Origin of the sequence: Streptomyces sp. NPDC047525 (genome assembly GCF_040643025.1) — a bacterium.
GTDB lineage: Bacteria > Actinomycetota > Actinomycetes > Streptomycetales > Streptomycetaceae > Streptomyces > Streptomyces durmitorensis.
This window is the reverse complement of the sequence record NZ_JBEYTL010000003.1, coordinates 456,077-513,747: the sequence shown is the minus strand read 5'-3', so window position 1 is coordinate 513,747 and position 57,671 is coordinate 456,077. Positions and strand designations below refer to the sequence as shown.

Here is a 57,671-nt window from a genome sequence, read left to right as displayed (position 1 = left end):
CGAGCGGGCCGGACGGAGCAGCCAGAACAACCGCAGCCGACGGCGCGGGCAGCGGATACCGGGCATGCGGACGCGCGGTCCGTGGCCGCCGGGCGTGCGGGCGTCGGAAGCGAGGGCCCCCGGCATGCGGATGACGGGTCCGCGGAAGCGGGTGGGGCAGGCACTTGGCGCGCGGACACCCGGCGTGCGGCCGTTGGGCACGCGGGCAGCCCGCACGTGGATGCGGGGCGTGCGGACGTTCGGCCTGTGGACGCCGAGCAGGCGGACAACCGACACGTGGATGCTGGGTCCGCGGAAGCGGGTGGGGCAGGCACTTGGCGCGCGGACACCCGGCGTGCGGCCGTTGGGCACGCGGGCAGCCCGTACGTGGATGCGGGGCGTGCGGACGTTCGGCCTGTGGACGCCGAGCAGGCGGACAACCGACACGTGGATGCTGGGTCCGCGGAAGCGGGTCGGGCAGGCACTTGGCGCGCGGACACCCGGCGTGCGGCCGTTGGGCACGCGGGCAGCCCGCACGTGGATGTGGGGCACGTGGACGCGGGGCGTGCGGACAAGCGGAATGCGGATGCCGGGTCCGGGGATGCTGGGCACGCAGGCATGGGGCGTGCGGATGCCGGGCGCGCGGATCCCCGGAGTGCGGATGCCGGGCACACAGATCCCCGGCATGCCGACACCCGGCATGCAGCCGCCCGCCGCGCGGATGCCCGGCCCGCAGACCCCCGCCCCGGCGACACCAGGTCCGCCGAAGCCGGGCCCTGCGTTCTCTCCTCCGCCGTTCTCCTCGACCGCCCGCCCGCAGCGCCCGCAATGCCACTGGCACCCCCGACGCCCCTCGCCCCGCCCCGCGCCCCCGGCGCCCCCCGCCTGTGGCCCAAGTCGTTCGCCGATCGGCTCACCGCGCCGTTGCCGGGGCTGCGGGCCCTCGCGCGGTTTGCTCGGGAGGGGGCTCTGCGGCCCGGTCCCGAAGGTCTTGCCGACATTCAGCGGTTGCCCTTCGAGCCGGGTCCCCTGCCGCGCGTGGATTCCCGCACCGTCGCCGTCACCTGGGTCGGGCACGCCAGTTGGGTGGTGCGGGTCGGTGGGCTCACCGTTCTGACCGATCCCGTCTGGTCGCGCAAGATTCTCGGCACCCCGGCCCGCGTCACGCCCGCGGGCGTGGCCTGGAGTGCGCTGCCGCGGGTCGACGCGGTCGTCATCAGCCACAACCACTACGATCACCTGGACGCCCCGACCCTCGCCCGACTCCCCAGACAGACACCGGTGTTCGTGCCCGCCGGGCTCGGCCGGTGGTTCACGCGCCGCCGGTTCAGTCGCGTCACCGAGCTGGACTGGTGGGAGGCCGCCGAACTGGGCGGCGTACGCCTCGACTTCGTGCCCGCCCACCACTGGTCCAAGCGGAGTCTCGTGGACACGTGCCGGACGCTTTGGGGCGGATGGGTTCTCACCGACGGCGACGGGCAGCGCGTCTACTTCGCGGGCGACACCGGATACGGCCACTGGTTCGAGCGGATCGGCGCCCGCTATCCGGGCATCGACCTCGCGCTCCTGCCGATCGGCGCCTACCACCCGAGATGGTGGCTCAGCGACGTCCACTGCGACCCGGAGGAAGCGGTACGGGCCGCGGCCGACGTCGGGGCGCGCCGCCTCGCCCCGATGCACTGGGGGACGTTCCTGCTGTCGGGCGAGCCCGTCCTCGAACCGCTGACCCGGGTGCGCGCGGCATGGGAGAAGGCGGGACGGTCCCGTGAAGACCTGTGGGATCTGCCGGTCGGCGCGTCCCGCGTGCTCGCCTAGGAAGACGCCGTACTAGGAAGACGCCGTACGCCTGACCTTGCGCCACACCGTCGGCGCCACGCTGATCAGCACCGTCAGACCGACCGCCACCGCCACTCCCTGCCACGGCTCCGCGAAGAGGGAGCCGCCGAGAATGCCGATCAACTGGTACGTCACGGCCCAGGCGAGGCACGCGGGCACATCCCCGCGGGCGAACTCGCGCAGCGGCATCTTCGCCATGAGGCAGGCCAGCATCACCGGGATGCGCCCGGCGGGGACAAGACGGGACAGGACGAGGACCAGGACGCCGTGGTCCGCGAGCTTCTCCTGCGCCTGCGCAAGACGGTCCTCGGGCGCCCGGTCACGGATGGCCGCGAGCCAGCGCGAACCGTTCTTCGACCGCATCCCGCGCCGCCCGAGCCAGTACAGCGCCATGTCCCCGAGGAACGCGGCGAACGCCGATACGCCGAACACCATGAGCAGCGCGAAGGGCGCGTCCTGGTGGACGGCCACCACGGCGGCCGAGCTGACCAGCGCGCCCGTGGGCACCACGGGCACCAGCGCGCCGAGCACGATGAGCAGGAAGAGCGAGGGATAGCCGACCGCCTGCTGCGTCGACTCCGGCGGCACCTGGGCCGCCGCGGCGAGGATCACTGAGGCTCTCCCTTGGTGACCTCGGGCCGCACGCTCTCGCCGTGCCCCAGACGGTGCACCGCCACCTCGGGTGCGAGCCGCGCCGCCTGACGTACGAACTCCTCGCCCGGCGTGTGGAATTCATGCGGCCGTACGGCGTCCATGCCGATCGGCCAGTACGTCCCGTAATGCACCGGAACCGCGCTGCGCGGCGCGAGCCTCGCCAGCGCCACGGCCGCGCGCGCCGCGTCGAGGTGACCATGGCCGAGATACGGCCCCCAGCCGCCGACCGGAAGCAGCGCCACGTCGACGTCCCCGACCTCGTCGGCCATCGAGTCGAAGAGCCCGGTGTCCCCGGCGAAGTACGTCCGCGCCTCACCCCGCACGACGAAACCGAGAGCGGGCGTGCCGTGCGGTCCCACGGGCAGCCGCCGCCCGTCGTGCCGCGCCGTCACCACGCGGACGACGAGGTCGCCGACCCGCACCTCGTCACCCGGCACGACCTCGATGAGATGCAGGTGGGAGAGCCTGCGCGCCAGCCCCGGCACGTGCCGGCGGGCGCCGCGCGGGAGCAGCACGCGCGTGCCGGGGGCGATCCGCGCGAGGGACGGCAGATGCAGATGGTCGGCGTGCAGATGGGACACGAGCACGGCATCGGCGACGGCCGCCTCGGGGGGCGGGAGCGCGCCCCTGCGCCGGCGCAGATGGGCCAGGCGCGGGGCGAACAGCGGGTCGGTGAGCACCCGGAACCCCGAATCCTCGACCGTGCAGGTGGCATGACCCCACCAGGTGATCTCCACCGGCACTCCGGTTCCTCCTTCGCGCGACTGTTTACGAGCCTACGGCCAGGAGTAGGGTCTTCGGCTGACGCCAGTGGTGAGGACGCCAGAGGTGAGGGGAACGCGATGGGAGATGCCGCGAGCGTGACAGTGGTGCGGGTCGCGGCGATCGCCAGCCTGACACCGCTGGAGGAGCTGGACGCCGACCCCTTCCTGGTGGACTCCCGCAGCCAGCACGCGATGTGCGCGCAGTGGGCCACCGCCCGGGGATACGTCATCACCCGGGAGCTCGTCGTCCGGGGGCTGCCCGCCGACCACGCCGTGCTCTGGACGGACGTCGACGAGGGCCTGGTGGACCTCTTCGTCGTGCCGAGCCGCCGGGTCCTCGACCGTGCGCTGCGCTCGCCGGACGAGTTCACCGCGGAGTGCGGGCGGCGCGGTGTGCGGATCGAGACGGCGGGCCTCGCGGAACCGTCGTACGACGCGGTGATGAAGGCCCACGTCCACCGGCGGCTCTCCATGCCGACCGCGGGATACGACGGCCGCTGATCCGTCCCCGCCCACCGGCCCGTTCACCCTGTGACACGCTGGTGTCCGGATCTGTCATGAAACGTGAGGCGGCGGGCGTGGGGCGAGGGCGATGGCGGGCGGTCGGCAGTGCTCTGTGGCGCTCGGTCGCCGTGTGGCTGGTCAGTACGCTCACCATGCTCGCGCTCGCCGGGATCCTGCCGGACTTCCAGCTGCAGTCCGACGACGGTGACAGCGCGACCCGCATCGCCGTCACCGCGGCCCTCGGCGCCGGCGCCTTCGGCCTGCTCTCCTCGCTGGTGTGGCCGCTGCTCGTGCGGGCGCTGCTCCTCGTGCCCGCGCTCGTGCTCGGTCTTCTCGCCTTCTTCCTCAACGGGTCGCTGCTCCTGCTAGCCCTGAGGCTGATCCCCGACGGCCGCGGTGACGCCAACCCGGAGACCGCCGTCGTGGTCGCCGCCGTCATGTCCGCCGTCGCCTCGGCCACCGGCGGTGCCCTCGCCGTCCGCGACGACGACGCCTACCGCCGCCGCCTCTACCGCCTCGCCGACCGCAGGCGCCGCCGCCGCTCCGAAGGGCAGGTCGGCCCCGTACCGCCCGGCACCGTCTTCATCCAGCTCGACGGCGTCGGCCACGACGTCCTGCGCACCGCCGCGGACAAGGGCCTCATGCCGACCGTCGCGGGCTGGCTCGGGCACGGGGGCGAGCCAAGCCATCGCCTCACGCCCTGGCGCACCGACTGGTCGAGCCAGACCGGGGCGAGCCAGCTCGGCATCCTGCACGGCTCGAACCACGACGTCCCCGCCTTCCGTTGGTACGAGAAGGACACCGGCGAGGTCATGGTCTCCAACCGGCCCGCGTCCGCCGTCGAACTCCAGCGCCGCGCCATCGAGCGCACCGGCGACGGCGGCCTGCTCACCCTGGACGGAGCCAGCCGCGGCAACCTCTTCAGCGGCGGCGCCGAGCAGCTCGCCCTCGTGCTCTCCATGGCCGCACGCCGCGGCAGAAAGAACCGCTCGCGCGCCGGGTACTTCGCCTACTTCTCCGACCCCGCCAACGCCGTCCGCACCGCCCTGTCCTTCGTCGCCGAAGTCGGCCGCGAGATCGGCGAATCGACCCGCGCCCGGATCAGGAAGCGCCGCCCGCGCATCGGCCGTGGCGGGCTCTACCCCCTCATCCGCGCCTTCGCGACCGTCGTCGAGCGCGATGTCGTCGTCGCCGCGGTCATAGGGGACATGCTCGCCGGGCGCAGCGCGGTCTACGCCGACCTCGTCGCGTACGACGAAGTGGCCCACCACTCGGGGCCCGTCGGCAGCGACGTGGACAAGGTGCTCCAGCGGCTCGACCGGTCCCTCGCGCTGATCGCGAAGGTCGCCGAACACGCCCCCCGCGCCTACCGCATCGTGGTCCTCTCCGACCACGGCCAGAGCCCGGGCGAGACCTTCCGCGCCCGCTACGGCCTCACCCTCGGCGACCTCGTCAGGGCGGGCTGCGGCCTTCCCGTGCCGCGCAGGGCCCAGCGCACGCACAGCGGCGCCGAGGCCCGCTCGACGGTCCGCACCGCCCTGCGCCGCCCCGTCGAGGAAGGCGCGGGAGAGCACCGCCCCGCCCGCCGCGCGGAGCCCATCGTGCTCGCGTCCGGCAACCTCGGCCTCGTCTCCTTCCCCGACGTCCCACGCCGCATGACCCGCGAGGAGATCGACCTGCGCCACCCGGCGCTGCTGCCCACCCTCGCCAACCACCCGGGCATCGGCTTCCTCCTCGTACGCAGTCAGGAGCGCGGCCCGGTCGTCCTCGGCGCGCGCGGCAGCGAGGTGTACCTCGACGAGGACGCGGGCGACCTCGGGCCGCTCGCCGACTTCGGGCCGGGCGCCGCCGACGCCGTGCGCCGCACCGACGGCTTCCCGCACGTCGCCGACATCATGGTCAACTCCTGGTACGACCCCCAGGACGGCGAAGTCCTCGCCTTCGAGGAGCAGATCGGCTCGCACGGCGGACTCGGCGGCGCCCAGGCCCATCCCTTCCTGCTCTCGCCCCTCGTGCTCTCCGCGCCGCTCGACGAGGGGCACGAACTCGTCGGCGCCGAGCGGGTCCACGACGTGCTCCGGCGCTGGCTCGGCGAGTACCAAGGACCCGAGATTCCGCTGGTGGGAGGGGTTGCCGGGGCTGCGGACGATTCCCGGTCGGGCGACGCGAGCGGCACAGCTTTTGCGGCCGTCGACCCTGCCGCGCAGGACAAAACACGCTGATTTTGCGCGGTTCCCGCCGTGTCCGACCATGTCTGACGCCCCGGCGATCCCGGGCGTCCGGCACGATGAGAGGCACCACCCCATGCACGACACCGGAACCGCGATCAAGACGGCTCCGGCCCCCGACCAGGAAGAACAGCGGACAGAGCGGCCCGAGGAGCAGCCCAGCAAGCATGCTCGCCGCTTCGGCCTTCCCATCGCCACCTGCCTCGTCATGGGCAACATCATCGGCGGCGGCATCTTCCTGCTCCCGGCCTCCGTCGCCCCCTTCGGGACCATCAGCCTCGTCGCGTTCGGCGTCCTTACCCTGGGCGCGATCGCCCTCGCCCTGGTCTTCGGGCGGCTCGCGCAGCGCGATCCGCGCACCGGCGGACCGTACGTCTACGCGCGCGAGGCCTTCGGTGACTTCGCGGGATTCCTCGCGGCCTGGTCCTACTGGGCCACCGCCTGGGTGTCGAACGCCGCGCTCGCCGTGGCGGCCGTCGGCTATCTCGACGTCCTGATACCGGTGGGCGGCCACAAGTGGACCGCTTGCCTGGCCGCCCTCGTCCTGCAACTCCTGCCCGCGCTCGCGAACTTCGCGGGCACGCGGTACGTCGGCGCGGTCCAGGTCGTCGCCACCGTCCTGAAGTTCCTGCCGCTGATCCTTGTCGCGGTCGGCGGGCTCTTCTTCTTCGACAGCGCCAATCTCGGGCCCTTCCGGGCGAGCGACGACAGCCCGGTCGGTGCGATCTCCGCGTCCGCCGCGATCCTGCTCTTCTCCTACCTGGGAGTGGAGTCGGCCGCCGTCAGCGCCGGTGAAGTACGCGACCCGCGGCGCAACGTCGGGCGCGCCACCATCCTCGGCACCCTCGGCGCCGCCCTCGTCTATCTGCTCGGCACCCTCGCCGTCTTCGGCACCGTCGCCCACGACAAGCTCGTCGGCTCCACCGCGCCGTTCTCGGACGCCGTCAACGTCATGTTCGGCGGCTCCTGGGGCGGCAGCGCGGTGGCGATCGCGGCGGTCGTGTCGATCCTCGGCGCCCTGAACGGCTGGACCCTGCTGAGCGCCCAGACGCCGTACGCGGCAGCCAAGGACGGCCTCTTCCCGCCGGCCTTCGCGAGGAAGCGGCGCGGCGTGCCGACCATGGGAGTCCTGGTCACCGTCGTCCTCGCCTCGCTGCTCACCGTCTACAACTACACGGCCGGATCGAGCGGCGTCTTCGAGTCCCTCGTCCTGATCACCACGTTCACCGCGACCGTGCCCTACCTCCTGGCCACCGCCGCCCAGATCTACTTCCTCGTCTCCGGACAGGGCGAGCGCGTCAACCGGGCCCGCCTGGTGCGGGACGGCGTCCTCGCGGGCATCGCGTGCGGGTTCTCCATGTGGCTGGTCGCCGGGTCCGGATACGCGGCCGTCTACCAGGGCGTCCTGTTCCTCTTCGCGGGCGTGCTCGTCTACGCATGGATGGCGGCCCGCAAGGAGCGGCCCGCCACCCACTGATTCCCCGACCCCCGTCGGCCCGGGACCTTCCTGTTGTGTCGGATCGGACGGTGCCGGACTACCTGGCGAGCGGCGCGACCACCCAGCGGCGGGTGGTGAACATGCCGTCGGGCGGGCCGATCTCGATCAGCTTGCGGGCGGCCGGGTAGGCCTCGTTGCCCTCGATCTCATAGCCGACGTCGAACGTGCCCGGCACGTCCCTGACCTGCGGATCCTGCTGGGCCCTCGCGCCCTTGCCGCCCTGCTCGGCGTCGGCCGTGACGGCGGCGAGCTCGGCGAGCAGCTTCCGCTGGGCAGCCGCGAGCGCCTCGTGCGGGTCGCGGGCCCGCGGCGCGGCAGCCGCCTTGCCGCCGGCGGGAGGCGGCGCGATGTCGGTGCTCGGCTCGCGCGTCGTGCCGGTGGCCTCGCGCGTGGAGATCTGCGCCTGGACGACGGTCCCGTCGTTGTCGAGCGCCACGCGGATGAGACCGCGGTCGGGCGTGATGACCGGTACGCCGTCGAAGACCTGCCGGAACGTCACATGCGTCTCGAGCGACACCGGCTGCCCGAGCTCGGAGCCGTCCTTCGCCCCGGAGTTCTGCATCAGGTCGTGCACGCTGTCGACGACCAGTTCGGCGCCGTCGGCGTGCTGCTCGGCGAAGGTGCGCGCCGTCTCGACGGCCTGGTCGGTGGGCAGCTGCCGCAGATTGCGCTGGTTGGTCTCGGCGAGCTTGACCCACCGGATGGCGTGCGGAGCCGTGGAGACCGTCCGGTCGCCCGAGGTGGCGCTGAGCACGCCCTGCCGCTCGACCTGCACCTCTTGCAGCGCCGCCGACGGGAAGTCGGCGATGCGGCCCATCCTGGTGAGCTCCTCGCCCGGGTCGCGCGGCGCGAGCTGGACGATCTGCGGGCTGCTCGGCGCCTGCGTCAGCGGCTGCCTGAGGCTGTCGCGCGCGTTGAACCAGCGCCACGCGTACCAGTTGTCCGGCACGTGCTCGCGGTAGAGGGTCCGCTCGCCGTTGAGGCGGGCGGTGGCGTCGGCCTGGTTGGTGCCGACCGCGCAGACCGAGGGCGCCTGGCCCTTGTAGATGTCCCAGCTCGCGTTCAGCCACGCGTCGGTGAACGTCTGCCCGGCCCGCCACTTCTCCCAGAACTTCTTGCCGTAGTCCGGGCTGTCGATGCTGACGGTCTCGAACCCGAAGATCATGCGGAAGCCGATGTTGGGCCCCGCCCAGGTGCGGATCGGGGAGTGCCCGCCGAGGACCCGCAGCGAGGTGCAGGTCGACCAGAAGACGTAGTTCGCCTTCTCGTTGCCCAGCGCCATCCGGTTCGAGACCGCGTCGCTGCGGCCGTCCCAGACCGCGCCCAGGGGCGCGAAGAAGACGCCGTTCCCGTCCATGCCGCCGTGGCCCGAGTGGTAGACGGCGACCACCGAGTCCATCCCGTAGCGGTCCTGCCAGTTGTCGTACGTCTCCTCGTACGCCCAGACCTGCGCCCCGCCGTCCGCGAACCAGAAGTTGCGGTCGTAGAACTGCTGGAGGTACGCCAGCCACCCGGTGGCATCGGCGTGCGTGTGGAAGAGAGACGACTGGTTGACGAACTTCTGGATGCTGAAGGCGCCCCACCAGCCGAATGTCGAGTCGCGGGTCCCGGCGGCTCCCGGCTTCGCCCCTTCGAGCGGGGACGGACCGCGGTCCGTGTAGTTCATGCGCATGGCCAAACCCCCTGAGTGATCTCCTCGTCCGTGCGAGGGGGCCTCAAAGTGTCACCGCAGCCGCGCCTTGCACAGTTGGCATTTCGGCCATAGCGACCGTGCCCCGGGACTGCCGTGGCGCCTCAGGAACCCCGGTTCTCCCTGCTGAGGAGCCTGCCGCGGATCTTCTGCAGCCGGGGCATCAGGACGTACACGACCGTGAGGACCACGGCGGCACTGAGCAGCAGGGTCTGGACCACCATGGGCAGCTTCGCGAGCCAGGAGTGGAAGAGCAGCTCCAGGACGGTGAGGGTCGGGAAGACCGAGATCCAGATCATCAGGGCCATGTGGTGACGGGGCGGGGGCGCGGTCTGCATGGGGGTTCCTTCGGGGTGTCCGGGAATCCGGGAGCGGGGGATCGGAAATCTCCAACCAAACGTTTGGAGATTGGTGCCGGAAAGCTAGCACGAGGCCGGAACCATCTCCAAACAACTGGTTGGGTATGCTCGTGCCCATGGCCTGGGACACCGCACGCACCCGGCAGGCGCTGCTCGACGCCGCCGTTGACGAGTTCGCCGAGCACGGATTCGACGGCGCCCGCATCGACCGCATCGGGACGCGGGCGGGCGTCAACAAGGAGCGGATCTACCAGTACTTCGGCAACAAGGAGAAGCTCTTCGGGCACGTCCTGGAGGCCGAGCTCGACCGCATCGCCACCACGATCCCCGTCACCGTCGAACAGGCCGCCGACCTCGGCGAGTACGCGGGCCGGCTGTACGACTACCACCGCTCCCGCCCCCAGTTCATCCGGCTCCTGCACTGGGAGGGCCTGCGCGACAAGGGCGCCCCCGCCCTCAAGGAGGCCGAGCGCACCGTGACGTACGGGGCCAGGGTCGAGGCGCTCGCCCAGGCCCAGAGCGACGGCACCCTGGACCCGGCCCTCGACCCCAGGGGGCTGTTCTACGCCGTACTGGCCCTCGGGGCCTGGTGGTTCAGCGTTCCCCAGGCGGTTCGGATGATCTTCGGCGGGGAGCAGCGGCCGGAGACGGAGCGGGACGCGCTGATCGCCCTCGTGCGGCGGCTGGCCGGTCAGGGCGACCGCTGAGGCGGAACCTCCTGTCGCCCGCGCCCTCTTGGGCCGCCCGGTGGCCGCCTGCCGTTCACCGTCCGAGGGCCGGTCTTCCGCGTGCGCCGAGTCAGGGTGTGATCGGATGGGTGCACGGACGTTCCGGAACGCATCTCGGAACCGCACTGAAGGGATCAACATCGTGGCTACCACGCGCTCCGCGCACACGGTCTGGGAAGGCAACCTGACGGAGGGGTCGGGCACCGTCACCTTCGACTCCTCCGGGATCGGGGAGCAGGCCGTGTCCTGGCCGTCCCGCGCCGAGCAGGCCAACGGCAAGACCAGCCCGGAAGAGCTGATCGCCGCCGCGCACTCCAGCTGCTTCTCCATGGCCTTCTCGAACGGTCTGAACAGCGCGGGCACCCCGCCCACCCGCCTGGTCACGTCCGCTGACGTGACGTTCCAGCCGGGCACCGGCATCACCGGCATCCACCTCACCGTCGAGGGCACGGTGCCGGGCATCGACGAGGCCGCGTTCACCGCCGCCGCCGAGGACGCCAAGAAGAACTGCCCCGTGAGCCAGGCGCTGACGGGCACGACCATCACGCTGACGGCCAAGCTCGCCTGACGCACGGCTTTCCGCCATTCTCCGACGGTGCCGCCGCCCCTCAGGGGCGGCGGCACCGTCATAGGCGGCATTGACAACGGGCCGCTCAAGTTTTGTGATGGAGGTCGAAGTACGCCGGGAAACGGGCTCGCGGTGGAAGGGGACTGGACATGGCACGTGCAGTCGGGATCGACCTCGGTACGACGAACTCGGTGGTGGCCGTCCTGGAGGGCGGTGATCCCACGGTCGTCGCCAACGCGGAGGGGGCGCGCACCACACCCTCGGTCATCGCCTTCGCGAAGAACGGCGACGTACTCGTCGGGGAAGTGGCCAAGCGGCAGGCCGTGACGAATGTGGAGCGCACCGCACGCTCCGTCAAACGCCATATGGGCGACGGGAGTTGGCGCTTCCCGGAGGACGGGTCCGTGGAGGGCACCCGGTACACCGCCCAGGAGCTCTCCGCCCGCGTCCTGCAGAAGCTCAAGCGTGACGCCGAGTCCTATCTGGGCGAGGACGTCACGGACGCGGTCGTCACCGTCCCCGCGTACTTCGACGACGCCCAGCGCCAGGCCACCAAGGAGGCCGGAGAGATCGCGGGCCTGAAGGTGCTCCGCATCATCAACGAACCGACGGCCGCGGCCCTCGCGTACGGCCTCGACAAGGGCGACGACCAGACGGTCCTCGTCTTCGACCTCGGCGGCGGCACCTTCGACGTCTCGCTCCTGGAGATGGGCGACGGCGTCATCGAGGTGAAGGCCACCAACGGCGACACGCAGTTGGGCGGCGACGACTGGGACCAGCGCATCGTCGAGCACCTGGTGCGGCAGTTCAAGAACGCGCACGGAGTGGACCTCGGCAAGGACAAGATGGCGCTGCAACGGCTGCGGGAGGGCGCCGAGAAGGCGAAGATCGAGCTGTCCTCGTCGAGCGAGACGGACATCAACCTTCCGTACGTCACGGCGTCGGCGGACGGCCCTCTGCACCTTGCGGAGAAGCTGACCCGTGCTCAGTTCCAGGAGCTGACCGCAGACTTGCTCGAGCGCTGCCGCACCCCCTTCCACCAGGCGGTGAAGGACGCGGGCGTGCAGCTGTCGGCCGTCGACCACGTGATTCTGGTGGGCGGCTCGACGCGGATGCCCGCGGTGACGGAGCTGGTCAAGGAACTCACCGGGAGCGAGCCGCACAAGGGGGTCAACCCGGACGAGGTGGTCGCGCTCGGCGCGGCGCTCCAGGCCGGTGTGATCAGGGGTGACGTGAAGGACGTCCTGCTCCTCGACGTGACGCCGCTGTCCCTCGGGATCGAGACCAAGGGCGGCATCATGACCAAACTCATCGAACGCAACACGACCATTCCCACCCGGCGTTCGGAGACCTTCTCGACCGCCGAGGACAACCAGCCCTCGGTCGGCATCCAGGTCTTCCAGGGGGAGCGTGAGATCGCCGCGTACAACAAGAAGCTGGGCGTCTTCGACCTGACGGGACTGCCCCCGGCGCCGCGCGGCGTGCCCAAGATCGAGGTCACCTTCGACATCGACGCCAACGGAATCATGCACGTCTCCGCCAAGGACGAGGCGACGGGGCGCGAACAGCGCATGACGGTCACGGGCGGCTCCGCGCTGCCCAAGGGCGACATCAACCGCATGGTGCGCGAGGCGGAGGAGCACGCGGAGGAGGACCGCAAGCGGCGCGACGCGGCGGAGACCCGCAACCAGGCGGAGCAGCTCGTCTACCAGACGGAGCGGTTCCTGCGCGAGAACGAGGAGAAGATCCCCGCCGCGACCAGGACCGAGGTCGAGGCCGCCGCCACGGAGTTGAAGGGCCTCCTGAAGGACAGGCCCGACGACACGGCGGCGCTGCGCACCGGCGCCGAGAAGCTGGCCTCCGTCAGCCAGCGGATGGGGCAGGCCATGTACGAGTCCGCAGGCGAGGCCGCCCAGGAGCAGGCGCCCCCGGAGTCCTCCCCGGCCGAGGAGGGCGTGGTCGACGCGGAGATCGTGGACGACGAGAAGCCGGAGAAGAAGGCGGGGGAGTAGCCCGCCCCGGCAGCGGCGGGGAGGGGGTCAGGAGGGGATCAGGACCCCGTCTTCTCCCACCCCCGCCGCTCCGGACGCGGCCCCACCCTGCGCGGGTCCTTGCTCCGGTACACGACGTACGGCCGGAACAGGTACTGCACCGGCGCGCTGAACATGTGCACCAGCCGTGTGAACGGAATCAGCGCGAACAGCGCGAGGCCGACCAGCGCATGGATCTGGTACAGGACGGGAACCCCCGCCATCAGCTCCGTGTCGGGCTGCAGGGTGAACAGGCTCCGCGCCCAAGGGGCAATGGATTCACGGTAGTTGTAGCCGTCGCCCGACGCGTGCGTCAGCTTGGCGACCATGCCGAGCACGATCGCCGCGAAGAGCACGAGATACATCAGCTTGTCATTGGCGGTCGTCGCCCGGAACACCGGCGCGTTCGTGCGCCGCCGGTAGAGCAGCAGCAGGATGCCGAGCACCAGCAGGATGCCCGCCGCGGTGCCGCCGTACAGCGAGAACAGGTGGTACGTGTGCTCCTTCACGCCCACCTTCTCCGTCCATGACTCGGGGACGAAGAGTCCCACCAGATGCCCGACGAGGACGAAGAGGATTCCGTAGTGGAACATCGGCGACGCGATGTTCAGGAGCTTCGACTCGTACACCTGGGAGGAGCGCGTCGTCCAGCCGAACTTGTCGTAGCGGTAGCGCCAGAGGAGGCCCGCCACCAGGAGGACGACGGCCACGTACGGGATGACACCCCACAGCAGCGTTCTCATCAGTGCTCCCCGATCAGTGCGAAGGGTTCAAGGCCGACGTCCTCGCGCGGGGGCCCCGACCGGGCGAGCGCCTGCGCCTCGGCCCGGTCCTTCGGCGACGGGCCCGGGAGCGTCGCGCACACCGCTTCGAGGACGGGGGCGTACGGAGTGCCGAAATCGGTGAGGGCGAGGCGCAGCAGCTCCAGGCCCGGCCGGTGCTCCTCCAGGAGGACGGGACCCGCGTGCGCGGAGAACTCCAGGACCGCGGGCAGGAAGTCCGGCAGCTCCTCGCCGGTGAACTCCATGCCGTGCTCCCGGTAGACCTCCTTGAAGCGGACCAGGGCCATCCCGCGCCGCCGTGTGTCGCCGTCGCGCCACCAGCTGAGGTAGAGGCTGTGACGGTTCTTGAAGTCGAAGACCTGGACGTAGTGCGCGGCGAGTTCGGACGGGTCGGCCGCCGCGGCGTGCGTCAGGAAACTCTCCAACTGGGGTGCCGCAGCCGTCAGTTGGGGGAGCAGTCCGCGGAACTCCTCGTCCGGGTAGGACAGGCAGTGCGCGGCTGCCTGATAGAGCACGGCATGGTCGCTCACAGTGTGTCCTTCTCGGTGGCGGATGGCTGCTCGTCGGCGGTCTGCCGGTCCCGCAGGGCGTGAAAGTTCTCGATGGTCACCAGCGGGAGTTGCTTGCGGCCCGAGTCCTGGCCGAACGGGCCGTCCCCGCCCATCCCCGGACCGTCCTCGAAGTCGAGGCTGCACGAGTCCGGAAGGGCCGACTCCTCCAGGCGCTGCGCGTCACCGACCGCGGCGGTCGGGATGACGTAGCGGTCCTCGTACTTGGCGATGGCGAGCAGCCGGTACATCTCCTCGATCTCCTGCCCCGACATGCCGACGGCGTCGGCGACCGAACTGTCGGGCCGGTCACCGAGGTTGATCGCCCGCATGTGCGCCCGCATCGCCGCCAGCTTCTCGAGGGAGGCCCGCACCGGACCCACGTCACCGGCCGTGAAGATCTCCGCCAGGTATTCGAGGGGGATGCGCAGGGTGTCGATCGCGCCGAAGAGGTTGTCCAGGTCCTCGCCGTCGTGCCCGGTCTCGCTCAGCGCGTCCACGACCGGGGAGAGCGGCGGGATGTACCAGACCATCGGCATCGTCCGGTACTCCGGATGCAGCGGAAGAGCCACCTTGTACGTGCTGATCAGCGCGTGCACGGGGGAGCGGCGCGCCGCTTCCACCCAGTCGTGGCCGATCCCGGCCTTCTCGGCCTCGCGCCGCACCTCGGGGTCGTCCGGGTCGAGGAAGACCCCCAACTGGGCCTCGTAGAGCGCCTTGTCGTCCTTGACCGACGCGGCCTCGGTGACCTTGTCGGCGTCGTACAGGATCACACCGAGGTAGCGAAGACGGCCCACGCACGTCTCCGAGCAGACCGTGGGAAGCCCCACCTCAAGGCGCGGGTAGCACATCGTGCACTTCTCGGCCTTGCCGGTGCGGTGGTTGAAGTACACCTTCTTGTACGGGCAGCCGGTCACGCACTTGCGCCAGCCCCGGCAGCTGTCCTGGTCGACGAGGACGATGCCGTCCTCCTCGCGCTTGTACATCGCGCCGGAGGGGCAGGACGCCACGCACGCCGGGTTCAGGCAGTGCTCGCAGATCCGCGGAAGATAGAACATGAAGGTCTGCTCGAAGGCGAACTTCACCTTCTCCGCGGCCTTTTCGCGGGTCTTGGCCACCATCGGGTCGAGGTCGCCGTACTCCGTCGCGCCGCCCAGGTTGTCGTCCCAGTTCGAGGACCACTCGATCTTCATGGGCTTGCCGCTGATCAGCGAGCGCGGTTCGGCGACGGGGTAGTCGTCGCCCAGCGGGGCGTCGGTGAGGTTCTTGTACTCGTACGTCCAGGGCTCGTAGTAGTCCTTGATCTCCGGCAGCTTCGGGTTGGAGAAGATCTCCAGGAGGGCCTTGATGCGGCCGCCGTTCTTGAGCTTCAGGGCGCCCTTCTTGTTCAGCTCCCAGCCGCCGCGCCACTTCTCCTGGTCCTCGTAGCGGCGCGGATAGCCCTGGCCAGGACGGGTCTCCACGTTGTTGAACCAGACGTACTCCATGCCGTCGCGGTTGGTCCACGCCTGCTTGCAGGTGACGGAGCAGGTGTGGCAGCCGATGCACTTGTCGAGGTTCATGACCATCGCGATCTGTGCCATCACTCGTCTATTGGTGACTGCGTCACGGGGCATCAGTACTGAACCTCCTGGCTGCGGCGGCGGATGACCGTCACCTCGTCGCGCTGGTTGCCCGTCGGGCCCAGGTAGTTGAAGGCCCACGACAGCTGGGCGTAGCCGCCGATGAGATGGGACGGCTTGAGGATCAGACGGGTCAGGGAGTTGTGGATGCCGCCGCGCTTGCCGGTGGTCTCCGCCTTGGGGACGTTCACCGTGCGCTCCTGCGCGTGGTGCATGTAGACCGTGCCGGCCGGCATCCGGTGCGAGACGACCGCGCGCGCGACCACGACGCCGTTGCGGTTGACCGCCTCGATCCAGTCGTTGTCCTTCACGCCGATCGCGTCCGCGTCCTGCGGTGCCATCCAGATGCACTGGCCGCCCCGCGAGAGGGACAGCATGAAGAGGTTGTCCTGGTACTCGGAGTGGATGGACCACTTGTTGTGCGGGGTGAGATAGCGGACCGTCACCTCCTTCTCGCCGTCCGGGCCGAGCCGTGGCTCCCCGAAGAGACGGTTCATGTCCAGCGGCGGCCGGTAGACCGGCATCGCCTCGCCCAGCTCGTGGATCCAGTCGTGGTCGAGGAAGAAGTGCTGCCGCCCGGTGAGCGTGTGCCAGGGCTTGAGGTGCTCGGTGTTGAGCGTGAACGCCGTGTAGCGGCGCCCGCCCGACTCGCTGCCCGACCACTCGGGCGAGGTGATCACGGGGACGGGGGCCGCCTGCGTGTCGGCGTACGTGATGCGCTTGCCCTCGTGCTCGGCCGCCAGGTGCGCCATCTCCTGGCCCGTGCGCGCCTCCAGGGTGTGGAAGCCCTGCGTGGCGAGGCGGCCGTTGGTCGTGCCGGACAGGGCGAGGATGGTGTTCGCCGCCTTGACCGCCGTGTCCAGGGCGGGGCGCCCGTCGGCGGGACCGCCGCGCACGACGCCGTTGCGCTCGCGCAGCTCGTCGACCTCCTGGTCGGGCCGCAGCGCGATGCCCTTCGCGGGCAGCCCGAGCTTCTCCGCCAGCGGGCCGAGCGCCGCGAACTTCGCGCCGATCGCCGTGTAGTCCCGCTCGACGACCGTCAGGCCCGGCATCGTCCTGCCCGGGATCGCCTCGCACTCGCCCTTGCGCCAGTCCAGGACGACACCGCCGGGCTGCGCCGTCTCGCCGGGGGTGTCGTGCTGGAGGGCCGTGGCGACGACGTCCTTGCGTGTGCCGAGATGGTCCACGGACAGCTCGCTGAGCCGGTCGGCGATCGCCTTGAACGCGTCGAAGTCGGTGCGGGCCTGCCAGGGCGGGTCGACGGCCGGGGTGAAGGAGTGGACGTAGGGGTGCATGTCCGTCGAGGACAGGTCGTGCTTCTCGTACCAGGTCGCCGCGGGAAGCACCACGTCCGAGAGGAGCGTCGACGACGTCTGCCGGAAGTCCAGCGAGACGAGCAGGTCGAGCTTCCCCTCGGGGGCCTCATCCCGCCACTTCACCGTCGAGGGCCGCTCGTCGGGAGAGGCCTCCTCCGCCCGCAGCGACGAGTGCGTGCCCAGCAGATGCTTGGTGAAGTACTCCGCGCCCTTGGCCGACGAACCGAGCAGATTGGCGCGCCACAGGGTCAGGACGCGCGGCCAGTTCTCCGGGGCGTCCGGGTCCTCGCAGGCGAAGTTGAGAGTGCCCGCCTTGAGTTCGTCGACGACATTGGCGACGGGATCACTCGAAGTGTCGCCCAGATCAAGGGAGTTGCGGTCGAAGGTCGGGTACGAGGGCATCCAGCCGGTGCGCGCCGAGAGCGCGAGGCAGTCCGCGCCCGTCATCCCCGCGAACCTGCCCTCGCCCAGCGGCGATGCGAGCACGTCCGCCGCGAACTTGTCGTAGCGCCACTGGTCGGTGTTGAGGAACCAGTACGCGGCGCCGATCATCTGCCGCGGTGGCCTGCTCCAGTCGTTGGCGCTGGCCAGCGTCGCCCAGCCGGTCGCCGGACGGCACTTCTCCTGCCCGACGTAGTGCGCCCAGCCGCCGCCGTTGCGGCCCTGGCAGCCGGTCAGCTGGAGCAGCGCGAGGAAGGCGCGGTAGATCGTCTCGGAGTGGAACCAGTGGTTGGTCCCCGCCCCCATGAGGATCATGCAGCGGCCGCGCGACTTCTCGGCGGTCTGCGCGAACTCCCGCGCGATCTTCACGGCCTTCGCGGCCGGGACCGAGGTGTGCGCCTCCTGCCAGGCGGGGGTGCCGGGCGCGTCGGCGTCCTCGTACGAAGCGGGCCACTCACCCGGAAGCCCCTCGCGCCCGACGCCGTACTGCGCGAGCAGCAGGTCGAAGACCGTCGTGACGAGCGGCCCGTCCTGCCCGCCGAGCCGCGTGGCGGGCACCCCTCGGCGCACGATCTCGCCGCGGCCCTGGCCGTGCGTGCCGCCCTCGGTGTCGAAGCGGGGGAGCAGCACCTCGACGCCCGTGGAGATGTCGGAGTCGTGCAGGGTGAGCTGCGGCTTGATGTTGCCGAGCTCCAGATTCCACTTGCCCTTGCCGGAGTCGGTCCAGCGGAAGCCGAGCGAGCCGTTCGGGACGGCGGGCTGCCCGGTGTTCTCGTCCAGGACGGCCGTCTTCCAGTCGCCGCCCTCGCCGCTCTGGCCCAGGTCGGTGGCGCGCAGGAACTTCGACGGGACGAACGCGCCGTCGCGCTCGGTCAGCGTCACCAGGAAGGGCAGGTCGGTGAACTTGCGGACGTAGTCGGTGAAGAAGTCCGTCTGCCGGTCGACGAAGAACTCCTTGAGGACGACGTGGCCCATCGCGATGGCGAGGGCCCCGTCCGTGCCGGGGTGCGGGTGCAGCCACTCGTCGGCGAACTTGGCGTTGTCGGCGTAGTCGGGCGCGACGACCACGACCTTCTGGCCGCGGTAGCGCGCCTCCGCCATCCAGTGCGCGTCCGGCGTACGCGTCACCGGGACGTTCGAGCCCCACATCATCAGGTACGCGGCGTCCCACCAGTCACCCGACTCCGGTACGTCGGTCTGGTCGCCGAAGACCTGCGGCGACGCGACCGGCAGGTCCGCGTACCAGTCGTAGAAGGAGAGCATCGGCGCGCCGATCAGCGACATGAAGCGGGCGCCCGCCGCGTGCGACACCATCGACATCGCGGGGATGGGGGAGAAGCCCGCGACCCGGTCGGGGCCGTGCGTCTTGATCGTGTGGACGTGCGCCGCCGCGATGATCTCGACGGCCTCGTCCCAGGTCGCCCGCACCAACCCGCCCTTGCCGCGAGCCTGTTGGTACGTCCTGCGCCGCTCCGGGTCGCCCTGGATGTCGGCCCAGGCCAGGACCGGGTCCTTCAGGCGTGACTTCGCCTCGCGGTACATCTCCAGGAGAACGCCGCGCAGGTACGGATAGCGCACGCGGGTCGGCGAGTACGTGTACCAGGAGAACGCGGCACCGCGCGGGCAGCCGCGCGGCTCGTACTCGGGGCGGTCGGGGCCGACAGAGGGATAGTCGGTCTGCTGGGTCTCCCAGGTGATGATGCCGTCCTTGACGTACACCTTCCAGCGGCAGGAGCCCGTGCAGTTCACGCCGTGCGTCGAGTTCACGACCTTGTCGTGGCTCCACCGGTCCCGGTAGAAGGCGTCCGCGTCCCGGCCGCCGACGAGCCCGATGCTGTGCAGGTCGGGGGCGGCGGTGCCGCGGCGGAAGAACTTGCCCGCACGCAGCAGCGCGGCGCCGGGCTCGGTCGTCTCTGTCACCCTTGAGCTCCCTAAGTCTGCCTTTCGACGAACCTAGGTGCGGGGCGCCGGGGGCACACGGCGGCGACCGCCGTACGGGTTGCGGGCACGCTCGTGGCGTCGGCGCTTACCCCTGAGGTAATCGACCCCCGCGCGGGGGCCCGGCAGGGTGGTCCCACCGGATCCGGTCCGGCGCACTCCGGCCCGGATCCGGCCTCCCTCTCCCTTTCGCTGCTTGGAGGCTGGTTCCGCATGTCCATGCCCACGTACTCCGTGTACCCGCTCACCGTGCTGGCCCGCACGAGCGACCCCGGGACGATGCTGCGCCGCTTCCTTGCCATCGACGCGGTCGTGACCACCGGGAACGGCATCGCGTACGCCGCCGCATCAGGCCCCCTCGGGCGCTTCCTCGGCGTCGACGCGGGGCTCCTGCTCGGCCTCGGCGTCTTCCTCGTGCTCTACGGAGCGGGCGTCGGCTTCCTCGCCTCGCGCAAGAGCCCGCCCACGCTGCCCGTCCGGGGGGTGATCGAGGCGAACGCGGTCTGGGCCGTGCTCAGCGTCGTCGCCCTGGTCGCCTGGCTCTCGCCCAGCACGGCGGGCGCGGTGTGGATCCCGCTCCAGGCCGTGACCGTCGGCGGCTTCGCCGCGGTGCAGTACGTCGCGCTGCGGGCCCTTCGGACCGAGGGCCTCGCGCGGGGCTAGGACCGCGCGTCGAAGCGGCTGCGGGCGGCCTCGATCTCGGCGAGATACCGGTGCGTCCAGGCGCACATGCCGTCGACCGTGGCGAGCAGCCCCTCGCCCGCCTCGGTCAGGCGGTACTCGACGCGCGGCGGCACGGTGGCGTACACCGTGCGGTGCACGACGCCGTCGCGCTCGAGGCCGCGCAGGGTCTGGGTGAGCATCTTGTGGCTGATGCCGTCCACCGCGGTCCGCACCTCGGTGAAGCGCAGCGTCCGGTCGGCCAGGGCGTTGATGATCAGGAGCGCCCACTTGTTGGCCACGCCCGAGAAGATCTCGCGGGCCAGGGAGTCGGCGCGCGTCAGGTCCGCTTCGTCGGGATGGCCGCCGAACTGCTTGGTCCCCATGGGTTCCCTTTCACGAGATTTCACGAGAGGCGGTCAGGACACCGAGGACTGGAGGTACTTGACCGTCGCCGGGTCGGCCGGGAGCAGCGTCTCGATGGCCAGCTCGGCGACCGTCACATCCATGGGGGTGTTGAACGTCGAGATCGACGAGACGAAGGAGAGCAGGTGCCCGTCGTGCTCGATGCGCAGCGGCAGCGCGAGATACGGCATGCCGTTTCGCGGTCCGTCGTCCTCGAAGACGTCGACCCCGGGATCCGCCACCGGGTACGCCGCCACCTCCTCGTAGACCGCGCGCAGCGCGTCGGAGCGCTGCAGCGCGATCTGCCGCTCCATCTGGTGCAGCAGGTGCCCCCGCCACTCCCGCAGATTGCGGATCTTGGGGGCGAGCCCCTCCGGGTGGAGCGTGAGCCGCATGGCGTTCAGGGGCGGCCGCAGAAGGTGCTCGGGGACGCCGTCGAGGATCATCGCGATGCCGCGGTTCGCGGCGACCACGTCGTACGTCGCGTCGACGACCAGGGCGGGATAGGGCTCGTAGCCGCGCAGGAGCTGCTCCAGGCCCTCGCGCAGGGCGCCCATCGAGGGGTCGTCCAGCGGGGTCTCGCGGAAGCGGGGCGCGTAACCGGCCGCCAGGAGCAGTGAGTTGCGCTCCCGCACGGGTACGTCCAGGTGCTCGGCGAGGCGAAGGACGATCTCCTCGCTCGGGCGTGACCTGCCGGTCTCGATGAAGCTGATGTGGCGTGCCGAGGAGTCCGCGCGCAGGGCCAGGTCGAGCTGGCTCACCTTGCGCCGCTCGCGCCAGCCGCGCAGGAGCGGGCCGACGCCGGTGCTTTCCTTGGTGGACGCGGCAGTTGTCATACCCAGACAGTAATCGAAGGCGTTCGCGGTCCGCCGGGGCCCGCGGCACGGGCTTCCCCGGCGGGTGGCCTGATCAGGGCCTCGCGGGAGGCGATGTGGCAGGCTGAGAGATATACGTACACGCGTAGGCCATGCGCACGTCATGCGGACGGAAAGGGGCGCGGCCATGTCAGTCGAACCGCTGTCACAGAAGGACGTCGAGGAGCGCCTCGCGGAGCTGCCCGGGTGGTCGCTCGAAGGCGACAGGATCACCCGCTCCTTCCAGCTCGCCTCGCACTTCGCGGCGACCGCGATGGTCGTCCACATCGCGCAGATCCAGGAAGAGCTCGGCCACCACTCCGACCTGAAGCTCGGCTACAACACCGTCTCGCTGTCCGTGAACACGCACAGCGCGGGCGGCGCTCTCACCGCCCTCGACTTCGAACTCGCGGGCAGGGTAGAGGAGTTGGCGGTCGGGCACGGGGCGGTCTGAGGGCCGATGCTGGACTACGGCAAGGAAGCCGACCGCTATGACGCGTCGCGCGGCGGCGAGCCGCGCGCCGATGCCGCTGCCGCCGCGGTCCTCGACCTGCTGCCGCCGGACACCGGAACCCTCCTGGACGTGGCCTGCGGTACGGGCCTCGTCACCCGGCGCCTCGCCGGGGCGGGCCTGCGGGTGACCGGGGTCGACGCGGCGTACAACATGGCGCGCATGGCGTCGGGACGGCTGCCGGGCGCCATCGTCCTGGGCGACAGCCGCCGGCTTCCCTTCCCCGGCGCCTCGTTCGACGCGGTGTGCGCGGTGTGGCTGCTGCATCTGCTCTCCGGCCCCGACGAGGCGGCGGCGGTCGCCGCCGAGTGCGCCCGGGTGCTGCGGCCCGGCGGCGTGTTCGTCACGACCGTCGACAAGGCCGCCGCGCACGACGTGGGCAGCGACATCGACGCCGTGCTCGCCCCGCGCCCGGTCCGCCAGGCGGTCGACCGCGCCCAGGCGGTCGAGGCGTACGCGGCCGCGCAGGGTCTGACACCGGCAGGCGGGGCCCGGTTCCGCGGCCACGGCCAGGGCCGCACGCCCCGCTCCACGGTCGACGACATCCACCGGGGATGGTTCACGCAGATCCCGCCCGACGGACCGCAGGCCGCACGGCTCGCGGCAGGGCTCGCGGCCCTGCCCGACCAGGAAGTGCCGCGCCCCGACCCGCGGTTCACGCTGAAGTCGTTCCGGAGGCCGCCCGCCGGGTGAACCGTGCGCGAACCCCCGGAACGCTGGGCGGAGTTGGCGTCCACGGCGGTCGAGCCGCAAGCCAGGCATCTCAGCCCGAATCCTTGATTTGCCGAAACCGCAAGTCGGCTGGCCAAGGCAAGGGCGGCGGCGCAAGCTGGGAACCGGTCCGAGGGCCCGCTCGGCGGCCCACCCACCAGCGCACCGAAGGCGGCGGCAGAGACGATGGCTCACGACCACGAGCACGGTCACACCCACGGCCACCAGCACGGCCATCACCACGACGACATCGACTGGGCCACCATGGGCCCGATGCTGGAGCGCCATGCGGAGCTCGCCGCCCCGCAGAACCGCGAGATCGCCGCGTGGCTGCGTACATGGCAGCCGGAGCCGGCCCTGATCGCCGACGTGGGCGGCGGCTCCGGCAGCATCTCCTTCCTCCTCGCCGAGATCTTCCCCAAGGCCGAGGTGATCGCGGTGGACCCGGCGGAGCCGCTCCTGGAGCGCGCGCGGGCACGGGCCACCCGGGAGGGACTGACGGACAGGGTCACCACGCTGCACGCGGAACTCCCCGAGGGAATCGGTGAGTTGCCGCACGCCGACCTCCTCTGGATCGGCAGGGCCCTGCACCACGTGGGCGACCAGGAGGCCGCGCTCGCCGCCCTCGCCGACCGCCTGGCGCCGGGCGGTGCGATCGCGCTCCTGGAGGGCGGCCTGAACCCCCGCAGCCTGCCCCGCGACATCGGCTTCGGCCGGCCTGGCCTCCAGACCCGCTTCGACCTGGCGGACGAGAAGTGGTTCACGCAGATGCGTGCGGAGCTGCCGGGCGCGAAGTCGGTCACGGAGGACTGGCCCGGACTCGTCGCCGCGGCGGGCCTGCGCCACGCGGGCACCCGCTCGTTCCTCCTCGACCTGCCGGCGCCCCTGTCCGACTCGGCCCGCGCCCACCTCGTCACGGAGCTCTCCCGCCGTCGCGAGATGCACGCGGACACCCTCGACGCCGACGACCTGACCACCGTCGACCGGCTCCTGGACGCGAACGACGAGCAGAGCCTGCACCACCGGTCCGACGTGTTCCTGCTGTCGGTGCAGACGGTGCACGTGGGGGTCAAGGCCTAGGCGGGGCAGTGGCCGGGGCGGGCGTACAGGGTGAGGTGTGCTCCGTGGACGCGCCGGCTCTCGCACGCGACGAAGCGCTCGCGCAGAACCGTCCGCTTCACGGCCGCCGCACCCGCCGGGTCGGCCGGGGCCCCCGTCGGATCGCCGACGGCGACGATGCGGGTGTGCCCGAGGATGCGGGCCCGCAGGACGGAAGCCCGCACTTCCGTGCCGTACAGGGTGTGGGAGGCGGCAGGCCTGCGGCCGAGCGCCAGGTCGTCGAGGCCTTCGGCGGCCTGCGGGCCGGGCAGCAGCGACGTGAGCCTGCGCCACCCCGGCAGGTAGAGCACGCCGTCGCCCGCCGCGCCGAGGTCCCGCATCTCCCGTGCGACGGCCGTGACGTCGTCGGAGCGGCTCTGCGGTGACCGCAGCCGTGCGGCAGCGGGGATCAGCGCCGCCAGGGCCGTCGCGGTGGCCACCACGACAACGGCGATCCGCAGCCGCCCGCCCCGCGCCACGCGGTCGAGCGCCGCGCCCAGCAGGAGTGCCAGACCGGCCGCGCAGTACAGGACGTAGCGCTCCACGTAGAGCGGCTTGACCAGCGAGAGCAGCATCAGGGCCGCCGTCGGCACGACGAGCAGCGACAGCGCGACCCTCGGCAGGGCGGTCGCTGACGGCACCCCCGTACGCCCCTTGAACCGCAGCAGCGCGGTGCAGGCGACCCCGAGCAGACACACCCGCGCGGCACCCGCGTACGCGCCGCCACCGACACCGATCCAGCTCACCTGCGCGGACTGCGCGTGGCTCAGCGCGGCGAGCGGCGCGAGCCCGGCGACGGCGGCGGCCGCGGCGCAGGCCCACGGACGGCGTGCCGCCCGCGGCACCGCGACGGCGTGCGCGAGCAGGGCGAACACCGCGAACTCGTGCAACAGGCAGGCCACGAGCATCAGCGCTCCGTACGCGGCCCACAGCCGCGGGCGGCGCTCCTCGGACGCCCGCACCAGCAGATACGTCGCCCAGACGACGGCGGCGCACACCAGCGCGTACGAACGGCCCTCCTGCGCATAGCGCTGGACGGACGGGAGCAGCGCGAACACCACCCCGGAGAAAAGACCCGCGCGCGGACCCGCGAGGCGCCGTCCGATGAGGGCCACTCCGGCCGCGGCGGCGCTCATCGCGAGGACCGATGGCAGCCGCAGGACGAGCAGCAGTTCGGAGTCCCCGAACAGCGAATAGAGCCCGTGCAGGAACAGGTAGTAGAGGCCGTGCACGGCGTCCGCGTTCCCCAGCGTGTGCCACAGGTCGGCGAGCCCGCGGTGCGAGACGTCGTACGTCACCGCCTCGTCCCGCCACATGTCGCCGCCGCGCCGTACGCCCCAGAGGCCGAGCGCGAGGGACAGGAGCACGGGCGGCAGCACGGACGCCGGCCACCGGCGGTGCGCGGGTCCGTGCCCGTGCCGCCGGGCGGTCGCTTCCTCTGCGGTGGGTGGGGTGGTCTGGAGGGTGGCGATGACGGGCTCCCCGTGGCTGGCTGGACGTCGGTCCGGAACGGTCCCTGGGGACCCGGAAGGCCGAGTTCAGCCGCCCGGCGATTGATGGGCAGCCCTGTCCCGCCATGCCTATCAATTGCTAACGTGGCCAGGGATCTTGACCAGAGGGGGCTGGGAGGGGCGGGCAGGCATGGGGCGACGGGAGAAGCCGCTCGAGCCGACGGCGGGACCCGTCCAGCGCCTTGCGCACGAACTCCGCAAGCTCCGCGTGGACGCGGGCAGCCCCACCTACCGGGCGATGGCACAGCATGTCGCGTACTCGGCACCCACCCTTTCCGCGGCCGCCGCGGGGCAGCGGCTGCCGACGCTGCCCGTGCTGCTCGCCTATGTGTCCGTGTGCGGCGGGGACCAGGACCAGTGGGAGCGGCGCTGGTACGAGACGGTCGCCGAGGACGCCGAACGCGGCACGGACGAGGGCGATTCGCCGTATCCGGGGCTCGCCCGATTCGGCACGGACGACCACGCCCGCTTCCACGGCCGCGGCGATCTCGCGGACGAACTGGTGCGGCTCGTCTCGCGGCGGCGCGTGGTGGCGGTGATCGGCGCATCCGGCAGCGGCAAGTCGTCGCTGCTGCGCGCCGGGCTCGTCCCGGCGCTGCGGCACCCGGCGTCACGGGAGTCCACCGAAGAAGCGTGGCGTCCCGCCGCGATCCGCATCCTCACGCCGGGCGACCGCCCGGCCCGCACGCACCGGGGCCTGCTGGCGCCCGCCGACGGCGACGGCGACACGCTCCTCGTCGTCGACCAGTTCGAGGAGGTCTTCTCGCTCTGCCACGATCCGGCCGAACGGGCGCAATTCCTGGGCCGGTTGCTGGCGGCACGCGCCCCCGACAGCCGCCTGCGCGTGATCGTCGCCGTGCGGGCCGACTTCTACGGCCGCTGCGCCGAACACGGCCCGCTGGCCGACGCGCTCGGCGACGCCAACCTCCTCGTCGGCCCCATGCCGCCGAGCCGGCTGCGCGAGGCCATCGTCAGGCCCGCGGCGGCCGAAGGGCTCATCGTGGAAAGGACGTTGACCGCCCGGATGGTGGCCGACGTGTCGGACGAGCCGGGCGGTCTTCCGCTCATGGCGCACGCGTTGCGCGAAGTGTGGCGGCGACGCAGCGGCAAGACGCTGACAGAGGCGGCGTACGAGGCGATCGGCGGCGTCCGGGGCGCCATCGCGCACACCGCGGAGGATGTCTTCGGACACCTGACGGAGGAGGAGGCCGCGACGGGGCGCCGACTGCTCCTGCGGATGGTCGCACCGGGCGACGGCACGCAGGACACCCGCCGCCCCGTCGACCGCGCCGAACTGCCGCCCGGCTGCGACGACGTACTGGAACGCCTGGTCGCCGCACGGCTGCTCACCGTCGACGGCACGACGGTCGACCTGGCGCACGAGGCCCTGATCAGCGCGTGGCCGCGGCTGCGCGGGTGGGTCGACGCGGACCGGGAGCGCCTGCGGCTGCACCGGACGCTCACCGAAGCGGCCTTGGCCTGGCGGGAGTTGGGACGAGACCAGGGTGCGCTGTACCGCGGGACGCGGCTCACCGCGGCGCGGGAGGCATTCGCCGACGATGCCGCGGCAGGCGAACTGACGCCGCTTGAAGCCGAGTTCCTCCGGGCGAGTGTCGAGGCGTACGACGACGGCGTACGCGCGAAAGCCCGCACCGCGCGCCGCACGCGCACCCTGCTGTCGGGCCTCGCCGTGCTCCTGTGCCTCGCGGTGGTCGCGGGGGTGGCCGCCTGGCAGCAGAACCGCGACGGGGAGCGGCAGCGGGCGCAGGCGGAGGCCCGGCGGATCGTCGGCGTCGCGCAGACCCTGCGGCTCTCGGATCCGGTGACCGCCATGCGGCTGAGTCTGGCGGCCTGGCGGGTGGCGGATCTGCCGGAGACGAGGGAAGCGGTGCGGACCGCGGGCGCGTGGCAGGAGCAGGACTCCTTCTCCGGCCGGGACGTCGGGACGGCGCCGAACACGCCACGCCATCTGAGCGCGGACGGCCGCACGCTGACGGCGACCGGCCGTGACCGCGTGGTGCGGTGGGACATGCGGAGCCATCGCCGCGCCGGAACGGACGACAGGCCCGGGGTCCACGAGAACAGCATGGACATCAGCGCCGACGGACGCCTGATCGCGCAGCACGGCAAGGGCGGCGTACTGGTGTGGGACCTGAACAGGAACCGGGCGGCGGGCCCGCGCTTCGGGACGGGGGAACGGCAGGACACGGACGGCTGGTTCGGGCCGAGCGGCCGGACCTTCGTCATCCGCAAGGGAGTCCGTGACGGTGCCACGGTCCAGGTGTGGGACGTGCGCGGGCACAAGCTGCTCGACGAGATCCACGGCAGGTCGACGGAGAGCCCGGCACCTGCGCTCAGCCCCGACGACCGGCTGCTGGCGACCTGCTCCGAGAAGGGCACCCGGCTCTCCGTCCGGGACGTCGCGAAGGGACGGGAACTGCGCAGGACGTGGCCGAGCGAGGTGGACGAGCAGGTCTGCGGAGCCCCGGAGACGACCTTCACCCCGGACAGCCAGGCGCTCGCCTTCTCCACGGCTGACGGCGTCCGCACCTGGGAGCCGCGCACCGGACGGGAACGCCCGAGGATCGAGGTCGGCTCCGAGGCGAGCGTGGACTTCGGCGAGGACGGCGCCACCGTCGCGGTCCTCGCCGACGGGAAGATCACACTGCGCCGGACCCAGGCGCCGGGCACACCGCTGCTCCAGTACGGGGTGCAGGACCGTGGAGCCACCGACGTGCGGCTGGACACGGCGGACGGAGTGATCCGCTACCGGGCCAACGGCGAAGTCGTACGCACCCTCGACATCCGCGGGGCCCTGTCGGCGCCCCGGCTGAAGCGGCCGATGACGGCGGCGCGCTTCAGCCCGGACGGGCGCACGCTCGCGACCGTCGAACAGCGCTTGGACAGGGCGGAGTTCAGGCTGCGCGACGCACACGACGGTGCGGTGGCCGCTGCGCTGCCCGGCCCGGCGTGCGGGGACTGCGGGGCGCCGCCGTGGGCGTTCTCGGCGGACGGCCGGACGCTGGCGTACGGGTTCGTGGGGGAGCGTGGCACGACGGTGCGGCAGTGGGAGACCGAGCGGGGCGCGGAGTCGGCCCGCACGACGGTGCCTTCGTCGGTCGAGAGCCTGGTGATCCCGCCGGACGGCGCGGACGTGCTCACCGGAGGCACGCCGTCCGGCATGCGGGACAACGACGACCGGGAGATCGAGGTCTGGAAGGTCACGAAGCAGGCGCCGAGCAAGGTGCTCGGCCGGCCGACCGGCGGCCTCTCGGGAACGCTGTCCCCCGACGGGCGCTCCGTCCTCGGCTGGGACGGCGTGCTGACCGACCTCGCGACCGGGCGGTCCGCGCGGGCGGTGAGCGGCGAGGACCAGCTGAACTCCGCCGTCTACAGCCCCGACGGCCGCTATCTCGCCGTGTCCGACGACAACGGCAGACTCACCCTCTGGAACGCCCGCGGCAGCCGCGCACTCGGTGTGCTCTCCCCGGGCTCGTACGACCGGGCCGAGGAGACCCCGGCCCTCTCCTTCTCCGAGGACGGCCGATACCTCGCGGCGGCCGGGGAGGACGGCACGGTACGCGTCTGGGAGACGGGCACCCCGCGCCTCACGGGCGCCGAGTACCCCGGCACCGACGGGCCCGCCCTGGCGCTCGGCTTCGCGGGGAACGAACTCCGGGTGGCGACGGCGCACACACCTGCCCGGTCGATGCCGCTGGCGGCGGGCCGCGCGGCACACGCCGTGTGCACCCGTGCCCAAGGCGGTCTCACCAGGTCACAGTGGCGTACGTATCTGCCGACTACCAAGTATCGCAAGACGTGTTGACGATACGTTTGACGCATCGACCGAAGGAGCGAGTCACCCCGTGAACGAACTGATGCGCTGGGAGTCCAACGAGGGGCCAGTCGTCGTCGAGGTGGATTCCAAGGACCCCGGCTTCAGGTCGGTGGCGCGCGGGGACAGCGGGGAAGTCATCGATGTCCAGGGCCGGTTGGAGTCGGCGCTGGACAATGTGCGCGGCGCGGCGATGTCCGCCCTGCACACCTTCCGCACCACTGCCCTCGACCCCGACCAGATCGAGCTGGAGTTCGGCGTCAAGCTCAGTGCCGTCGCGGGCGCCGTCATCGCCAAGACCGCGGCCGAGGGACACCTGACCGTCAAACTGACCTGGTCCCGCGGGGACGCACAGAACGGATAGTCGTGGGCATGCACTGGCGTGCCCGCATCGGCACCGCCGAAGGATCCCCGCGGGGAGCGGGCGTACTGGTCGACAGCACCCGGCTGATCACTTGTGCCCACGTGGTCCACGGTCTGGCCGAGGTCTCGGTCACCCTGCCCGGTGTCACCGGCGCACTGCCCGCGACCGTGGCATGGTCCGGCGACTGGAAGCGGGTGGGTGACCTCGGTGATGTGGCGGTCGTCGAGCTCCGGGAGCCGCTGCCCGTCCCCGCGTGCGCCTTCGCGCCGTTCGACACGCTGCTGCCGCGCATGGGGAAGGCCGCACACGAACTGCGCGCCCTGGGATTCCCGCGCGGGCACGAGGAGGACGGCATCCATGTCACGCTGCGCACCAGCGCGGACCGGCTGCTGCGCCAGGAGTGGCTGGAGATCGACGTCGAGCAGGCTCATCTGGCCCGCCTGGACGAGGGGTTCAGCGGCTCCGCGGTGTACGACCCTGCGACCGGGATGGTCGTCGGCATGGTCACCGACGCCGTGCTCGACGGCGACCATGAGGGATACCTCGGGCGGATGCTTCCGCTCGACACGATCCGCCGCCACTGGGAAGGCCTCGACGACCTGCTGCCGCTGGACTGGCTGCCGGACGAACCGCGCCGCGAACTGCGCGCGCTCCTTGAGGGGGTCAGGCCGGGCGTGGGACCGGAGCTGATCGTCCAGCGGGCCTTCCCCACCTTCCGGCGCCCCCTTCCGGCCTTCACGTCGCTGTGGTCGGCGGTGCGTTACGTCGGCGAGGACATGGCGGGCGAGGACCGGCTGCTCCGGCTCCTGACCGAGCTCATGACGCACGTACCGGGCGCGGCCCGGCACCACATCGACGCCTGGATGCGGCGCAGGCTGCCGCAGTACGCGGCGCGGGCGGCACACGCGCCGCCCGCCGCCCCCACGCCGGTGGGCTCGGTCATGGTCAGGCTCGAACCGCTCACGCGCGGTGCGAGCCTCGAGATGAGCGTGAGCACGGTGATCGACGGCGTGCAGGTCGCCCGTGCAGGCCCCGTCCGGGTCCGCCGCGACCAGGTGCGGGCCAAGGTCGAGGGCTGTCTCGCCGAACAGGTCTCCAGGGTGCACGACTTCGACTGGATGCTGGAGTTCGTGGTGCCGGAAGGGCTCATGAGCGAGCCCTTCGAGGAGTGGGACATCCGCGAGCCCGGCGCCCCGCGCCCCCGCCCCATGCGCACCGTGCCCGTGGTGGTCAGGCACATGGACCGGCTCAAGCCGCTGACCGTCTCCCGGCTGACCCGCAATCGCTGGCAGACCGTGCGGGCCCGGGGCGAGACCCGTCCCGAGCCCGTCGAGTGCGCACTGCCGTACGGCTACGAGGAGTTCCGCGACTGGCTCGACGCGGACGACGAGGTGTGCGCGCTGGCCTACGCCGCAACGCCCGTGCCGGACTGGCTCTCCGCGGCACTCGACACCGGCGTACCGATCATGCTGTGGCGGCGGCACGAATGCGGCGGCGGGCACGCGACGTGCGCGCCCGAGAAATTCCTGGCCCAGCTGGCCGAGGCGGTCGGCGCCCTGGATCCCGACCGGCTGCCGATCGAGGTCATGAAGCTGCGCAAGGAAGCACGTTCCCCGAACAAGGGGGGCGCCGATCACTGCGGACATCGGCTGACGCTGTTCTGGGACGACCCGGAACGCAGGCCCGATCCTCCGCTTGCCATGGGGAGTGCGTGAGATGTCCGAAGCCCACCGCCCGGCCGGATCGCCGAACTGGCAGATCTACAAAGGGATTCGGCGACCGCACGACGGCGTCGGCCGCCTGCCCGAGCCGCCGCCGTGGCGCACCTTCACCGGCGGCCCGCCCTTGCGCACCCCGCCCGGCGACTCCGGCAACCCGCACGCGGCGGCCAGCTATCGCCCCGGCGTGGAGGCGATCCGTCAGGTCAACGCGGCCCTCTATCTGCGCAGGCCGCTGCTGGTCACCGGCGCCCCCGGCACCGGGAAGTCGTCCCTCGCCTACGCCGTCGCCCACGAACTGGGTCTCGGCAAGGTCCTGCACTGGCCGATCACCAGCCGGGTGACCTTGCGGGACGGGCTGTACGAGTACGACCCCCTGACCCGCCTGTACGGGGCCGAACGGGCGCGGGGCGGCGGCAAACCGAGTACGGACGACATCGGCGACTACCTCCGCCTCGGCCCCCTCGGCACCGCGCTGCTGCCCTTCGAAAAGCCCCGGGTCCTCCTCGTCGACGAGATCGACAAGAGCGACTTCGACCTGCCCAACGACCTCCTGACCATCTTCGAGAAGGGTTCGTACGAACTCGTCGAGCTGGCCCGGCGTGCGGCACCCACCGCCAAGGTGATGACGGCTGACAGCACCACCGACCGGGTGGAGATCCGTGAGGGCACGGTCACCTGCCGGGCCTTCCCGCTCGTCGTCATGACGAGCAACGGCGAACGCGAGTTCCCGCCCGCCTTCCTGCGCCGGTGCGTCACGGTCAACCTGAAGCAGCCCGCGACCGTCGAGGAGCTGACCGCGATCGTCAGGGAACACCTGGTCGGCGTGGTCGGCCAGGACGGCGAACTCCCCGACGGCGCGCGGAAGATCATCCAGCGCTTCTTCGAGCGTCGCAGCAGCGGCTTGCTCGCCAACGACCAACTCCTGAACGCGATCTACATGTGCCATCACGCCTCGTTCAGCGAGCAGCCGGAGAGCGTCCTTGAACTGGCGGACCAGGTGATGCCGTTCCTCAGCGATGACGTGCCGCAGAACCATGACGATTGACCGGCTGCGGGACGCGCTGGAGGCGCTGGGGCCGCCGGTCACCCCGCTGCAGCTCGCGGAGATGGTGTGGCTCGCGGAGCGCCTGCCTCCGGAAGCGGGGGAGGGCGGGGGCACCGGGGCCGGGCTCGTCGCCGCCGGGTCCCACCCAGGCGGCGGCCTCCCGGCGGGACGGCCCGCCGCCGGCATCACGGGCGCGGCGGAGGGCGCGGCTCGCGCGCAGGCTCCGGGCCCGGCCGAGCCCGGAGCGGACGCAGAGGCGGCCGTCGACGGGGAACACCGGGCGGCCCTGCACCTCGCACGGGGCCTCGCCGAGCGCGGCACGGACGCGGACGAGGTGCTCGTCCCCGCGCCACAGGCCCTGCGTCACGAACTGGCGATCCAGCGCGCCCTGCGCCCGCTCAAACAATCCGTCCCCGACCGGCGCCACCCCACCCTGGACGAGGAGGCCACCGCTGCCCGCGCGGCACGCCGCCCGGACGTGCGCCCCTGGGCGCCCGTCATGGTGCCCGGCACCGACCGCCTCCTGAGCCTCGCGCTTGTCGTCGACACGGGTCCCTCGATGACGGTCTGGCGGCCGCTGGTGCGTGAGCTGCGCGAGGCGCTGCAGCGGACGGGCGCGTTCAGGGACGTACGCCTGTGGCAGCTGAAGGACCTGGGCACACGCCTGGGCATCCAGCCGGCGCCGGACGGCCCGGCCGTCGACCCGGCGGCGCTGATCGACCCGACGGGCCGTCAGGTGGTCCTCGTGCTCAGCGACTGCTCCGGTCCGCACTGGTGGGCAGGGCGCGCCGGACCGGCCGTCCACCGTTGGGCGAGGCGTGGACCCACCGCCATCCTGCAGCCGCTCCCGGAGCGGCTGTGGCGACGCACGGCGGCCCCCGCCGTCCCCGGCAGGGCGATCGCGTCCCGCGCGAGCGCCCCGAACACGGGGCTGCGCTTCACCCCGCACGACGGCCGCACCAGACGCCCCGCCGGCGCGGTCCCCGTCCCGGTCCTCGAGCTGGCGCCGGACTGGCTCGCCGACTGGGCCGGGCTCCTGACGGCCTCGGGCGACCGCCACCGGGACACGGCCGTCACCTACGTGAGCGCACACCCGGCCGCGCACGCCGAACCCCGCACGAGTGAAGGGGACTTGACCATCGCCGAGCGCATCATGCGCTTCCAGTCGGCGGCCTCACCCACGGCGGCGGATCTCGCGGCGCACATCGCGCTGTCCGTGCCCGCGCTGCCGGTGATGCGGCTGATCCAGCAGCGCGTCACACCGGGGTCGCGCCCGAGCGACCTGGCGGAGGTGCTCCTGAGCGGTCTGCTGGAGCCGGTCGACGCGGGAGCGGGCCTGTACGACTTCGTGCCGGGTGCGCGCGGTGCGCTGATCGAGACCCTGCCGCGCCCGGAGTCGCTCGCCGTCACCGAGTTGCTGGAGCGGCTCGGCGAGGAGATCGAGGTCAGGGCGGGCTCGGCGCCGCGGGCCTTCCGCGCGCTCGTGGCGGTGGCGGAGGGGGCGGGCAGCCGGAGGCTCGGGGACGCGGGGCAGCCCTTCGCGCTGGTGAGCGAGGAGGCGTTGGGGCTGTTGCGGAGTACGGCGATCCCGGTGGTGGAGACGTCCATGACGGTGGACATCACACTGCCGCCCGACTTCGGACAGGAACTGCGCCGAGCCCGCACCGCGGCCGGTCTCTCTCTGGCGGAGCTGGCTGACATGGTCCACTACAGCAAGAGCCACCTCAGCAAGATCGAAAGAGGCCTGAAGCGGCCTACGCAGGAACTGGCCGGGATGTGCGAGCTGGTGCTGGGGTCTGAGGTGGCGCTGACCTCACTGGTACCGCCCAGAGTGCCGACTCAAGGCGAGGAGCTCATCGACGGGTCGTCCGCACTGCTGGGACCAGCCGCCTCGGTGCCGTGTCCGCGACGGCTGACGAACCTTCCGGGCAGGGAGCCCTTCGTCGGCAGGCAGGACGAAATCGCTCAACTGGACGCGCGATTCGGCAGGTACCTCTCGTCCCCCGAGAACTTCATCACCGTCCTGCACGGCATGGGAGGGGTGGGGAAGACCGCGCTGGCGCGAGAGTGGGCGAGACGGGGACTCGAAGATGACGCGTTCACGATGGTGTGGTGGATCAACGCGGAATCGCAGGTCCGCATCGATGAAGGCCTGGCGGATCTCACGGCTGCCCTGGCGCCGTCGCTCGCCGGTCTGCTGGAACGGGAGCGGCAGAAGGAATGGGCCCTGCAGTGGTTGAGCGCCCATGAGGACTGGCTGCTCGTGCTCGACGACGCGAAGGACCCGGCAGTCGTGGGGTTGCTCGTGTCGCGTGCGGGTCCGGGCGGCCGCTTTCTGATCACCAGCCGGGATGCCGTGGGCTGGCATGCGCTTCCGGCCGCGATGTTGCCTCTCGACGTGCTGGAACTCCCGCAAGCGGTCGAGCTGTTGACGGGATATCTGGATGGCAGGGCCGCTGGGCCTGCCGAGCGCCTCTGTGAGGAGCTCGGCAGGCTCCCCCTCGCACTGGTCCAGGCGGGGGCGTGGCTGGCCGAGACCCGGATGCCCATCGGCGAGTACCTGAGGATCTTCGAGACGCAGAGGCAGGAGTTGCTGGAGGCGCCCGTCCCGGGTTCCGGCCAGGGGACCGGCATCGCCGAGGCATGGAAGGTGAGCCTGCGCGCCGTCGAGGATCCCCTGGCGGTGCGGATCATGACGACGTTGTCCTGGTACGCACCCGAGCCCGTGCCCAGGGAGATCCTGCCGGGCCTGGCAACCCCCGGGCCTCAACTCGCCCGTGCGTTGGGTCTCTTGAACAGTCTCAGCCTGATCAGGCTCGACCCCGATTCGATCACCGTGCACCGGCTCATCAGCGCCGTGGTGCGGATGCCGGACGAGCAGGCCCCGTACCGCACCGCTGAGGATCTCGAAGAATCCCGCGCCACGGCAGTGAGCCTTCTCGCGAGCTCGGTCCCTGACCGCACGGAGGATCCCGCGACCTGGCCCCGATGGCGGGAGCTGCTTCCGCACATCGAGGCTCTCGCGGAGCACTCCCGGCCGGATGACGACGCCGGGCTCCTGCCCGCCCTCGACGGGCTCGCGGACTTCTGTATCGGCCAGGGGCAGCCGGACAAGGCCGTCGCCGCCCTGCATCACGTCGTCGAGACCTCGCAAAGGGTTTTCGGTCCTGCGGCTGCGGCGACCCACTCGGCCCGAGCGAGGCTCGCAGGGGCATACCGGGCGACGGGGGCCTCGAAGCGGGCCGTCGCCCTCTACGAAGAGTCCATCGCCGCGCTGGTCGAGGCACTGGGGGACGGCCACCCCGATGTGCAGCCGTTCCGGGCCGAACTCGCGGACCTGTATCGGGAGTCGGGAGACGTGGAGCGGGCCATCGCACTGTATGACGACGCCGAGGCACACACGGCTGCGGCCCGGGGGTACGAGCACCCCCGCTCCCTGTGGATGCGGGCGAGGCGCGCCGGGGCGTACGCGGCGTCCGTGGACGCTTCCAGGATCGCGGAGGCGCTGGCCCTGTGCGAGGGGGCGCTCATCGCGTGCCGACGGGTGCTGGGAGACGACCACCCGGACACCATCGCCGTACGGAGCAAGCTGTCGACCATTTGCCGCGCGGCGGGGGACATGGACCGGGGGAGGCGCGAGGCCGTGCAGGTGCTGCTCGACTGCCGCCGGGTCCTGGGCGCGGACCATCCGCGTACTCTCGCGGCGCAAGGCGACCTGGCCCACGCGCACGAGCACGCGGGCGAGATGACGGAAGCGCTCCGGGCGTACGAGGACGCACTGGTCGCCAGTCTCCGTGTCCGCGGGGCCTCTCACCCGGACACGATGCATCTGTGCGAACACCTCGCGGAGGTGTGTGCGGCACAGGGGGCGCAAGGCCGGGCGATCCAGCTGTACGAGAGGGCGCTGACGGAGCGCATCGCGTCGCGGGGGCCGGACCACCCCGACACCCTCCTGGTGGCCGAGCATCTCGCCGACGCCTACCGGCTGGACGGGGCCTGGGAGAAGGCGACGTCTCTGCACGAACGCACGCTGGAAGCCCGGATCAGAGTCCTGGGTGAGGGCCATCCCCAAACCCGGTGGTCCTACGAGAGTCTCATCGGAGCCCTGCGCGAGGCCGGCCACGGCGAGCGCGCCGACGCCGTGGAACGAGAGAGGGACGCCCCCACCCGGCGTAAACCGGACGGGGACGCCCCGGACTGATCTCAGGCCACGTCGAACGAAGCCGGGTCAGGGCCCAGTCGCCGGTCCTCGTTCAGTGCGCTGATCGCCGCCATGTCCTCGGGGTCGAGCTCGAAGCCGAAGACGTCGATGTTCTCCTTGATCCGCGACGGCGTCACGGACTTGGGGATCACCACGTTGCCCAGCTGGATGTGCCAGCGCAGGACGACCTGGGCCGGCGTGCGGCCGTGCTTCTGGGCGATCGCCACGATCGCCGGGACCTCCAGGAGGCCCTTGCCCTGGCCGAGCGGGGACCAGGCCTCCGTGGCGATGCCCTGTTCCGCGTGGATCTCGCGGGAGGCGCGCTGCTGGAGGTGCGGGTGGAGTTCGATCTGGTTGACGGCGGGGATGACCGACGTCTCGGAGATCAGCTTCTCCAGGTGCTCGGGCAGGAAGTTCGAGACGCCGATGGACTTCGCGCGGCCGTCGGCCTGGATCTTCTCGAAGGCCTTGTACGTGTCCACGGCCAGGCCCTTGGAGGGCAGCGGCCAGTGGATCAGGTACAGGTCCACATGGTCGAGGCCGAGCTTCTCCAGGGACGTGTCGAAGGCGCGGAGCGTCGAGTCGTAGCCCTGGTCGGTGTTCCAGAGCTTCGTCGTGACGAAGAGCTCCTCGCGGGCGATGCCGGAAGCGGCGATGGCCTTGCCGGTGCCCTCTTCGTTGCCGTAAATGGCAGCGGTGTCGATGCTGCGGTACCCGGCCTCCAGCGCCGTCGCGACGGCGGACTCGGCCTCGTCGTCCGGTACCTGCCAGACGCCGAAGCCGAGCTGCGGCATCTCGACGCCATTGTTCAGGATGATCGGGGGGACCTTGCTCACGAGCTCTCGATCCTTAAGTCGTCGGGTGGTACTCCCATGGTCAACGATCAGATGCGGTGCTGCATTCCTTGACCACTCCCGGGTGAAGTCCGGGCGTTTTTTGGTCCGCACCATTGACCGCGTTCCGTCATGCCGCGACTCTATTGCACGTCGCTGAACGCAGGACACTCATGTGAACGGTGAACGGTGACTCCTGAACCCCCACTCTTCAGGAAGGCAGCCCCACGCTCATGAACGAAGACCAGAACCCCACCACGCCGGAAGTGGCGGAAGCCGTCACCGCATGGCAGACGCCCGAGTACGAGGTCGTGGAGACCGCGCTCGAAGTGACCGCGTACCGCAGCGCCGACCGGTAGTCCCGCCGTCGGCATGACTCGGCCCCGGCGGCACCGCGCGGCGGCTCGCGCGGCTGCCGGGACGCTGCCTCTGCACCCACCTCCCGAGTGGGGAATCGAAGTCGCGGCGGAACGGATGGTGATCGAGCTGTGACGGCTCCCTGGACACCCGGCGAATTCACCGAGCGGCTGCGCGTCGTCTCGTCCGAGCGCTATCACGACCGGCACCCCTTCAACGTACGCATGCATGAAGGCACCCTCACCCGCGAGGAGTTGCGCCGCTGGATCGCGAACCGGTTCCACTATCAGCGCCACATCCCCGTCAAGGACGCGCTGATCCTCGCCAAGTTCGACGACCCGTCGCTGCGCCGCGGCTGGGTGCGCAGGATCCAGGACCACGACGGCGAGAAGGACGGGGACGGCGGCATCGAGCGGTGGCTGCGCCTCGGCGAGGCCGCCGGGATCGAGCGCGGCGAACTCCTCGACGCCTCGCGGGTGCTGCCCGGTGTGCGGCTCGCGGTCGACGGATACGTCAACTTCTGCCGCCTGCGGCCCGCGCTGGACGCCGTCGCCGCCTCGCTCACCGAGCTGTCGGCGCCGGATCTCATGCGGACCAGGATCGACGCGTTCGAGCGGCACTACCCGTGGATCGACGGGGAGGGCCTCGCGTACTTCCGCACCCGTGTGGAGCAGGGCAGCCGCGACGGGCAGGAAGCGCTCGGACTCGTCCTGGAGTGGGCGCGCACCCGGGAGGAGCAGGAGCGGGCCGTCGCGGCGCTCGGCTTCAAGTGCGACGTGCTGTGGACGCTGCTCGACGCGGTCGACCGGGGGCCGGTGTGCGGCTGATGACCGACGCCGTACGCGCGACGGAAGACGATGGCGTACGTCCCGACTGGCGGCCCGCGTTGGCGCGCTCGGTGATCCTGCGGCACGACCCGGTGCGCGGCGTCGACCTGCTGGTGCTGCCCGAGCGCGTGGTCGTGCTGCGCGGATCCGCGGGGAGTGTCGTGGCGCTGTGCGACGGAGAGCGTGAAGTCACAGTGATTATCGGCGAGTTGGGGCGGCGGCATCCCGGTGCACCGGTGGCCGATGACGTGCTGCGGTTCCTCGCCGACCTGCGGGCACAGGGGTGGCTTCGGTGACGGAGTCCCCTCGTGCGGTCGAGTCCCCTTGTGCGGTTGAACCGCCCTGGGCTCTGCTCGCCGAGCTCACGCACGGGTGTCCGCTGCGGTGCGCCTACTGCTCCAACCCCATCGAACTCGTGCCCCGGGGAGGTGAGTTGACCGCCGCGCAGTGGAGCGATGTCATGCTCCAGGCCGCCGAGATCGGCGTCGTGCAGACGCATCTCTCCGGTGGTGAGCCCCTCCTGCGCCGCGACCTCGCCGAGATCGTCACGGCCGCCGACTCCGCCGGGATCCACACCCAGCTCGTGACCAGCGGGGTCGGCCTGCACGAAGCGCGTCTCGCGGCCCTCGTCGGCGCGGGCCTGCGCAGCGTCCAGCTGTCCGTGCAGCACGCCGATCCGGAGCAGGCCGAACTCATCGCGGGGGCAAGGGCGTTCAAGGTCAAGGAGCGAGCGGCCGGGCTCGTGCGGGCGGCGGAACTTCCGCTCGGGCTCAATGCCGTGCTGCACCGCGCCAATCTCGACGCCCTCGACGGGATCGTGGAGCTGGGGCTCGCGTGGGGCGCCGACCGGATCGAGCTGGCCAACACGCAGTTCTACGGCTGGGCGCTGCGCAACCGGGGCGCACTGCTGCCGGACCGCGCCCAGGTCGCACGGGCCCGCGAGCGCGTCGAGGGGTGGCGGGAGCGGCTCGCGGGGCGCATGGAGCTGGTGTGGGTGGCACCCGACTACGTGGACGGCGTCGCGAAGCCCTGCATGGGCGGCTGGGGCGCCATCTCGCTGACCGTCGCCCCGGACGGCACGGTGCTGCCGTGCCCGGCCGCCGGTGAACTGCTCGGATCCGACGCGCCGAACGTCAAGGACCGCCGACTGGACTGGATCTGGCGGGAGTCGGCGGCCTTCAACCGCTACCGCGGCGAGGGCTGGATGCGCGAGCCCTGCCGCAGCTGCGACCTGCGGACCGTGGACTTCGGCGGCTGCCGCTGCCAGGCGTTCGCCCTGACCGGCGACGCCGCCCGCACGGACCCCGCCTGCCACCGCTCGCCGGGCCACGGGGCGGTCCGCGCCCTCGTCGACGGCGCGGGAGGCGGCAAGGGAGGCGGGCAGGGAGGCGGCGCAGGAGGCGGCGAGGGAGGCGGCGCAGGACGCAGGGCGGGCGACTTCGCCTACCGGGCCTCCCCGAAGACGTAAGACCTGCCCTTGCCGCGGGACATCACCGCACTCCCGCACCCTCAGATCGTTAGGAACCCTTCCTGACAGCTCCTCACCACACAAAAACCATACGAAGGAGAACACACCCCCCATGTCTCACACCCCCCGCAGAACGGTCACCGCGCTCGCCGCGGCCGGCGTCCTCGCGACGACGGCGTCCCTCGCCCTGGCCGCACAGTCCTCGGCCGCACCCCCGGCACAGAGCGCCAAGGACGTGACGGCCAAGGCGGCAGGCACCATCCACGCCGCCCCCTACGAGTACCTCGGCTGGGGCAGCCCGCAGAAGCCCACCGACGTGATGGCCGCGACCGGCGTCAAGTGGTTCACGCTCGCCTTCATCCTGTCCGACGGCGGCTGCAACCCGGCCTGGGACGGCAGCCGCCCGCTGAAGGGCGGCTCCGACGAGTCCGCCATCAAGTCCATACGCGGCGCCGGCGGAGACATCGTCGTCTCCGTCGGCGGCTGGAGCGGCGCCAAGCTCGGCGAGAAGTGCACCAGCGCCACCGCGCTCGCCGGGGCGTACCAGAAGGTCATCGACGCCTACAAGCTCAAGGCGTTCGACATCGACATCGAGGACACCGAGTTCAGCAACGCGACCGTGCGCCAGCGTGTCGTCGACGCCTTGAAGATCGTGAAGCAGAAGAACCCGGGGATCGTCACCTACGTCACCATGGGGACGACCCCGAGCGGTCCCGACGCCACCGGCAAGGACCTCATCAAGCGCGGCGCCGCGGCCGGTCTCGACAACGACGCCTGGGTGATCATGCCGTTCGACTTCGGCAGCCACAGCGGCTCCATGGGCGACGCATCGGTCAGCGCCCTTGAGGGCCTGAAGAGCGCGGTCAAGAGCGCCTACGGCTACAGCGACGCCGACGCGTACAAGCGCATCGGCGTCTCCTCGATGAACGGCAAGACGGACGTGGCGGGCGAGACCGTCACGACGAACGACTTCAAGAAGATCCTCGCCTACGCGCAGCAGCACCACATCGCGCGGTTCTCCTTCTGGGCCGTCAACCGCGACCGCGACTGCTCGTCCGGCGGGAGTGCCGGGGACTCGTGCAGCGGCGTGTCGCAGGCTCCGTACGACTTCACCAAAATCGTCGCGCAGTACGGGGGTTGAGACATGGACAGCGGCAAGAAGAGGGCGGCCGTGCTCGGCGCCGCGGCCCTGGTCGTCGGGCTCACCCAGTACGTCACGTCCGCGTCCGCGGCCCCGGACCGGCCGGGAGCGGCGGACCGGCCGAGGGCGGCGGTCGGCGAACCGACCGACATCGCGACGATATCCACCGGCTGGACGATCCCCTGGGGCACGTCCTGGACGCCCGACGGCAAGGCCGCCCTGGTCACCGAGCGCGACGACTTCCGCGTCTGGCTGGTCTCGGGGGACGGCAAGGACAAGAAGCAGATGGGCACGGTGCCCGAGTCGCAGACCACCGGCGGAGAAGGCGGGCTGATGGGGGTGGCCGTCGACCCGGACTGGGCCACGAACCACCACGTGTACGTCATGCACACCTCGTCCGAGGGCAATCGCATCGCGCGCATGACGTACGACGGGACGGAGCTGACCGACTACGAGGTGCTGCTCAAGGGGATCAAGAAGAACAAGTACCACAACGGGGGCCGCCTGGCCTTCGGCCCCGACGGCTACCTCTACGCCACCACCGGCGACGCCCAGGACGGCGCCCTCGCACAGGACGAGAACTCCCTGAACGGCAAGATCCTGCGCCTCACCAAGGACGGCGGGGCGGCACCCGGCAACCCCTTCGGTAACTACGCCTACAGCATGGGGCACCGCAACCCGCAGGGCATCGCCTTCGATCCCCAAGGAAGGCTGTGGGAAGCGGAGTTGGGCCAGAGCGCGAAGGACGAGCTGAACCTCATCAAACCCGGTGAGAACTACGGCTGGCCCACCTGCGAAGGCACCTGTGACGTCTCCGGCATGACCAACCCCAAGAAGACCTGGGGCGTCGCCGAGGCCTCGCCGAGCGGCGTCGCCGTCGTCGACGGAGCCGTCTACATGGCGGCGTTGAAGGGCGAGCGGCTCTGGCGCATACCGATCAACGCCGACAACGAGGACGTCGGGACGGCGAAGGCGTTCTACGTCGGCGAGTACGGGCGGCTGCGCGCGGTCACGGCCGTGCCGGGCGCCGACCAGCTGTGGCTCTCGACCACCAACGCCGACAACAACGGCGGGCAGCCCGACGGTTCGGACCAGATATTCCGCGTGACGATCGGTTAGCGACGCGGGCCTAGGCCGCGGTGGTCCCGAGGTACGCGTCCCGCACCTTCGGGTCCGCGCGTACCTCGGCCGCCGTGCCCTCGGCCAGGACGCCGCCGAGGTCGAGGACCACCACGCGGGCGCAGAGCTCCATCACGAAGGCGACGTTGTGCTCCACGAGGAGCACGGCGCAGTCCTCCTCGTCCGCGAGGTGCCGGATGACGGCCGAGAGCAGGCCTCGCTCGTCGGCCGTCATCCCGGAGGCGGGCTCGTCCAGGAGCAGCACCCTGGGCGGGTCCGCCAGCGCGCGTGCCAGTTCCACCATGCGGGCCCGGCCGACCGGCAGCGCGCCCGCGTACTCGTCGGCGAGTTCCTCAAGCCCGCACTCCCGCAGGACGGTTGACGCGCGGGACCGTCTTTCCCGTTCATGCGTACGCCGGGTGGGCGAGGCGAGCAGATCGGCGCCGAACCCGCCACCGCCGCCACGCCACTCCTGTGCGACGAGCAGATTGTCGGCCACCGTGAGCTGCCCGAAGAGCTGCTGGCGCTGGAAGGTGCGGCGCATGCCGTGGCGGGCGCGCCAGACGGGGGAGCGGCGTGTGACGTCGACGCCGTCGAGCAGGACGCGCCCCTGGTCGGGGCGGCGGATACCGGAGACGACGTCGAACAGGGTTGTCTTTCCCGCCCCGTTGGGGCCGATGAGGCCGCAGACCTCGCCGGGGCGCAGGCTCAGGTCCACGTCCGTGAGGGCGTGAATGCCGCCGAAGCGGACGCCGATGCCGGAGGCGTCGAGGATGCGCTCGCTCATGGCCGTCCCACTCCTTCGGTGTGACCCTGCGCGGCTATGCCCAGATAGGCCTCGGTCAGCTGGTCCGCCCGGACCTCGGAGCGCGGGCCGCACCAGGAGATCCGGCCCTGTGAGAGGTAGGCGACGGTGTCGGCGACGCCGAGGATCTCAGCGGCCTTCTCCTCCACGAGGAGCAACCCCGTTCCGGCGTCGCGCAGTTCGGCGAGGAGGCGGAACACCTCCTCGACCACGCGGGGTGCGAGGCCGAGGGACGGCTCGTCCGCGATCAGTACCTTCGGCGGGCGCTGGAGGAGGGGCGCGAGGACGAGCATCTGCTGCTCCCCTCCGGAGAGGGAGCCCGCGGTGACCTTCCGCCGTGCGGCGAGGCCGGGGAAGCGTTCGTAGACGGCATCGCGTGCGCCGCTCTCCGGGAGGTGCAGGGTGAGGTTCTCCTCGATGGTCAGGGAGGGGAAGATGCCCCGGCCCTCGGGGGCGAGGACGACTCCGGATCGGGAGCGGTGGACGGGGCCGCGGTGCGTGGCGTCGGCCCCCGCGACGTGGATACGCCCCCGGGTGGGGGCGAGGAGCCCGGCCGCGGCCTTGCAGGTCGTGGACTTGCCCGCGCCGTTGGGCCCGAGCAGGGCGACGATTTCGCCCGGGTGGACGGTGAGGTCCACTCCGTGGAGTACGGGGGCGCCGTCGTATCCGGCGTGGACGTCACGCAGGGCTAGGGAGGGCTGGGATTTGTCCCCAAGCCCGCCCCTTCCCGAAACCGTGGGCTGCCCGACCCTTCCCGAAACCGTGGGCTCTGCCCCCGGGCCCCCGTAGCGGCCTTCGGCCTCGTCCTCAGACGCCGGACGGGCTGAACTGCCGGAGGCGACCCCAGCCCCCACCCGCCGCCGATGCAGCCGCACCGAAACCGCCGCGCAGTACCCGTCCGGATCATTGGCCAGCGCAAGCCCCGCCAACCCGAACAGAATCACCGGCAGCTGCACGGACTCCGTCACGTAGTCGGCGACCAGGTGCGGCACGATCGCGAAGACGAGCCCCGCCACCACCGCGAACTGCGGCCTGCGCACCCCCGCGGCCACCACGACCGCCAGCCACACGAGCCCCGTCATCGCGGTGAAGTCCGTGGCGGTGATACGCGTGTTGAACGACGCGTACATCACGCCGCCGAACCCCGCGAGCCCCGCAGACAACGTGAAAAGGAGCAGCTTCGTCCGCACCACCGACACCCCGGAGGCCATCGCCGCCGCAGGAGCGGACCGCACCGCCAGCATCGCCCGCCCCGTCGCCGAACCCCGCAGCGCGCTCAACGCGGCCACGGCCACGGCCACCAGGACGACCATCGCCACGCCCATCGCGCGGTCGTCGCTCAGATCGACGGGGCCGAAGACGGCGCGCGGGATCTCCCACCCGGTGTCGCCGTTCCTCAACCACCCCATCTGGAAGAGGACTTGATCGGAGAGGAAGGCCAGGGCGAGCGTGGCGAGCGCCAGTGACCGGCCGCCGAGACGCAGCGCCGGCAGCGCGACCAGGGCGCCGAGCACCGCGGCCCCGCAGGTCCCGACCAGAGCCGCCGCGACGAACGGCCACCCGTGGCTCATCAGAAGCCCCGCCACCAGCGCCGCGCCCGTCACGAACGTGGCCTGCGCCAAGGACACCATCGCGCCGAGGCCCGTCACGACGGTGAAGGAGATGAAGACCAGGGAGATCGCGAGGCCCTGCGCGAGGATCCCGCTCCAGAAGGGCGTGGTGACCGTATAGAAGGACAGCGCGAGCAGTACACCCCCCACGGCCCACGGCCCCCACCTGCGCATCCACGACTTCCCGGCGAGATAGTCGATCGGCGGCGCGTCCACCGCCGCCGTGCCCGCCGTCCGCTGCCGCCGCGTCATGAGCAGCAGCCCGGCGAAGAGGATCAGGAACGGGACGGCCGTACGGAACCCGGTGATCTTCTCCGCGAAATCGGCGTACCCGGCGACCAGGTTCTGCAGCACGCCGAGCCCGAGTCCGCCCGCGAACGCCAGCGGGATCGACATGAAGCGTCCGAGCACCGCGGCCGTGGCCGACACGAACAGGAACAGGGTGAAGTCGTGCGAGGACAGGCCCAGCAAGGGAGTCGCCAGCACACCGGCAAGACCCGCGAGGCCCGACGACAGCATCCACGCCACCGACGAGAGCCGGTCCGCGCTCATGCCCCGCAGCTCCACCAGCGAACGGTTGTCCACCGCGGCCCGCAGCCGCAGCCCCAGCGGCGTGTGCCGCATCAGGATCCACAGGCCGACGGCGACCACGGCTGTCGCGACCCATGTGATCAGCTGGTCGGAGTCGATGCCGACGCCGTCCATCAGCTGCCAGGACGTCGCCGGGCTCGGCCCGACGCCCGGCAGTCCGAACTGGTTCTCGGCCGGTTTGACGGACGCCCCTGCGTCCTGAAGGAGCTCCACCACCCACAGACCCAGCGCGGGCAGCGCGACGAGCAGCCCGATCGTCGCCACGATCTGCGCGGTCTCGCCCACCCTCGCCAGCTTGCGGAACATCAGCCGGTCAAGGCCCCAGCCGAGCGCGGGCGCCACGACACAGACGAGAAGGAGCGCCGTCGGCACGGCGGGCCAGCCGAAGCCGGAGTGGAGTTCGTAGAAGGCGAGCGCGCAGAGGTAGGCGGTCGCGCCGTGCGCGAAGTTGAAGAGGCCGGAGGCGGAGTAGGACAGGACGAGGCCCGTCGCGAGCAGCGCGTACAGGGCGCCGGAGACGAGACCGCTCAGCACGAATCCCAGCAGGTCGGACATGGATGACCCGCCCTTCTACTTGAAGGGGATGGGGTCGTAGCACGTGAAGGGCGAGGACACCGAGTACTTCCCGTCCTTCAGCTGCACCAGCGCGCCGCAGCCGAACGACTCCTTCTGCCCCTTGGGCAGGCTGCGGTCGCCGACCATCGTGTCCTTGTCGGAGAAGCCGTTCGCCGCCTGCTGGAAGGAGTCGACGGTCAAGTCCTTGCCCGCCTTGTCGGCGATCGAGAGGAAGAGGTCGGCCGACATGTAGCCGGTCATCATGTGCATGTTGAGCGGGACGTCCTTGCCCGCCGCCTTCCTGATGTCCGCCTTGAACTGCTTCATCGCCGCGGTGTTCTGCTCGAACGGCTGGAAGGCGAGCAGGATGTGCACGCCGTCGAGCGCCTTCTTCGTCGCGCTCTTGGCGAGGAGACCGGGGTCGTAGTCGGTCGGGTCCGTGATCACGCCCTTGAAGCCGGAGCGCTTGACGGCCGTGAACAGGCCGATGTTGTACGGGGTCTGCATCACGGAGACGACCACGTCCGGCGCCTTGCCGCCGTCCGAGCGCAGGATCTCCTTGGTGTACGCCGACCAGTCGCTCGGCACGGAGGTCGCGGGCACGGTCGACTTGGCGTACGTCACCTTGTAACCGGCTGCCGCGAAGCTCTGCTTGTAGGTGCGGATGGCGAAGGTGCCCGCGTCGTTGTCGTTGGCGAGGATGGCCACGGACTTGCCCTTGGAGCCGTCCGTCACCTTCTTCAGGCCCTCGGGCCAGCTCTGCGTGATGGTGCCGCCCGGCATCGGGACCATGCAGCCGCCGTAGCCGTACATGTAACTCGGGCCGCAGAAGGGCGGGATGGTGCCCCAGCCGAACGTGGGGACCTTCTGCTTCTGGAGGAAGTCGGCGCCGGAGAAGGTGACCGAGCTCATCGGCGAGATGGCGAACACCTTGTCCTGCTGGACGAGTTTGCGCGCCGCCGCGAGGTTCTTGCCCGGGTCCTGGCCGTCGTCCTCCGCGCCCAGGTAGTCGATCTTCCGCCCGTGTACGCCGCCTTCGGCGTTCGCGCGGTCGAAGCGGGCCTTGGCGCCGAGGTCGGTGTCCTTCTTGCTGTAGCCGCTCGCGGTCGTCATGGAGACGATGCCGCCGACCTTGATGGAGTCGGCGCTCACGCCGCGTACGGAGCCGCCTGCCTTGTCGCTGCCGCTCGAACCGCTGCTGTTGGAGGCGGAGTTGCAGGCGGTGGCGAGCAGCAGTGCGGCCACGGTGGCGGTGATGGTGCGGATCGATCGCGACACGAGTCGAGCCCCCTCCGTCGAAGTGGGGCTGATTCTGTGCGGGACCTGATGAACCGTCAAGAACTGCCGCATCGGCAATTGATGGACCGTCAGAAACCCTGGAAGGTTCCTTACGCCCGGTAAAGGGCCTCCACCTCGGCCGAGTAGGCCGTCTCGATCGCCTTGCGCTTGAGTTTCAGCGAGGGCGTCAGCAGCCCGTGCTCCTCGGAGAACTGGTGAGCCAGTATCCGGAACGTACGGATCGACTCGGCCTGCGAGACAAGGGTGTTGGCGGCCACCACGGCCCGCCGCACCTCGGTCTCCAGATCCGGGTCGCGCACCAGGTCGGTGGGGGACATCGGAGGCTTGCGGCGCATGTTCAGCCAGTGCTCGACGGCCTCGCCGTCCAGCGTGACGAGCGCCGCGATGTAGGGCCGGTCGTTGCCCACGACGATGCACTGCGCGACCAGCGGATGGTCGCGCACCCGCTCCTCCAGCTGCCCCGGCGAGACGCTCTTGCCGCCGGACGTCACCAGGATCTCCTTCTTGCGCCCGGTGATCGTGAGGTAGCCGTCCTCGTCGAGCGCCCCCAGGTCACCGGTGGCCAGCCAGCCCTCGTGCAGGGTCGCGTCGGTGGCCTTGGGGTCGTTGAGATAGCCCTGGAAGACGTTCGCGCCGTTCAGCCACACCTCGCCGTCGTCCGCGATGTACACGGTGGTGCCGGGGATGGGCTGGCCGACCGTGCCGTAGCGGGTGCGCTCGGGCGGGTTGGCGGTGGCGGCCGCGGTCGACTCCGTCAGGCCGTACCCCTCGTAGATCTCGACGCCCGCGCCAGAGAAGAACAGGCCGAGGCGCCGGTCCATCCCGGAGCCGCCGGACATCGCGTGCCGGACACGGCCGCCCATCGCGTCGCGCACCTTGGCGTAGACGAGCTTCTCGAAGAGCGAGTGCTGCATGCGCAGGGCCGCCGAAGGCCCGGGTCCGGTGCCGAAGGCCTTGGCCTCCATCGCGTCCGCGTACCGCACGGCGCACTCCACGGCCTTGTCGAAGGGCCCCGTCTTGCCGTCCTTCTCGGCCTTGCGCCGCGCGGCGTTGAAGACCTTCTCGAAGATGTACGGCACGGCCAGGATGAACGACGGCCGGAACGCCGCGAGGTCCGGGATGAGCGCCGCCGCGTTCAGGCTCGGCTGGTGACCCAGCTTGACCCGGCCACGGACCGCGGCGACCTGCACCATCCGCCCGAAGACGTGCGCGAGCGGCAGGAAGAGCAGCGTCGTCGCCTCGTCGCCGCGCCGGGAGTGGAACACCGGCTCCCAGCGCTGGATGACCGTCTCCGCCTCGAACATGAAGTTCGCGTGGGAGATCAGACAGCCCTTGGGGCGTCCTGTCGTGCCCGAGGTGTAGATGATCGTGGCGATCGAGTCCGGGGTGACGGCGCGGCGGTGGCGGTTGACCACCTCGTCGTCGACGTCCTGTCCCGCGCGGTTCAGCTCGTCCACGGCGTCGGCGTCCAGCTGCCACAGCCTGCGCAGCTGTGGCAGCCGGTCGATCACCGAGCCGATCGTCATCGCGTGGTCCTCGTGCTCGACCATGGCGGCCGACACCTGCGCGTCGTGCAGCATCCAGAAGACCTGCTCGGCCGACGACGTGGGGTAGACGGGCACCACCTGGGCGCCGACCGTCCAGAGCGCGTAGTCGAAGAGCGTCCACTCGTAGCGCGTGCGGCACATGATGGCGACGCGGTCGCCGAAGCGGACGCCCTGCGCGAGCAGCCCCTTGGCGAGCGACATCACATGGTCGCGGAACTCCGCCGATGTGACGTCGCGCCACACGCCGTCGGTCTTGCGTCCGAAGGCGATGTGGAGCGGATCCTCAAGGGCATGGTCGAACACGACGTCGGCAAGGCCGCCCACCAGCGGCGCCGACGCCATCGGAGGGTTCGTGAACTCGCGCAATGATGCTCCTTGTGGCGCTCCGCACAGCGCCGGTGACGGTACCCCACCGCAGTGCCCTGCGGGAGAGGGGTGACCGACCCCTCGGTACGTACCGTCCACGCTGGTCAGCCGGTTAAATCCGGCCACAAGGGGAGGGGTGGGACAGAATACTTACGGTTGAGTAAGTTTCGGTGGCGTAATCTCCACCGAATCTGTACGCAGCGGTTACGGCTGTGACTGTCCTTCGAGGACGCGTTCGGCGGGTGCCGGAACCTTCGCCTCCGGTGCCGTGCGGGCGGACCGGACCATGGCGAGAACCGCCACTCCCGCCACCAGGCCCACCACGCCCGCGACGACCGCCGCCGCGTTCAGGCCGGAGGCGAACGCAGTCCGCACAGCATGATCGGAAAGCGTGCCACGCATGGCCGCCGCGCCGCCGCCCGCGACGGTGTGAGCCGCGTCATGGCCGAGCGTGTCCTGCATGCGCGAGGTCAGCACGGTGCCGAAGACGGCGACCCCGAGCGCGTACCCGAGCTGCCGGAACGTGTTGACCGCGCCGCCCGCCATCCCCGAGTTCGCCGGCGGCACCGCCGCGAGGGCCGCGCCCCCGAGGGCCGGTGAGACCAGCCCTGTGCCGATGCCCGCGAGGGTGAGCCCCGGGACGAGCGCACCCCAGGACGACCCGGCGTCGAGCACGGCGAGGGCGATCCCGCCGCCACCGATCAGCAGCAGACCCACGCCGATGGTCAGCCGCGCGGGCACCCCGTGCAGCAGCCGTCCGCCGATCGCGGCCACGACGAACGAGGTCGCGGCGAGCGGCAGCATGACGAGGCTGCCGGTCACCGGGCTCATGCCGAGCACGGTCTGGAGCCAGATCGAGAGGTAGGGCATCAGGCCGAACGCGGCCGCGTTGTAGCCGATCGCGCCGACCAGTACGCCCGTGAAGGCGGGCATGCGCAGAAGCTTCAGGTCCAGCAGGGGGTGTGCGACGCGGCGTTCGACGGCCACGAAGGCGGCGAGCGAGAGCACCGCGACCGTAAGGGTCGCCACGGTGGGCGCCGACGTCCAGCCCTCCGAACCCGCCCGCACCACTCCGTAGGTCAGTGCGCCCGCGAAGAGCGCGAACGTCACCGTGCCCGCCCAGTCGACCCGCCGGCCCGCCTGGCCCTTCGACTCCGGCACCACGCGCAGCGTCAGCCACATCGACGCGACGCTCACCGGCAGGTTCACGAAGAAGATCCACCGCCAGCCGGGCCCTTCGGCGAGCAGCCCGCCGACGATCGGTCCCATCGCCGCCGCAGCCCCGCTGACCGCACCCCAGACGCCGAGCGCGACCGACCGGTCCCGCCCCTGGTAGGCGGCGCCGAGCAGCGGCAGGGTCGTCGCGAACATCGCGGCGGCGCCGAGTCCCTGAAGCGCGCGGGCGGCCACCAGGGCCTCCGCGTTCGTGGCGAGCCCGCAGCCCAGCGAGGCGAGCGCGAAGAGCGCGGTGCCCGCCACGTTGAGCCGCCGCCGGCCGAGCACGTCCGCCGCGGCCCCGACCCCGAGCAGCAGCGCGGCCAGCGCGAGCGCGTAGCCGTCGATCACCCATTGCAGATCGCTCAGCGAGGCGTCCAGCGCCGTCGCCATGTCGGGCAGTGCCACGACCACGATGGTCACGTCCAGCAGCAGCATGAACGTCCCCAGGCATACCGCTGTGAGCGGCCCCCATGTACGCATTGTCAACTCTCCTCGTGCGACTTGTACGACGCGTGTGCGTGCCTCGTACGATGGAGTCCGCCCGGACGATCCAGGTCACCAGCCACGAGAGATCGAAGGAATCCGACAGTAATGGCCAGCACAGCAACGGAATCCCCCACCCCGGGCATGCAGGACTCGCTCGACGTCCAGCTCCTCCAGGCCCTGGAGATCGACGGGCGTGCGCCCTTCAGCAAGATCGCCGCTGTCCTCGGCGTCTCCGACCAGACCGTCGCCCGCCGCTACCGCAGGCTGGTCGCCGACGGCAGCCTGCGGATCGTCGCCGTCCGGGACCACGAGAAGCTCGGCCAGGACCAGTGGATGCTGCGCCTTCGCTGCGCCCCCGAAGGCGCCGACGCCATCGCCACCGCCCTGGCGCGCCGCCCCGACACCTCGTGGATCGGCCTCACGTCCGGCGGCACCGAAGTCGTCTGCTGCACCCGGCCGCGCACCCGCACCGACCAGGACGAGCTGCTGCTCGCCAAGCTCCCGCGCACCCCGCACATCGTCGACATCCGCGCCCAGCAGATGCTGCACCGCTTCTTCGGCGGCCCGGACGGCTGGCTGATGAAGCACGGGCCGCTGGACGACGAGCAGATCGCGGCCCTGCGCCCCGCGCGGCCCGCGCCCGCCGTCCGCACCGACGTGCCCCAGCGCATCGAGCCGGAGGACGAGCCGCTCGTCGCCGCCCTCGAACAGGACGGCCGCGCGACCTACCCGGAGCTCCAGCAGGCCACCGGGCGTTCGGAGTCGGCCGTCAAGCGCCGCCTCGGCGCGCTGCTCGCCTCCGGGGCCATCTACATCGACATCGAGTACGCCAACGCCCTCATCGACCTGCACGTCGGCGCGATGCTCTGGATCACCACCGCGCCCTGGGCCATGGAGTCGGTGGGCAACGCGCTCGCGTCGCATGCCGAGATCGCCCACGCCACCGCCGTGGCGGGACCCTCCAACATCATGGCGACGGCCGTGACCCGCGACATTCCGGCGCTCTACGCCTACCTCAGCGGAAAGCTGGGGCAGCTCGACGGCGTCCAGCACGTCGAGACCGCGCCGTTCATGCGCCGCGTCAAGCAGCTCACCTACCGGCCCTATCCCCGCTGAGTGCCCTATCCCCGCTGACGCCGCCGGTGCAGCCGGTCGCCGCCCGCCAGGATCGACGCGGCGAGCGCGTCCGCCGCGCCCTGCGCCGAGGCCCGCCGCTCGCCGTGCAGGAGCACGAAGTCCACCGCGCCCAGCTCCGGAAGGCCCGCACGCTCCGGGACGCGGACCAGACCCGGCGGGATCAGGCCGTGGGAGTGCGCCATCACGCCGAGTCCCGCGCGGGCGGCGGCGACCAGGCCGTTCAGGCTGCCGCTCGTGCAGGCGATCCGCCAGGCGCGGCCGCGCCGCTCCAGGGCTTCAAGGGCCAGCGCGCGGCTGATGCCCGGCGGCGGGAACACGACGAGCGGCACCGGCTCATCGGGGTCGAGCCGCAGCCGCTCGGCGCCGATCCAGACCAGCTCGTCGTGCCAGACCAGCTCGCCGCGCGGGTCCTCGGGGCGCCGCTTGGCCAGGACCAGATCGAGCTTGCCCGCGTCCAGACTCTCGTGCAGCGTGCCGGACAGCTCGACCGTCAGCTCCAGGTCGACGTCCGGGTGGTCGTGCCGGAACGACTCGAGGATGTCGGTGAGCCGGGTCAGGACGAAGTCCTCCGACGCCCCGAACCGCAGCCGCCCGCCGAGCCGTGTCCCGGTGAAGAACGCCGACGCCTGCTCGTGCACCTCCAGGATCCGCCGCGCGAAGCCGAGCATCGCCTCGCCGCTCTCCGTCAGCTCCACCGAGTGCGTGTCGCGCGCGAAGAGCTGGCGTCCGGTGGCGTCCTCCAGGCGGCGCACGTGCTGGCTCACCGTGGACTGGCGCAGACCCAGGCGCCGGGCGGCCTGCGTGAAGCTCAACGTCTGGGCCACCGCGAGGAACGTACGGAGCTGGGCGGGGTCGTACATGGTCACAACGTTATCGCGAAACGTGATGACAGTCAGAGCGGTATCCGGGATTCCCGATCGCGGTGATCAGGAGGATCATCAAGAGGGCACGATGTGAACCGAAACCGATGGAGCGAAGTGAAACGCCCGAGCTGGCCCACCTGGATGCCGATCGACCCCTACATCCTGGCGTTGCTCGGCACGGTGGGCGTCGCCGCGCTGCTGCCCGCGCGCGGCATCGGCGCCGACATCGCGGGCGGGGCCTCCACCGGGGCCGTCGCGTTCCTCTTCTTCCTCTACGGGGCGCGGCTCTCCACCCGTGAGGCCCTTGACGGCCTCAAGCACTGGCGGCTCCATCTCACCGTCCTCGCCTGTACGTTCATCGCCTTCCCGCTGCTCGGCCTCGCGGCCAAGGGACTCGTGCCGTACGTCCTGACGCCCGCCCTCTACAGCGGGTTCCTCTTCCTGACGCTCGTGCCCTCCACGATCCAGTCGTCGATCGCCTTCACCTCCATGGCGCGCGGCAACGTCCCCGCGGCGATCTGCGCGGGCTCCTTCTCCTCGCTCGCCGGTATCGTCCTGACACCGCTCCTCGCGGCCGCCCTGCTCGGCAACAGCGGGGGCGGGTTCTCCGCGGACTCGGTCATGAAGATCGTGCTGCAGCTCCTCGTGCCGTTCCTGGCCGGACAGTTCCTGCGCCGCTGGATCGGTGGCTTCATCGCCCGGAACAAGAAAGTGCTCGGCTTCGTCGACCGCGGCTCGATCCTGCTCGTCGTCTACACCGCGTTCAGCGAGGGCATGGTGCAGGGCATCTGGCACCAGGTGACGCCGCTGCGCCTTGGCGCACTGCTCGGTGTGGAGGCGGTGCTGCTTGCCGTGATGCTCGCCCTCACCTGGTACGGGGCCAAGAAGATGGGCTTCGACCGCGGGGACCGCATCGCCATCCAGTTCGCCGGGTCGAAGAAGTCCCTCGCAGCCGGACTGCCCATGGCGAGCGTCCTGTTCGGGGCCCAGGCCTCCCTCGCCGTCCTGCCGCTGATGCTCTTCCACCAGATGCAGCTGATGGTCTGCGCGGTGATCGCCAAGCGGCGCTCGCGGGACCCCGAGGACCCCGAGGAGTTCGTCAGCGAGCCGTCGCGATCCGAAGAGACACGAACCGCGGTCGGTACAGGGACACGTTCCGGGTGACGTTCGCCTGCGCGTTCGCGGGGGTCGCGTCCAGCCAGTTGACGTCGTAGCTGAGCAGCAGTCGCCCGTTCCCGCTGAGTGCCGGATGGGCCTGGGGGTTGTACGCGGCCATGTCCTGCTCGGCCGAGCCGTCCTTCGGCAGCGGCGGCGCGAATCCCTTGGCGGGGCCGTGCCAGGGGCCGGTGGGCGAGCACGCCCAGTAGGAGGTCACGGTGGTCAGGCCCGCGGTGCCCGCGGCCATCGTGAACAGGACGTACGTCCTGTTCACGCGCACCACCGTGAACGCGCTGCCCACTCCCTTGCGTTCGCCGTCGCCGAGGACGGCCCGCGGCTTGCCGGACTCCGTCCAGTCCTCGCCGTCCCAGTACCGCCACGCGCCGGGCTCGGCGAGCCTGCCCCTGGGGACGCGCGCCACGTAGGCGTGCGAGGCGGGGCGGGCGGCGGCCTGCGCGTCGTTGCCGCCGAAGACGTACGTCCAGTCGCCGTCGTCGACCGTCGTCGTGCCGTACAGGACACGCTTCTCGGGGTCCGGCACGCCGCTCTGGTCGGAGACCTTGACGATGCCCTCGACGCGCAGATCGGGCAGGGAGAGCGTGGCGACCTCAGTGGCGTTCGGGACGCCGTAGATCCAGGGGCCCGTCCCGGTGGCGCGGGACCACAGCAGGACGCGTACGACGTCTTCGGACGAGCCGGGGGAGCGCGGCTCCACCTTCGCCGCGACCGGCCAGCGCCACTGCTGGGCCGCCGGGTCGGGGAAGAGCGGGGCGGGCAGGGTGCGCTGCAAGGTGCCCGAACGCGACATCACCACACCCGAGTTGCGGACCATGGGCGCGGTCGCGTCCCGCCAGGTGTGGGGCTGGCCCGCCGGGTTGGGCGGCGCGTGCACCTGGCCGAGGAACGTGTCGGAGAACAGCCACAGCAGCCGCCCGTCCGGAAGGCGCACCGAATGCGTGCCGTCCCCGCCGGTCCAGTCGTCGGCCCGCGCGGTGTCGTCGCCGTAGCGGGCGAACGCGCCGGTGACCTTGTCGTCGGCGGCCCAGGACGAGACGGTGCGTGCCTCGCATGCGTCGCCGCCCTCCCGGTCGTCCGGGAGGGCGGTGAGCAGCACGGCCGCGCAGGCCAGGGCGAGCAGCAGGACGATCCAGGTCCTGCGCGCGCTCCGTCCCCCGCGTGGACCTTGGTCGGCGGGCACGTGCGGGACGTTAGTTGCTCGCGCGGATGTGGTCCATGGGGAGCCATGCGACGGTGTCCCGCGTCACAGGCGCCTTGGATCCGCCGTCCCGTCCGAGCTCGGTCAGTTCTGCGTCGCTCAACGCGCGGTCGTAGACGCGCACTTCGTCGATCGAGCCCGTGAAATGGGCGCGGCTGTCGACCCGTTGGCCGACGTGGAAGCCGTACCCCGAGGTGCGGGTGACGGTGCCCGGGACGTCGGCGGTGGTGATCCGGGTGCCGTCGACGGAGAGGGTGAGCTGCCCTGAGCCCCTGCGCAGCGCGATGTGGTGCCACTGGCCGTCGTTGTAGGCGCCGGTGGTGCGCACGGACGCGGACCTCGGGGCGGCGGAGCCGTCGCGTGTGGTGATCAGGCCCGTGACGCGGTTGCTCGCCGGCTCGCCGCGCAGCCACACCTGCGGCTGGTTGGTGCCGATGCCGCCCATCCAGAGGAGCGGCTGTTCACCGCTGGTCGCGGAGTAGCGGAACCACAGGGATGCTGTGAAGTCCTTCCTTCCCAGGGGGAGTTGACTGCGGTACGGCAGTCGTACGGCGTCGTCCGTGCCGTCGAAGGCGATGGCCCTGCCGAACCGTCCCTCGGCCGTGGACGCCCCGCCGAGCACGGCCGCCCCCTTGGCGCGCGGCGCACGGTCGCCGGTCGTCGGGTCCGGGCCGCGGCGCGGTTGCAGCCAGTCCTCGGTGAAGCGCGCGAAGCGGATCTCGTCGCGGGCGTCGACCGCCCCGCCCTCGTACATCAGGCCCACGTGCGCGCCGTCGGCCCGCACCATGTCCGAGTAGCCGGACCAGTCCGTGGTCACCGTCGTGCCGCGGTCCACGCTGTCCCAGGTGCGACCGCCGTCGTAGGAGGAGCGGATCTGCATCGTGCGGCGGCGGTCGGGGTCACCGGGGCAGGCGAGCAGCATCCGCTTGCCGAACTGGAGCGTGGATCCCTGCACTTGGGGCGTGTAGAGATCGGGGATGGCCTTGAACGGCGCGACGAAGCTGTCGCCGCCGTCGCGGCTGACCGTGTGCGTGCGGTGCCCCAGGTCGGTGCCGTCCTGCTCGCGCCCGCTGACGTAGAGGGCGCCGTCCGGGCGCTCCGTGATGGTCATCTCCGACGGCTTCTGCCGGAACGTGCCGTCGTCCGCTATCGGGTACGAGTCCTTGGCGCCGATCCTCCAGTTGTCGCCGCCGTCGTCGCTGACGATCAGCGCGGCGTGGTTCGCGGTGACCCGACTGCCGTTCCACGTCTCGGTGTTGACGGTGAAGACGAGCCGCCCCGCGTGCCGGCCGCGGGTCAGCTGGAGGCCGTGCACGGGTCCTGTCGCGTACCAGGAGTTCCAGTCGTCCGGCAGGATCTGGTCGCTCAGGTCGCGCGGTGCCGACCAGCTGCGGCCGTCGTCGTCGCTGTACTGCAGGTGCGGGGTGCGGTCGCAGGGGACGGCGCAGTTCCCGCCGTCCGTGCGGCCCGTGTTGTACGTCTCCGCGAGGAGGATGCGGCCGGTCCTGCGGTCCACGATCGGGGCGGGGTTGCCGTGCGTGTCGCCCGCGCCTTCGTTGACGACCTGGAGCGGACTCCAGGTGCGCCCGCCGTCGTGCGAGCGCTTGACCACGATGTCTATGTCGCCCGCGTCGCTGCAGTCGTTCACGCGTCCCTCGGCGAAGGCGAGGAGCGTGCCCTTCACCGTCTTCACCACGGCGGGGATGCGGTAGCAGGCGTACCCGGGATCCTGCGAGGCCTTGAAGAGCACCTGCTGCTCGAACCCCGTCGCGCGCGTGTCCGGCGCCGCCTGGGCCGTGGGCCCGGGGAGCAGTGCCCCGACGGCGACGACGGTCAGTGCGGCCGTGGCGGTGCGGAGGGATCTGAGGCGTACACGGAGAGCTGATGGCATGGCGCGGCCCACCCTTCCAGGTGACTGGACATCCTGACATCCCACGTCCAACGTTCGCGCCACAGACGCTACTTGGGCGGTTCGGCACCCCACAAGAAGCGTGCGAGGCACGAATGCGCGCGGCCTGGTCAGGAGGCCGGATCCAGTGAGCCGGACCCTGTCGGGCTTGGCCGGTCAGGGAATCAGGACGACTTTCCCGAGGTTGCTCCGCTCCTCGATCACCGCATGCGCCTTCGCCGAGTCCTCAAGCGCGAACTCCGCGTGCACGGCGGGGCGCAGCGCGCCTGCCGCGAAGAGCCTCCACAGCTCGCGCCGCCACGTCTCGTACACCTCGGGCCTGCCGCGCGCGACGAGCGCCATCTGGAAGCCGATGACCGACTTGGCGCCCACGAGCAGGTCGTACGCCTGGACGGTGCCGCCGCCCGAGCTGTACGCGACGAGCCGCCCGTGCGGCGCCAGTGCCCGCACGGCGGGCGTGAGCAGCTCGCCGCCGACCGCGTCGAGGACGTAGTCGACGGGCGCGCCCCACGCCTCTTCGTCGTACGTGACGACCTCGTCGGCGCCGAGCGAGCGCAGGAAGTCCGCCTTGGTGGACCCTGCCCGGTTTCCCGACACGGCCCCCACGACCCGCGACGCACCCCTCAACTTGGCCAGTTGCAGCGCGAGATGGCCGACTCCGCTGGCCGCCGCCGTGACCAGCGCCGCCTCGCCCTGCGCGGGCCGGGCGGCATCGAGCGCGCCGTACGCGACGAGTCCGCTGCGGACGAGGGCGACCGCGTCGAC

45 protein-coding genes (1 of these 45 cut by a window edge) are annotated in these 57,671 nt (G+C 71.4%); 24 read left to right on the top strand and 21 right to left on the bottom strand.

All coding sequences use genetic code 11. The annotated features are described in order from the left end of the window. The first annotated feature begins 807 nt into the window (after window positions 1–807). Window positions 808–1,794, top strand: a complete 987-nt coding sequence (locus tag ABZ833_RS11205; RefSeq protein WP_361044224.1) for an MBL fold metallo-hydrolase — start codon at window positions 808–810, stop codon at window positions 1,792–1,794. A gap of 12 nt (window positions 1,795–1,806) precedes the next feature. Here ABZ833_RS11205 and ABZ833_RS11200 read toward each other — a convergent pair whose 3' ends face one another. Both ABZ833_RS11200 and ABZ833_RS11195 read right to left on the bottom strand, forming a co-directional pair. After that, window positions 1,807–2,424: a VTT domain-containing protein gene (locus tag ABZ833_RS11200; RefSeq protein ID WP_361044789.1), complete on the bottom strand. Its 618-nt coding sequence runs from the start codon at window positions 2,422–2,424 to the stop codon at window positions 1,807–1,809. Beyond that, entirely contained in the window at window positions 2,424–3,212 is a 789-nt protein-coding gene (locus ABZ833_RS11195) for an MBL fold metallo-hydrolase (protein ID WP_361044222.1), read from the bottom strand. The genes ABZ833_RS11200 and ABZ833_RS11195 overlap by 1 nt, the downstream gene beginning before the upstream one ends. Before the next feature lie 117 nt (window positions 3,213–3,329). Between ABZ833_RS11195 and ABZ833_RS11190 the strand changes: the two genes are divergently transcribed. From ABZ833_RS11190 to ABZ833_RS11180, 3 genes are all read left to right on the top strand, one after another. Continuing rightward, window positions 3,330–3,734: a hypothetical protein gene (locus tag ABZ833_RS11190; protein WP_361044786.1), complete on the top strand. Its 405-nt coding sequence runs from the start codon at window positions 3,330–3,332 to the stop codon at window positions 3,732–3,734. 56 nt (window positions 3,735–3,790) lie between these two features. Next, the gene (locus ABZ833_RS11185) at window positions 3,791–5,959 is read left to right on the top strand and encodes a phage holin family protein (RefSeq protein ID WP_361044220.1); all 2,169 of its coding nucleotides are present in this window, start codon (window positions 3,791–3,793) and stop codon (window positions 5,957–5,959) included. A gap of 82 nt (window positions 5,960–6,041) precedes the next feature. Then, a complete protein-coding gene (locus ABZ833_RS11180; RefSeq protein WP_361044219.1) occupies window positions 6,042–7,442 on the top strand; it encodes an amino acid permease in 1,401 nt (466 codons plus the stop codon). Window positions 7,443–7,500: 58 nt separating this feature from the next. Here ABZ833_RS11180 and ABZ833_RS11175 read toward each other — a convergent pair whose 3' ends face one another. Both ABZ833_RS11175 and ABZ833_RS11170 read right to left on the bottom strand, forming a co-directional pair. Continuing rightward, window positions 7,501–9,135, bottom strand: a complete 1,635-nt coding sequence (locus tag ABZ833_RS11175) for a DUF6345 domain-containing protein (protein ID WP_361044217.1) — start codon at window positions 9,133–9,135, stop codon at window positions 7,501–7,503. A gap of 122 nt (window positions 9,136–9,257) precedes the next feature. After that, window positions 9,258–9,491 (bottom strand): hypothetical protein, encoded by a 234-nt coding sequence (locus ABZ833_RS11170; protein ID WP_361044215.1) that lies wholly within the window; start codon window positions 9,489–9,491, stop codon window positions 9,258–9,260. A 137-nt stretch (window positions 9,492–9,628) separates the two neighbouring features. On the opposite strand from ABZ833_RS11170, the gene ABZ833_RS11165 reads away from it, so the two are divergent. From ABZ833_RS11165 to dnaK, 3 genes are all read left to right on the top strand, one after another. Then, entirely contained in the window at window positions 9,629–10,219 is a 591-nt protein-coding gene (locus ABZ833_RS11165) for a TetR family transcriptional regulator (protein ID WP_361044212.1), read from the top strand. Window positions 10,220–10,382: 163 nt separating this feature from the next. Beyond that, window positions 10,383–10,808: an OsmC family peroxiredoxin gene (locus ABZ833_RS11160; protein WP_361044210.1), complete on the top strand. Its 426-nt coding sequence runs from the start codon at window positions 10,383–10,385 to the stop codon at window positions 10,806–10,808. A 149-nt stretch (window positions 10,809–10,957) separates the two neighbouring features. Then, window positions 10,958–12,820, top strand: a complete 1,863-nt coding sequence (dnaK, locus tag ABZ833_RS11155) for a molecular chaperone DnaK (RefSeq protein WP_361044207.1) — start codon at window positions 10,958–10,960, stop codon at window positions 12,818–12,820. A gap of 38 nt (window positions 12,821–12,858) precedes the next feature. On the opposite strand, the gene narI is transcribed toward dnaK, so the two are convergent. From narI to ABZ833_RS11135, 4 genes are read right to left on the bottom strand one after another with little or no spacing between them, the layout of a single operon-like run. Beyond that, entirely contained in the window at window positions 12,859–13,581 is a 723-nt protein-coding gene (gene narI, locus ABZ833_RS11150) for a respiratory nitrate reductase subunit gamma (protein ID WP_361044205.1), read from the bottom strand. After that, window positions 13,581–14,150, bottom strand: coding sequence for a nitrate reductase molybdenum cofactor assembly chaperone (gene narJ / locus ABZ833_RS11145; RefSeq protein WP_361044203.1), 570 nt, complete (start codon window positions 14,148–14,150; stop codon window positions 13,581–13,583). The genes narI and narJ overlap by 1 nt, the downstream gene beginning before the upstream one ends. Further along, a complete protein-coding gene (gene narH / locus ABZ833_RS11140; RefSeq protein WP_361044201.1) occupies window positions 14,147–15,751 on the bottom strand; it encodes a nitrate reductase subunit beta in 1,605 nt (534 codons plus the stop codon). Before narH ends, narJ begins: the two co-directional genes overlap by 4 nt. A gap of 32 nt (window positions 15,752–15,783) precedes the next feature. Next, window positions 15,784–19,467 (bottom strand): nitrate reductase subunit alpha, encoded by a 3,684-nt coding sequence (locus ABZ833_RS11135; RefSeq protein ID WP_361044199.1) that lies wholly within the window; start codon window positions 19,465–19,467, stop codon window positions 15,784–15,786. A gap of 231 nt (window positions 19,468–19,698) precedes the next feature. Here ABZ833_RS11135 and ABZ833_RS11130 point away from each other — a divergent pair, with 231 nt between their 5' ends. Beyond that, complete coding sequence (locus tag ABZ833_RS11130; RefSeq protein ID WP_361044196.1) at window positions 19,699–20,148, top strand: hypothetical protein; 450 nt, start codon at window positions 19,699–19,701, stop codon at window positions 20,146–20,148. Here the strand turns inward: ABZ833_RS11130 and ABZ833_RS11125 are convergent. Next, a complete protein-coding gene (locus ABZ833_RS11125; protein WP_361044194.1) occupies window positions 20,145–20,531 on the bottom strand; it encodes a helix-turn-helix domain-containing protein in 387 nt (128 codons plus the stop codon). The genes ABZ833_RS11130 and ABZ833_RS11125 overlap by 4 nt on opposite strands. Window positions 20,532–20,564: 33 nt before the next feature. Next, entirely contained in the window at window positions 20,565–21,386 is an 822-nt protein-coding gene (locus ABZ833_RS11120) for a helix-turn-helix transcriptional regulator (protein WP_361044191.1), read from the bottom strand. Window positions 21,387–21,552: 166 nt separating this feature from the next. Here ABZ833_RS11120 and ABZ833_RS11115 point away from each other — a divergent pair, with 166 nt between their 5' ends. The 3 genes from ABZ833_RS11115 to ABZ833_RS11105 all read left to right on the top strand — a co-directional run bounded on the left by ABZ833_RS11115 (window position 21,553) and on the right by ABZ833_RS11105 (window position 23,706). After that, entirely contained in the window at window positions 21,553–21,858 is a 306-nt protein-coding gene (locus ABZ833_RS11115) for a 4a-hydroxytetrahydrobiopterin dehydratase (protein ID WP_361044188.1), read from the top strand. 6 nt (window positions 21,859–21,864) lie between these two features. After that, the gene (locus ABZ833_RS11110; protein ID WP_361044185.1) at window positions 21,865–22,608 is read left to right on the top strand and encodes a class I SAM-dependent methyltransferase; all 744 of its coding nucleotides are present in this window, start codon (window positions 21,865–21,867) and stop codon (window positions 22,606–22,608) included. 204 nt (window positions 22,609–22,812) lie between these two features. Further along, complete coding sequence (locus ABZ833_RS11105; RefSeq protein ID WP_361044182.1) at window positions 22,813–23,706, top strand: class I SAM-dependent methyltransferase; 894 nt, start codon at window positions 22,813–22,815, stop codon at window positions 23,704–23,706. Here the strand turns inward: ABZ833_RS11105 and ABZ833_RS11100 are convergent. Beyond that, on the bottom strand, window positions 23,703–25,103 hold the full coding sequence (locus ABZ833_RS11100) for a glycosyltransferase family 39 protein (protein WP_361044179.1): 1,401 nt from the start codon (window positions 25,101–25,103) through the stop codon (window positions 23,703–23,705). The genes ABZ833_RS11105 and ABZ833_RS11100 overlap by 4 nt on opposite strands. Window positions 25,104–25,365: 262 nt before the next feature. Here ABZ833_RS11100 and ABZ833_RS11095 point away from each other — a divergent pair, with 262 nt between their 5' ends. The 5 genes from ABZ833_RS11095 to ABZ833_RS11075 are packed head-to-tail and all read left to right on the top strand — an operon-like array spanning window position 25,366 to window position 36,401. Then, window positions 25,366–29,061 carry a WD40 repeat domain-containing protein gene (locus ABZ833_RS11095; RefSeq protein ID WP_361044177.1) on the top strand — a complete coding sequence of 1,232 codons (3,696 nt, stop codon included), beginning with the start codon at window positions 25,366–25,368 and terminating at the stop codon, window positions 29,059–29,061. A gap of 40 nt (window positions 29,062–29,101) precedes the next feature. Then, complete coding sequence (locus tag ABZ833_RS11090; protein ID WP_361044175.1) at window positions 29,102–29,434, top strand: CU044_2847 family protein; 333 nt, start codon at window positions 29,102–29,104, stop codon at window positions 29,432–29,434. 8 nt (window positions 29,435–29,442) lie between these two features. Continuing rightward, on the top strand, window positions 29,443–31,149 hold the full coding sequence (locus ABZ833_RS11085) for a trypsin-like peptidase domain-containing protein (RefSeq protein ID WP_361044171.1): 1,707 nt from the start codon (window positions 29,443–29,445) through the stop codon (window positions 31,147–31,149). A 1-nt stretch (window position 31,150) separates the two neighbouring features. Then, window positions 31,151–32,200 carry a MoxR family ATPase gene (locus ABZ833_RS11080; RefSeq protein ID WP_361044168.1) on the top strand — a complete coding sequence of 350 codons (1,050 nt, stop codon included), beginning with the start codon at window positions 31,151–31,153 and terminating at the stop codon, window positions 32,198–32,200. Beyond that, entirely contained in the window at window positions 32,190–36,401 is a 4,212-nt protein-coding gene (locus tag ABZ833_RS11075; protein WP_361044166.1) for an SAV_2336 N-terminal domain-related protein, read from the top strand. The genes ABZ833_RS11080 and ABZ833_RS11075 overlap by 11 nt, the downstream gene beginning before the upstream one ends. A gap of 2 nt (window positions 36,402–36,403) precedes the next feature. Here ABZ833_RS11075 and ABZ833_RS11070 read toward each other — a convergent pair whose 3' ends face one another. Next, window positions 36,404–37,195: an aldo/keto reductase gene (locus tag ABZ833_RS11070; protein ID WP_361044783.1), complete on the bottom strand. Its 792-nt coding sequence runs from the start codon at window positions 37,193–37,195 to the stop codon at window positions 36,404–36,406. A 272-nt stretch (window positions 37,196–37,467) separates the two neighbouring features. On the opposite strand from ABZ833_RS11070, the gene pqqA reads away from it, so the two are divergent. From pqqA to ABZ833_RS11040, 6 genes are all read left to right on the top strand, one after another. Further along, window positions 37,468–37,593: a pyrroloquinoline quinone precursor peptide PqqA gene (pqqA, locus tag ABZ833_RS11065; RefSeq protein WP_361044163.1), complete on the top strand. Its 126-nt coding sequence runs from the start codon at window positions 37,468–37,470 to the stop codon at window positions 37,591–37,593. Window positions 37,594–37,722: 129 nt separating this feature from the next. Beyond that, window positions 37,723–38,418: a pyrroloquinoline-quinone synthase PqqC gene (gene pqqC / locus ABZ833_RS11060; RefSeq protein WP_361044159.1), complete on the top strand. Its 696-nt coding sequence runs from the start codon at window positions 37,723–37,725 to the stop codon at window positions 38,416–38,418. Then, complete coding sequence (gene pqqD, locus ABZ833_RS11055) at window positions 38,418–38,714, top strand: pyrroloquinoline quinone biosynthesis peptide chaperone PqqD (protein WP_361044156.1); 297 nt, start codon at window positions 38,418–38,420, stop codon at window positions 38,712–38,714. The genes pqqC and pqqD overlap by 1 nt, the downstream gene beginning before the upstream one ends. Then, on the top strand, window positions 38,711–39,886 hold the full coding sequence (gene pqqE / locus ABZ833_RS11050) for a pyrroloquinoline quinone biosynthesis protein PqqE (RefSeq protein WP_361044153.1): 1,176 nt from the start codon (window positions 38,711–38,713) through the stop codon (window positions 39,884–39,886). The genes pqqD and pqqE overlap by 4 nt, the downstream gene beginning before the upstream one ends. A gap of 112 nt (window positions 39,887–39,998) precedes the next feature. After that, window positions 39,999–41,027 (top strand): chitinase, encoded by a 1,029-nt coding sequence (locus ABZ833_RS11045; protein WP_361044150.1) that lies wholly within the window; start codon window positions 39,999–40,001, stop codon window positions 41,025–41,027. A 3-nt stretch (window positions 41,028–41,030) separates the two neighbouring features. Next, window positions 41,031–42,146: a PQQ-dependent sugar dehydrogenase gene (locus tag ABZ833_RS11040; RefSeq protein ID WP_361044148.1), complete on the top strand. Its 1,116-nt coding sequence runs from the start codon at window positions 41,031–41,033 to the stop codon at window positions 42,144–42,146. A 10-nt stretch (window positions 42,147–42,156) separates the two neighbouring features. On the opposite strand, the gene ABZ833_RS11035 is transcribed toward ABZ833_RS11040, so the two are convergent. From ABZ833_RS11035 to ABZ833_RS11015, 5 genes are all read right to left on the bottom strand, one after another. Next, entirely contained in the window at window positions 42,157–42,933 is a 777-nt protein-coding gene (locus ABZ833_RS11035; protein ID WP_361044145.1) for an ABC transporter ATP-binding protein, read from the bottom strand. Further along, window positions 42,930–45,707 (bottom strand): ATP-binding cassette domain-containing protein, encoded by a 2,778-nt coding sequence (locus ABZ833_RS11030; RefSeq protein WP_361044142.1) that lies wholly within the window; start codon window positions 45,705–45,707, stop codon window positions 42,930–42,932. The genes ABZ833_RS11035 and ABZ833_RS11030 overlap by 4 nt, the downstream gene beginning before the upstream one ends. A 15-nt stretch (window positions 45,708–45,722) precedes the next feature. Further along, a complete protein-coding gene (locus tag ABZ833_RS11025; RefSeq protein ID WP_361044139.1) occupies window positions 45,723–46,985 on the bottom strand; it encodes an ABC transporter substrate-binding protein in 1,263 nt (420 codons plus the stop codon). A 110-nt stretch (window positions 46,986–47,095) separates the two neighbouring features. After that, window positions 47,096–48,919, bottom strand: coding sequence for an AMP-binding protein (locus ABZ833_RS11020; RefSeq protein ID WP_361044136.1), 1,824 nt, complete (start codon window positions 48,917–48,919; stop codon window positions 47,096–47,098). A gap of 204 nt (window positions 48,920–49,123) precedes the next feature. Further along, on the bottom strand, window positions 49,124–50,617 hold the full coding sequence (locus ABZ833_RS11015) for an MFS transporter (RefSeq protein ID WP_361044133.1): 1,494 nt from the start codon (window positions 50,615–50,617) through the stop codon (window positions 49,124–49,126). A 111-nt stretch (window positions 50,618–50,728) separates the two neighbouring features. On the opposite strand from ABZ833_RS11015, the gene ABZ833_RS11010 reads away from it, so the two are divergent. Beyond that, on the top strand, window positions 50,729–51,739 hold the full coding sequence (locus ABZ833_RS11010; RefSeq protein WP_361044130.1) for an Lrp/AsnC family transcriptional regulator: 1,011 nt from the start codon (window positions 50,729–50,731) through the stop codon (window positions 51,737–51,739). A 5-nt stretch (window positions 51,740–51,744) separates the two neighbouring features. On the opposite strand, the gene ABZ833_RS11005 is transcribed toward ABZ833_RS11010, so the two are convergent. Next, window positions 51,745–52,620 (bottom strand): LysR substrate-binding domain-containing protein, encoded by an 876-nt coding sequence (locus ABZ833_RS11005; RefSeq protein WP_361044127.1) that lies wholly within the window; start codon window positions 52,618–52,620, stop codon window positions 51,745–51,747. A 117-nt stretch (window positions 52,621–52,737) separates the two neighbouring features. On the opposite strand from ABZ833_RS11005, the gene ABZ833_RS11000 reads away from it, so the two are divergent. Beyond that, window positions 52,738–53,787 (top strand): bile acid:sodium symporter family protein, encoded by a 1,050-nt coding sequence (locus tag ABZ833_RS11000; RefSeq protein WP_361044124.1) that lies wholly within the window; start codon window positions 52,738–52,740, stop codon window positions 53,785–53,787. On the opposite strand, the gene ABZ833_RS10995 is transcribed toward ABZ833_RS11000, so the two are convergent. The 3 genes from ABZ833_RS10995 to ABZ833_RS10985 form a co-directional block, all read right to left on the bottom strand. Then, window positions 53,723–54,979 carry a hypothetical protein gene (locus tag ABZ833_RS10995; RefSeq protein WP_361044121.1) on the bottom strand — a complete coding sequence of 419 codons (1,257 nt, stop codon included), beginning with the start codon at window positions 54,977–54,979 and terminating at the stop codon, window positions 53,723–53,725. The genes ABZ833_RS11000 and ABZ833_RS10995 overlap by 65 nt on opposite strands. 10 nt (window positions 54,980–54,989) lie before the next feature. Further along, window positions 54,990–56,888, bottom strand: a complete 1,899-nt coding sequence (locus ABZ833_RS10990) for a sialidase family protein (RefSeq protein ID WP_361044119.1) — start codon at window positions 56,886–56,888, stop codon at window positions 54,990–54,992. 174 nt (window positions 56,889–57,062) lie between these two features. Continuing rightward, window positions 57,063–57,671 carry the 3' portion of a zinc-binding dehydrogenase gene (locus ABZ833_RS10985; protein ID WP_361044116.1) on the bottom strand. The gene runs 327 nt beyond the window's last position, so only the last 609 of its 936 coding nucleotides appear in the window; the start codon falls outside the window, past its right edge — the gene reads right to left on this strand; the stop codon is at window positions 57,063–57,065.

Bases quoted from the DNA above. Each gene is read 5' to 3' on its own strand.
- ABZ833_RS11045 (WP_361044150.1), top strand. From the start codon at position 39,999: ATGTCTCACACCCCCCGCAGAACGGTCACCGCGCTCGCCGCGGCCGGC.
- ABZ833_RS11120 (WP_361044191.1), bottom strand. From the start codon at position 21,386: ATGACAACTGCCGCGTCCACCAAGGAAAGCACCGGCGTCGGCCCGCTC.
- ABZ833_RS11005 (WP_361044127.1), bottom strand. From the start codon at position 52,620: ATGTACGACCCCGCCCAGCTCCGTACGTTCCTCGCGGTGGCCCAGACG.
- ABZ833_RS11085 (WP_361044171.1), top strand. From the start codon at position 29,443: ATGCACTGGCGTGCCCGCATCGGCACCGCCGAAGGATCCCCGCGGGGA.
- ABZ833_RS11080 (WP_361044168.1), top strand. From the start codon at position 31,151: ATGTCCGAAGCCCACCGCCCGGCCGGATCGCCGAACTGGCAGATCTAC.
- ABZ833_RS11170 (WP_361044215.1), bottom strand. From the start codon at position 9,491: ATGCAGACCGCGCCCCCGCCCCGTCACCACATGGCCCTGATGATCTGG.
- ABZ833_RS11180 (WP_361044219.1), top strand. From the start codon at position 6,042: ATGCACGACACCGGAACCGCGATCAAGACGGCTCCGGCCCCCGACCAG.
- ABZ833_RS11010 (WP_361044130.1), top strand. From the start codon at position 50,729: ATGGCCAGCACAGCAACGGAATCCCCCACCCCGGGCATGCAGGACTCG.
- ABZ833_RS11130 (WP_361044196.1), top strand. From the start codon at position 19,699: ATGTCCATGCCCACGTACTCCGTGTACCCGCTCACCGTGCTGGCCCGC.
- ABZ833_RS11110 (WP_361044185.1), top strand. From the start codon at position 21,865: ATGCTGGACTACGGCAAGGAAGCCGACCGCTATGACGCGTCGCGCGGC.
- ABZ833_RS11165 (WP_361044212.1), top strand. From the start codon at position 9,629: ATGGCCTGGGACACCGCACGCACCCGGCAGGCGCTGCTCGACGCCGCC.
- ABZ833_RS11070 (WP_361044783.1), bottom strand. From the start codon at position 37,195: ATGCCGCAGCTCGGCTTCGGCGTCTGGCAGGTACCGGACGACGAGGCC.
- ABZ833_RS11105 (WP_361044182.1), top strand. From the start codon at position 22,813: ATGGCTCACGACCACGAGCACGGTCACACCCACGGCCACCAGCACGGC.
- ABZ833_RS11185 (WP_361044220.1), top strand. From the start codon at position 3,791: ATGAAACGTGAGGCGGCGGGCGTGGGGCGAGGGCGATGGCGGGCGGTC.
- narI (WP_361044205.1), bottom strand. From the start codon at position 13,581: ATGAGAACGCTGCTGTGGGGTGTCATCCCGTACGTGGCCGTCGTCCTC.
- ABZ833_RS11205 (WP_361044224.1), top strand. From the start codon at position 808: ATGCCACTGGCACCCCCGACGCCCCTCGCCCCGCCCCGCGCCCCCGGC.
- ABZ833_RS11125 (WP_361044194.1), bottom strand. From the start codon at position 20,531: ATGGGGACCAAGCAGTTCGGCGGCCATCCCGACGAAGCGGACCTGACG.
- pqqA (WP_361044163.1), top strand. From the start codon at position 37,468: ATGAACGAAGACCAGAACCCCACCACGCCGGAAGTGGCGGAAGCCGTC.
- ABZ833_RS11115 (WP_361044188.1), top strand. From the start codon at position 21,553: ATGTCAGTCGAACCGCTGTCACAGAAGGACGTCGAGGAGCGCCTCGCG.
- ABZ833_RS11030 (WP_361044142.1), bottom strand. From the start codon at position 45,707: ATGTCCGACCTGCTGGGATTCGTGCTGAGCGGTCTCGTCTCCGGCGCC.
- ABZ833_RS11035 (WP_361044145.1), bottom strand. From the start codon at position 42,933: ATGAGCGAGCGCATCCTCGACGCCTCCGGCATCGGCGTCCGCTTCGGC.
- ABZ833_RS11040 (WP_361044148.1), top strand. From the start codon at position 41,031: ATGGACAGCGGCAAGAAGAGGGCGGCCGTGCTCGGCGCCGCGGCCCTG.
- ABZ833_RS11175 (WP_361044217.1), bottom strand. From the start codon at position 9,135: ATGCGCATGAACTACACGGACCGCGGTCCGTCCCCGCTCGAAGGGGCG.
- ABZ833_RS10990 (WP_361044119.1), bottom strand. From the start codon at position 56,888: ATGCCATCAGCTCTCCGTGTACGCCTCAGATCCCTCCGCACCGCCACG.
- pqqD (WP_361044156.1), top strand. From the start codon at position 38,418: ATGACCGACGCCGTACGCGCGACGGAAGACGATGGCGTACGTCCCGAC.
- narH (WP_361044201.1), bottom strand. From the start codon at position 15,751: ATGGCACAGATCGCGATGGTCATGAACCTCGACAAGTGCATCGGCTGC.
- ABZ833_RS11095 (WP_361044177.1), top strand. From the start codon at position 25,366: ATGGGGCGACGGGAGAAGCCGCTCGAGCCGACGGCGGGACCCGTCCAG.
- ABZ833_RS11075 (WP_361044166.1), top strand. From the start codon at position 32,190: ATGACGATTGACCGGCTGCGGGACGCGCTGGAGGCGCTGGGGCCGCCG.
- ABZ833_RS11015 (WP_361044133.1), bottom strand. From the start codon at position 50,617: ATGCGTACATGGGGGCCGCTCACAGCGGTATGCCTGGGGACGTTCATG.
- dnaK (WP_361044207.1), top strand. From the start codon at position 10,958: ATGGCACGTGCAGTCGGGATCGACCTCGGTACGACGAACTCGGTGGTG.